At 73.1% G+C, this 42,257-nt stretch carries 49 protein-coding genes; 25 read left to right on the top strand and 24 right to left on the bottom strand.

The window, feature by feature from the left end; genetic code table 11:
- The 4 genes from VGI02_RS12855 to VGI02_RS12840 form a co-directional block, all read right to left on the bottom strand.
- Window positions 1-997: uroporphyrinogen decarboxylase/cobalamine-independent methonine synthase family protein (locus VGI02_RS12855; RefSeq protein WP_331627777.1), on the bottom strand; the 997-nt coding region annotated here is incomplete at its 3' end.
- A 10-nt stretch (window positions 998-1,007) separates the two neighbouring features.
- Complete coding sequence (locus VGI02_RS12850; RefSeq protein WP_331627776.1) at window positions 1,008-1,964, bottom strand: 3-hydroxyacyl-CoA dehydrogenase NAD-binding domain-containing protein; 957 nt, start codon at window positions 1,962-1,964, stop codon at window positions 1,008-1,010.
- The gene (locus VGI02_RS12845; protein WP_331627775.1) at window positions 1,961-2,851 is read right to left on the bottom strand and encodes a beta-keto acid cleavage family enzyme; all 891 of its coding nucleotides are present in this window, start codon (window positions 2,849-2,851) and stop codon (window positions 1,961-1,963) included. The genes VGI02_RS12850 and VGI02_RS12845 overlap by 4 nt, the downstream gene beginning before the upstream one ends.
- On the bottom strand, window positions 2,848-3,681 hold the full coding sequence (locus VGI02_RS12840; RefSeq protein ID WP_331627774.1) for a TetR/AcrR family transcriptional regulator: 834 nt from the start codon (window positions 3,679-3,681) through the stop codon (window positions 2,848-2,850). Before VGI02_RS12840 ends, VGI02_RS12845 begins: the two co-directional genes overlap by 4 nt.
- A gap of 131 nt (window positions 3,682-3,812) precedes the next feature.
- On the opposite strand from VGI02_RS12840, the gene VGI02_RS12835 reads away from it, so the two are divergent.
- Genes VGI02_RS12835 through VGI02_RS12825 form a run of 3 tightly spaced genes read left to right on the top strand, consistent with a single transcriptional unit; the run spans window position 3,813 to window position 4,953 of the window.
- On the top strand, window positions 3,813-4,070 hold the full coding sequence (locus VGI02_RS12835; protein WP_331627773.1) for a hypothetical protein: 258 nt from the start codon (window positions 3,813-3,815) through the stop codon (window positions 4,068-4,070).
- Entirely contained in the window at window positions 4,067-4,342 is a 276-nt protein-coding gene (locus VGI02_RS12830; RefSeq protein WP_331627772.1) for an SH3-like domain-containing protein, read from the top strand. Before VGI02_RS12835 ends, VGI02_RS12830 begins: the two co-directional genes overlap by 4 nt.
- The gene (locus VGI02_RS12825) at window positions 4,339-4,953 is read left to right on the top strand and encodes a nitrile hydratase subunit alpha (protein WP_331627771.1); all 615 of its coding nucleotides are present in this window, start codon (window positions 4,339-4,341) and stop codon (window positions 4,951-4,953) included. Before VGI02_RS12830 ends, VGI02_RS12825 begins: the two co-directional genes overlap by 4 nt.
- On the opposite strand, the gene VGI02_RS12820 is transcribed toward VGI02_RS12825, so the two are convergent.
- From VGI02_RS12820 to VGI02_RS12805, 4 genes are read right to left on the bottom strand one after another with little or no spacing between them, the layout of a single operon-like run.
- Complete coding sequence (locus VGI02_RS12820; RefSeq protein ID WP_331627769.1) at window positions 4,950-5,783, bottom strand: IclR family transcriptional regulator; 834 nt, start codon at window positions 5,781-5,783, stop codon at window positions 4,950-4,952. The genes VGI02_RS12825 and VGI02_RS12820 overlap by 4 nt on opposite strands.
- A 3-nt stretch (window positions 5,784-5,786) precedes the next feature.
- Window positions 5,787-6,863, bottom strand: coding sequence for a histidine phosphatase family protein (locus VGI02_RS12815; protein ID WP_331627768.1), 1,077 nt, complete (start codon window positions 6,861-6,863; stop codon window positions 5,787-5,789).
- A complete protein-coding gene (locus tag VGI02_RS12810) occupies window positions 6,863-7,807 on the bottom strand; it encodes a catechol 2,3-dioxygenase (protein WP_331627767.1) in 945 nt (314 codons plus the stop codon). Before VGI02_RS12810 ends, VGI02_RS12815 begins: the two co-directional genes overlap by 1 nt.
- A gap of 9 nt (window positions 7,808-7,816) precedes the next feature.
- Entirely contained in the window at window positions 7,817-8,731 is a 915-nt protein-coding gene (locus VGI02_RS12805) for a catechol 2,3-dioxygenase (protein WP_331627766.1), read from the bottom strand.
- 151 nt (window positions 8,732-8,882) lie between these two features.
- Here VGI02_RS12805 and VGI02_RS12800 point away from each other — a divergent pair, with 151 nt between their 5' ends.
- The 7 genes from VGI02_RS12800 (at window position 8,883) to VGI02_RS12770 (ending at window position 13,918) form a co-directional block, all read left to right on the top strand.
- A complete protein-coding gene (locus VGI02_RS12800; protein WP_331627765.1) occupies window positions 8,883-9,590 on the top strand; it encodes a hypothetical protein in 708 nt (235 codons plus the stop codon).
- Entirely contained in the window at window positions 9,591-10,436 is an 846-nt protein-coding gene (locus tag VGI02_RS12795) for an IclR family transcriptional regulator (RefSeq protein ID WP_331627764.1), read from the top strand.
- Complete coding sequence (locus VGI02_RS12790) at window positions 10,423-11,262, top strand: 2-keto-4-pentenoate hydratase (protein ID WP_331627763.1); 840 nt, start codon at window positions 10,423-10,425, stop codon at window positions 11,260-11,262. The genes VGI02_RS12795 and VGI02_RS12790 overlap by 14 nt, the downstream gene beginning before the upstream one ends.
- Window positions 11,259-12,023: a 2-keto-4-pentenoate hydratase gene (locus tag VGI02_RS12785; protein WP_331627761.1), complete on the top strand. Its 765-nt coding sequence runs from the start codon at window positions 11,259-11,261 to the stop codon at window positions 12,021-12,023. The genes VGI02_RS12790 and VGI02_RS12785 overlap by 4 nt, the downstream gene beginning before the upstream one ends.
- Window positions 12,024-12,085: 62 nt before the next feature.
- On the top strand, window positions 12,086-12,289 hold the full coding sequence (gene thmT, locus VGI02_RS12780) for a 2-hydroxymuconate tautomerase (protein WP_331627760.1): 204 nt from the start codon (window positions 12,086-12,088) through the stop codon (window positions 12,287-12,289).
- Complete coding sequence (locus VGI02_RS12775) at window positions 12,286-12,654, top strand: Rieske (2Fe-2S) protein (RefSeq protein WP_331627759.1); 369 nt, start codon at window positions 12,286-12,288, stop codon at window positions 12,652-12,654. Before thmT ends, VGI02_RS12775 begins: the two co-directional genes overlap by 4 nt.
- Window positions 12,655-12,727: 73 nt before the next feature.
- A complete protein-coding gene (locus tag VGI02_RS12770) occupies window positions 12,728-13,918 on the top strand; it encodes a cytochrome P450 (protein ID WP_331627758.1) in 1,191 nt (396 codons plus the stop codon).
- A gap of 5 nt (window positions 13,919-13,923) precedes the next feature.
- On the opposite strand, the gene VGI02_RS12765 is transcribed toward VGI02_RS12770, so the two are convergent.
- The 7 genes from VGI02_RS12765 to VGI02_RS12735 form a co-directional block, all read right to left on the bottom strand.
- Window positions 13,924-14,364, bottom strand: a complete 441-nt coding sequence (locus VGI02_RS12765) for a universal stress protein (protein ID WP_331627757.1) — start codon at window positions 14,362-14,364, stop codon at window positions 13,924-13,926.
- 63 nt (window positions 14,365-14,427) lie between these two features.
- The gene (locus VGI02_RS12760; RefSeq protein WP_331627756.1) at window positions 14,428-14,646 is read right to left on the bottom strand and encodes a hypothetical protein; all 219 of its coding nucleotides are present in this window, start codon (window positions 14,644-14,646) and stop codon (window positions 14,428-14,430) included.
- Window positions 14,643-15,989, bottom strand: coding sequence for a Rieske 2Fe-2S domain-containing protein (locus VGI02_RS12755; protein WP_331627755.1), 1,347 nt, complete (start codon window positions 15,987-15,989; stop codon window positions 14,643-14,645). Before VGI02_RS12755 ends, VGI02_RS12760 begins: the two co-directional genes overlap by 4 nt.
- Window positions 15,990-16,097: 108 nt before the next feature.
- Entirely contained in the window at window positions 16,098-17,060 is a 963-nt protein-coding gene (locus VGI02_RS12750; RefSeq protein WP_331627754.1) for a cytochrome c oxidase assembly protein, read from the bottom strand.
- Between the two features lie 48 nt (window positions 17,061-17,108).
- A complete protein-coding gene (locus tag VGI02_RS12745; protein ID WP_331627753.1) occupies window positions 17,109-18,311 on the bottom strand; it encodes a L,D-transpeptidase in 1,203 nt (400 codons plus the stop codon).
- 306 nt (window positions 18,312-18,617) lie between these two features.
- Window positions 18,618-19,757: a PEP/pyruvate-binding domain-containing protein gene (locus tag VGI02_RS12740; RefSeq protein WP_331627752.1), complete on the bottom strand. Its 1,140-nt coding sequence runs from the start codon at window positions 19,755-19,757 to the stop codon at window positions 18,618-18,620.
- The gene (locus VGI02_RS12735; protein WP_331627751.1) at window positions 19,754-21,538 is read right to left on the bottom strand and encodes a PEP-utilizing enzyme; all 1,785 of its coding nucleotides are present in this window, start codon (window positions 21,536-21,538) and stop codon (window positions 19,754-19,756) included. The genes VGI02_RS12740 and VGI02_RS12735 overlap by 4 nt, the downstream gene beginning before the upstream one ends.
- 143 nt (window positions 21,539-21,681) lie before the next feature.
- Between VGI02_RS12735 and VGI02_RS12730 the strand changes: the two genes are divergently transcribed.
- On the top strand, window positions 21,682-22,380 hold the full coding sequence (locus VGI02_RS12730) for an HAD-IA family hydrolase (RefSeq protein WP_331627750.1): 699 nt from the start codon (window positions 21,682-21,684) through the stop codon (window positions 22,378-22,380).
- Window positions 22,377-23,204: an SDR family NAD(P)-dependent oxidoreductase gene (locus VGI02_RS12725; protein WP_331627749.1), complete on the top strand. Its 828-nt coding sequence runs from the start codon at window positions 22,377-22,379 to the stop codon at window positions 23,202-23,204. Before VGI02_RS12730 ends, VGI02_RS12725 begins: the two co-directional genes overlap by 4 nt.
- Window positions 23,205-23,372: 168 nt before the next feature.
- Here the strand turns inward: VGI02_RS12725 and VGI02_RS12720 are convergent, their stop codons facing one another.
- Window positions 23,373-23,897 carry an SRPBCC domain-containing protein gene (locus tag VGI02_RS12720; protein WP_331627748.1) on the bottom strand — a complete coding sequence of 175 codons (525 nt, stop codon included), beginning with the start codon at window positions 23,895-23,897 and terminating at the stop codon, window positions 23,373-23,375.
- Window positions 23,894-24,211, bottom strand: a complete 318-nt coding sequence (locus tag VGI02_RS12715) for an ArsR/SmtB family transcription factor (protein WP_331627747.1) — start codon at window positions 24,209-24,211, stop codon at window positions 23,894-23,896. Before VGI02_RS12715 ends, VGI02_RS12720 begins: the two co-directional genes overlap by 4 nt.
- Window positions 24,212-24,419: 208 nt before the next feature.
- Between VGI02_RS12715 and VGI02_RS12710 the strand changes: the two genes are divergently transcribed.
- Together VGI02_RS12710 and VGI02_RS12705 are read left to right on the top strand one after the other, a co-directional pair.
- Entirely contained in the window at window positions 24,420-25,289 is an 870-nt protein-coding gene (locus VGI02_RS12710; RefSeq protein ID WP_331627746.1) for a DUF1003 domain-containing protein, read from the top strand.
- Between the two features lie 151 nt (window positions 25,290-25,440).
- A complete protein-coding gene (locus VGI02_RS12705; protein ID WP_331627745.1) occupies window positions 25,441-26,214 on the top strand; it encodes an SDR family oxidoreductase in 774 nt (257 codons plus the stop codon).
- A 3-nt stretch (window positions 26,215-26,217) separates the two neighbouring features.
- Here VGI02_RS12705 and VGI02_RS12700 read toward each other — a convergent pair whose 3' ends face one another.
- The 3 genes from VGI02_RS12700 to VGI02_RS12690 form a co-directional block, all read right to left on the bottom strand.
- A complete protein-coding gene (locus VGI02_RS12700; RefSeq protein WP_331627743.1) occupies window positions 26,218-26,634 on the bottom strand; it encodes a tautomerase family protein in 417 nt (138 codons plus the stop codon).
- An 85-nt stretch (window positions 26,635-26,719) separates the two neighbouring features.
- Entirely contained in the window at window positions 26,720-27,754 is a 1,035-nt protein-coding gene (dmpG, locus tag VGI02_RS12695; RefSeq protein ID WP_331627742.1) for a 4-hydroxy-2-oxovalerate aldolase, read from the bottom strand.
- Window positions 27,751-28,683, bottom strand: coding sequence for an acetaldehyde dehydrogenase (acetylating) (locus VGI02_RS12690; protein ID WP_331627741.1), 933 nt, complete (start codon window positions 28,681-28,683; stop codon window positions 27,751-27,753). The genes dmpG and VGI02_RS12690 overlap by 4 nt, the downstream gene beginning before the upstream one ends.
- Before the next feature lie 216 nt (window positions 28,684-28,899).
- On the opposite strand from VGI02_RS12690, the gene VGI02_RS12685 reads away from it, so the two are divergent.
- The 4 genes from VGI02_RS12685 to VGI02_RS12670 all read left to right on the top strand — a co-directional run bounded on the left by VGI02_RS12685 (window position 28,900) and on the right by VGI02_RS12670 (window position 31,875).
- The gene (locus VGI02_RS12685; RefSeq protein ID WP_331627740.1) at window positions 28,900-29,712 is read left to right on the top strand and encodes an enoyl-CoA hydratase; all 813 of its coding nucleotides are present in this window, start codon (window positions 28,900-28,902) and stop codon (window positions 29,710-29,712) included.
- A gap of 35 nt (window positions 29,713-29,747) precedes the next feature.
- The gene (locus VGI02_RS12680) at window positions 29,748-30,149 is read left to right on the top strand and encodes a VOC family protein (RefSeq protein WP_331627739.1); all 402 of its coding nucleotides are present in this window, start codon (window positions 29,748-29,750) and stop codon (window positions 30,147-30,149) included.
- A 158-nt stretch (window positions 30,150-30,307) separates the two neighbouring features.
- Window positions 30,308-30,985 carry an HxlR-like winged helix-turn-helix transcriptional regulator gene (locus VGI02_RS12675; protein ID WP_331627738.1) on the top strand — a complete coding sequence of 226 codons (678 nt, stop codon included), beginning with the start codon at window positions 30,308-30,310 and terminating at the stop codon, window positions 30,983-30,985.
- Between the two features lie 68 nt (window positions 30,986-31,053).
- Window positions 31,054-31,875 carry an enoyl-CoA hydratase/isomerase family protein gene (locus VGI02_RS12670; protein ID WP_331627737.1) on the top strand — a complete coding sequence of 274 codons (822 nt, stop codon included), beginning with the start codon at window positions 31,054-31,056 and terminating at the stop codon, window positions 31,873-31,875.
- A 14-nt stretch (window positions 31,876-31,889) separates the two neighbouring features.
- On the opposite strand, the gene VGI02_RS12665 is transcribed toward VGI02_RS12670, so the two are convergent.
- On the bottom strand, window positions 31,890-32,744 hold the full coding sequence (locus VGI02_RS12665) for a helix-turn-helix transcriptional regulator (protein ID WP_331627736.1): 855 nt from the start codon (window positions 32,742-32,744) through the stop codon (window positions 31,890-31,892).
- Window positions 32,745-32,806: 62 nt separating this feature from the next.
- On the bottom strand, window positions 32,807-34,474 hold the full coding sequence (locus VGI02_RS12660; protein WP_331627735.1) for a class I adenylate-forming enzyme family protein: 1,668 nt from the start codon (window positions 34,472-34,474) through the stop codon (window positions 32,807-32,809).
- Between the two features lie 191 nt (window positions 34,475-34,665).
- Here VGI02_RS12660 and VGI02_RS12655 point away from each other — a divergent pair, with 191 nt between their 5' ends.
- From VGI02_RS12655 to VGI02_RS12635, 5 genes are all read left to right on the top strand, one after another.
- Complete coding sequence (locus tag VGI02_RS12655; RefSeq protein WP_331627734.1) at window positions 34,666-34,914, top strand: hypothetical protein; 249 nt, start codon at window positions 34,666-34,668, stop codon at window positions 34,912-34,914.
- Between the two features lie 388 nt (window positions 34,915-35,302).
- Window positions 35,303-35,764, top strand: a complete 462-nt coding sequence (locus tag VGI02_RS12650) for a L,D-transpeptidase (RefSeq protein WP_331627733.1) — start codon at window positions 35,303-35,305, stop codon at window positions 35,762-35,764.
- Window positions 35,765-35,790: 26 nt separating this feature from the next.
- A complete protein-coding gene (locus VGI02_RS12645; RefSeq protein ID WP_331627732.1) occupies window positions 35,791-36,858 on the top strand; it encodes a PIN domain-containing protein in 1,068 nt (355 codons plus the stop codon).
- 128 nt (window positions 36,859-36,986) lie between these two features.
- Entirely contained in the window at window positions 36,987-37,199 is a 213-nt protein-coding gene (locus tag VGI02_RS12640) for a CbtB domain-containing protein (RefSeq protein WP_331627731.1), read from the top strand.
- Window positions 37,199-38,065 (top strand): CbtA family protein, encoded by an 867-nt coding sequence (locus VGI02_RS12635; protein WP_331627730.1) that lies wholly within the window; start codon window positions 37,199-37,201, stop codon window positions 38,063-38,065. The genes VGI02_RS12640 and VGI02_RS12635 overlap by 1 nt, the downstream gene beginning before the upstream one ends.
- Window positions 38,066-38,080: 15 nt before the next feature.
- Here the strand turns inward: VGI02_RS12635 and VGI02_RS12630 are convergent, their stop codons facing one another.
- Both VGI02_RS12630 and VGI02_RS12625 read right to left on the bottom strand, forming a co-directional pair.
- The gene (locus tag VGI02_RS12630; RefSeq protein ID WP_331627729.1) at window positions 38,081-39,667 is read right to left on the bottom strand and encodes a DICT sensory domain-containing protein; all 1,587 of its coding nucleotides are present in this window, start codon (window positions 39,665-39,667) and stop codon (window positions 38,081-38,083) included.
- A gap of 155 nt (window positions 39,668-39,822) precedes the next feature.
- On the bottom strand, window positions 39,823-40,560 hold the full coding sequence (locus VGI02_RS12625) for a class I SAM-dependent methyltransferase (protein WP_331627728.1): 738 nt from the start codon (window positions 40,558-40,560) through the stop codon (window positions 39,823-39,825).
- Window positions 40,561-40,623: 63 nt separating this feature from the next.
- On the opposite strand from VGI02_RS12625, the gene VGI02_RS12620 reads away from it, so the two are divergent.
- Both VGI02_RS12620 and VGI02_RS12615 read left to right on the top strand, forming a co-directional pair.
- Window positions 40,624-40,962, top strand: a complete 339-nt coding sequence (locus VGI02_RS12620; RefSeq protein ID WP_331627727.1) for a GNAT family N-acetyltransferase — start codon at window positions 40,624-40,626, stop codon at window positions 40,960-40,962.
- A gap of 102 nt (window positions 40,963-41,064) precedes the next feature.
- A partial coding sequence (locus VGI02_RS12615; RefSeq protein ID WP_331627726.1) for an MFS transporter occupies window positions 41,065-42,257 on the top strand: 1,193 nt, incomplete at its 3' end.

Below are 42,257 nucleotides of genomic sequence, written 5' to 3'. Positions count from 1 at the left end.
GCAGCATCTCGGCCACCAGGTCCGGGTGCTCGACGTAGTTCTGGGCGTGCCCGAGCAGACCGGGGATGAGGACCGAGTCGCCGAGGCGCTCCCGGAGCGCGGCGTCGTTCCAGATCCTCCACTCGTGGGAGTGCCGCGGGTTCGCCACCTCGAACGAATAGGCCCCCGCCCGGATCGCCAGCATCGGCCCGGCCACCTCGGCCATGGTGATGTCGTGGACCCGCGGCCCGTGGTTGAGCCCGTAACAGGTGTGCAGCCGGATCTTCTCGGTCGGGATGTCGCGCAGCGCGTGGTTGACGATCTCCGCGTGCTCCGCGGCGGTCCGCTGCTGCTCCTCGGGCGACAGCGCCGGGTCGGACAGGATCTCGATGAGCCACGGGTCGTCGATCTGGAGCAGGAACCCGGCGTCGACGATCGCCAGGTACTCCTCGCGCAGCGCCTCCGCGACCGCGGTGTAGTACTCGCGTTCGGTCGCGTAGTACTCGTTGCGCCCGAAGCCCCGCGGTGAGGTCGAGGGCATGAACGCCTCGGTGTGGTCGACCCCGACGAGGGCGGCGCGCAGGTTGTCGATGTCGGTGCGCAGCTGCTCCTGGCCGGTGTAGGAGACCGGGCCGACGCAGGCCACGGTCACCATCGGTGCCACGGTCTTCGAGTACTTGCCGAGGTACTGCTCGTAGTACTCGGGGAAGGCGTCGATCTCGAGCTTCCAGGACGGCGGCAGCAGCTTCTCCCCGGAGGTCGGCGAGAACCCGTCGAGGCGGTCCTGGACGTAGGTCGCGAAGCTGACCTTGCCCATCTCGCCGTCGGTGACGACGTCGAGCCCGACCTCGACCTGCTTCGCGACCACGTCGGCCACCGCCTGCGTGACCTGCTTGGCGAAGACGGCCTCGTCGTAGGGACGGCCGTGCTCCTTCTCGCGCATCGTGTCGAGCAGCGCCTCCGGACGGGCGAGGCTGCCGACGTGGGTGGTGAGGATCCGCTCGCTGCTGCGCTGCATGGGACCGACGCTAGGAACGCGGCCCGCTCCCGGACACCGCCCTGTTCGCGGGACCGGAACGGGCACCGTCCACGGCGCGCCGGATCGCGATCACCGCCCGGTCCCGCTCGGCGACGAGGTCGTCGAAGGTCCGCTCGGTCGCGGTGCCCGCCACCATGGCGTCGCGGAGGTCCGGGGTCAGCTCCGGCGCGTCGAGCCGGGTCCACGGGGCGAGCAGCGACGGCCCGAAGTGGTCGAGCATGTGGGCCATCCCGCCCTCGCCGCCGGCCAGGTGGAACGTCCGGCACGGCCCGTGCACCGGCCAGCGCAGCCCCGGGCCCTCGGTGATCGAGGCGTCGATCTGCTCCACGGTGGCCTCGCCGTTGGCGACCATGTGCAGCGCCTCGCGCCAGAGCGCCTCCTGCAGCCGGTTCGCGACGAAGCCCGGAACCTCCCGGTCCATCTCGATCACCGACTTGCCGATCCCGCGGTAGAACCGGGCCGCGGACGCCACGACGGCGGGGTCGGTCGCCTCGCCGCCGACGACCTCCAGGAGCGGGATCAGGTACGGCGGGTTGAACGGGTGCCCGACCACGAGCCGGGCCGGGTCCTCGGCGAGCGTGGCCATGTCCGTCATCGGAAAGCCGGAGGTGGAGCTCGCGACGGTCACGCCCTCGCCGGTCGCGGCGATCAGGTCGGCCAGCAGGCGACGCTTGAGGTCGAGGTCCTCGGGGGCGGACTCCTGGACGAACTCGGCGTCCCGCACGGCCTCCTCGAGCGAGCCCGCGACGGTCAGCACGCCCCACCGGTCGTCGGGGAGGCCCAGCTCGTTCAGCGCCGGGCGGGCGGCCTCGACGATCCGGCGCAGCCGGGCCTCGGCGTCAGGGGCGGGGTCCCAGGCGACGACGTCGAACCCGCGCGCCAGGAAGTAGGCGGCCCACCCGCCGCCGATGACGCCCGCGCCGATGCACGCGACGGTGCGGTTCATCGGGGCCCTCCGGCCAGGCCGAAGATCTCGCGGGCCTGGTCCGGGGTGGCGACGGACGCGCCGAGCCCCTCGACGATCGTCACGGCGCGGTCCACGAGCGCGGCGTTGGTCGCCTTCACCCCGCGGGAGAGGTAGAGGTTGTCCTCCAGCCCGACGCGGGCGTGGCCGCCGAGCAGCACCGACTGCGCCACCCACGGCAGCTGGTCGCGGCCCAGCGCGAACGAGGTGAACTGCGCGCCATCGGGCAGCAGGTTGACCATCGCCTGGAGCAGTCCGGGATCGGCGGGCGCACCGTACGGGACCCCCATGCAGAGCTGGATCAGCGCCGGGGAGTCGATGAGGCCCTCGTCGTGCATGACCTTCGCGAACCAGAGCTGGCCGGAGTCGAAGACCTCCAGCTCGGGCTTCACCCCCAGCTCCTGGAACCGCTTCGCGCCGGCCCGGAGCATGTCCGTGGTGGACACGTAGAGGGCGCTGCCGTCGCCGAAGTTGTACGACCCGCAGTCCAGGGTCGCGATGTCGGGCCGCAGCTCCTCGACGTGCGGCAGCCGGTCCATGGCGTTGACCAGGTCGGTGCCGTCGACGGGCTCGAGCGGGTCCTGTTCGTCGACGACCAGGTCGCCGCCCATCCCGGCGGTGAGGTTGAGGACGACGTCGACGTCGCTCGCGCGGATGAGCCGGACGGCCTCGCGGTAGAGGGCGACGTCACGCGAGCGGATCCCGGTCTCCGGGTGGCGGACGTGCACGTGGACGACGGCCGCACCGGCCCGGGCGGCGGCGATAGCGTCGTCGGCGATCTGCGCCGGGGTGACCGGCACGTGCGGGCTCTTCCCCACGCTGTCGGCCGCGCCGGTCAGGGCGCAGGTGATGACGACGGTGTGGTTCATGGCTTCTCCAGGATCGAGTGCTCGAGGAAGTCGTGGAGGGCTGCGCGCATGTCGTCGGCACTCGACGCGCCGCTCATGACGCCGATGCCCAGGCCGTCGACCAGCGCGGTGAGCTGGCGGGCGCGGACGGACTGGTCGCCACCGCGGAAGGCGCCGCTCGCGGCCCCGTCCTCCAGCGTCATGACGACGGTGCGGACCCACCGGTCCTGGGCCTCGCGGTACAGGTCACGACGGGACGGGTCGACGACGGCCTCCGACCACACCTGCATCCAGATCGACCACTCCGGCTCGAGGACGGGGCCCTCGGGCATCTGCAGGTCGAGCAGCCGGACGAGGCGCTCGCGCGGATCGGGGAGGTCGGCGAGGGCGGCGGACTGCCGTTCGAACGCGAGCCCGACGTTGTGGCGCAGCGCCTCGGTCAGCAGCGCATCCTTGCCGGGGAAGTGGTAGTGGACGGCGGCACTGCTGGTCCCGGCCGCGTCGGCGACGTCGGCGACCCGCACCCGGTGGTACCCGCGGGTGGCGATGAGCGTCCAGGCCGCGTCGAGGATGCGCTGCCGGGCGCCATCGGGGTCGTCGGCCCGGGCCGGGGTGACCGACGGTCCCGGGGTGGCGGTGACGGCAGGCCGTTCGCCGTGCACGAGCTCGGCGAGCGGGACGTCGGCCCGTCGGCTGATCGCGGCCAGCTCGTCGGTGGTGAAGCGACGACGCCCGCTGAGGGACTTCGACAGCTTCGTCTCCTCGAGCCCGATCGCGGCCGCGAACTCCCGCCGGGTTGCGCCGGTCCGCCCGATGGCGCGGCGCACCCGCTGGGCGATCTCGTCGGTCACGGCCGGCGACGCTACGGGTGGACTTGCTCTGATCGCAAGGCTGGCTGATCCATCAGTCAGTACCGAGTGGGCCGTCGTGGTTCGGCCCGAAGCCCTGGAGGTCCGCTCGATGGGCTGCGAGACTCGGCGGCGTGGCCTACGCGAACGACGTCGGTGGGATGCACGGGTTCGGTGAGCTCCCGGACGGACACCGGGGCGGGCCGACGTTCGAGTCCGTGTGGGAGGCGCAGACGTTCGTGCTGAACCAGGCGTTCGTGGCGGCCGGCGCGTACACGCTCGACGAGTTCCGGCACACCATGGAGCGCATCCCGCCCGCGGAGTACTACGCGATGCCCTACTACGAGCGCTGGCTGACCGCGCTGGAGCACCTGGTGGGGGAGGGCTCGTGAGCTTCGGGGTCGGCGACCGGGTGCGGGTCCGCACGATGAACCCGCCGGGCCACAACCGGGCGCCCCGCTACGTACGGGGCCACGTGGGGGAGGTCGTCGGGCTGCTCGGGGACGGCCGGTTCCCCGACGACGCCGCCGTCGTCGGCTCCGCCGCGCGCCGGGAGGACATCGTGACGGTCGCGTTCGCGGGCCAGGAGCTGTGGGGCCCGGACGCCCGCGACGGCGACCGGGTCCACGTCGATCTCTTCGTCAGCTACCTGGAGCAGCCATGAGCGGGTCGGGGCACCATCGCAACGGCGAGCTGCAGGCGCGCGTGAACCGCCTGCTCGACGTCGCCGAGGCGCGCGGGGTGATCACCCGCGACGAGGTCGACGGGCGGATCGAGGCGTTCTCCGACCGCGTCACGGCACGCAACGGCGCCGAGATGGTGGTGCGGGCGTGGAACTCGCCGGAGTACCGGGAGCGGTTGCTGGCCGACGCGGGCGCGGCGGGCGCCGAGCTGGGCCACCTCGGCGGCGGCTTCAGCTCGGACATCCGGCTGCACGCGGTGGCGAACAGCGCCGAGGTGCACAACGTCGTCGTCTGCACCCTGTGCTCCTGCTACCCGGTGGCCTGGCTGGGTCCGCCGCCCGCCTGGTACAAGAGCGAGGCCTACCGGTCGCGGGTGGTGCGCGACCCGAGGGGTGTGCTCGCCGAGTTCGGGCTCGTGCTGCCGGACGCCACCGAGGTGCGGGTGTGGGACGCGAGCGCCGAGGCGCGCTACCTCGTCGTGCCGCAGCGCCCGGACGGTGCGGAGGGGCTCTCCGAGGCCGAGCAGCGCGACCTCGTCACGCGCGACTGCCTCATCGGCACGGCCGTCCCGACGGTGCCGTCCCGGGTCTAGGAGCTCGCCCGGTCCAGCGCCGCCGTGATCCGCTCGGCGGCCCGGCGCACGCCCTGCACGACGGCGGGCTTGCGCGGCCCGAGCACCCGCGACGTCGACCCGACGATCGACACCGCGGCCACCGCCCGTCGACGCCCCTCGCCGCCGGTGAGGATCGGCGCCGCGATCGAGGACCAGCCCAGGTCGTACTCGTCGCGGCACGTGGCGTAGCCCTGCTCGCGGGTCTGGACGAGCGTGCGGCGCCAGCGCTGCGGGTCGACGATCGTGAACGGCGTCCGCCGCTCCAGTCCGCGCTCCAGGATCGCGAGCGTCAGGTCCCGGTCCGAGGCGGCGAGGATCCGACCGATCGACGACGAGTGCGCCGGGTTGCGGTGGTAGTCGGTGCGGAACCGCAGGCCCGCGCCCGCGGTTTCGAGCCGCTCCAGGTAGAGCACGTCGGTGCCGACGGCGACGCCGAGCTGGACCGTCTCCCGGACCGTCTCCCGGAGCTCGCCGAGCAGCGGCATGGCGACCTCGCGCAGCAGCAGCCGGTCCACCGCGAGCTGGCCGTACTCGAACAGGCGCAGCCCGAGCCGGTAGCGCCCGGACCCGGAGCGTTCGAGCAGCCCGCCCGCCGCGAGCGCGGCGAGCATCCGGCAGGCCGTCGACTTCGCGATCCCCAGCCGGGCGGCCACCTTCGTCGCGCCCAGCTCGGGCTCGGCGGCGAAGCAGTCGAGGACGGCCACGGCCGTCGACACCGACCGCAACGGGGAGTCGTCCGCGTCCTCGACATTCCCCGTCGCTGCGCTCGCCCCGGCGGAAAGCACGGGTGAGAAGGGAAGCACCGTCATGGCTCACGCCTCCCAGTTCGGGAACTCGTCGGCCGGGGGCACGTTCACCTCGGTGACGCGATTGCGGTACGAGACGAACGCGGACCGGCCACCCTCACGCATCTTGACCCGGATCTCCTCGGTGTTGAGCGGCTCGCCCGGGTCGTAGCCGTGCGCCCAGGTCGCGAACGCCCGCATCGGGCCGGAGTGCGTCGCGGCGAGGATCCGTCGATGGGTCAGCGTGCCGTCGGCGCGACGGGACTCGTCCATCAGGCGGTGGAACCCGCGCCAGAACCGTCGCACGCACATCGCCGGCGGCTCGAAGTACATCATCGGGACCGTCAGCCATTCCTGGATCGGGTCCGCCCCGCCCAGCTGGGTGCGGTAGAAGCGGTCGATCTCGACCAGCCACCGCGGCCGGTCGCCGACCGCGAGCCGCTCGAGGGTCTCGTTGGTGGCCTGATACTGCCGGAACGCCGAGGTGACGTCGCGCAGCCCGTCGGGGGTCCACACCCCGAAGTTGCGCAGCTCCGGGATCGGCTCCGGGTTGGTGACGTCGGCGTCGATGCCCCACATCGACAGCCCGTCCTTGGCCCCGCGGAAGAGCTGGTCGGCGGTCTGCCGAGCACGGTTGGTGTCCGCGCAGACCAGGCGGACCTGGTCGCCTGCGTCGAAGCGCCGCGCCAGCTCGTGGCCGCGGCGGTGGGCCTGCCAGGCACCCATCGGGGTCAGGCCGGCGTCGGTCGAGTACCCCTGGGTGATGCCGTGCCGGATGATCGAGATCTCGCAGACGATCTTCTCCGACGCCTTGCGCTCGATCGGCGCCGCGATCTCCTTGCCCCGGCTCGCCTCCGCGAGCGCCGGGGTGAACCGCTGGCCGTCGTAGCTGACGCTGGTGTCGATCGCCCCGCCCGGGGACGACCCCGACGACGGCGAGGGCGCCTCGGTCGTCGTCGTGGCCCGCTCCCGGAAGCGGCGCAGGTAGAGCGGCGTCCCGTCCTCGGGGGCCTCACCGTTCTCCGTCGCGCTGCGGCGGGACCGGTACTTCGAGAGGTAGTCCGGCGTCTCGTAGCGGTCGACGGACCGCGGATCCCGCGCCATCAGGAGTGCACCGTGAAGAAGCGCTCGTTGACCTGGCGGTGGTAGTAGAAGATGGCGCGGCCCATCTCCTCCTCGGTCCAGGTGATCGGCTCGAAGTCCGGATCCACCCAGTAGCCGCCGGTGAACAGCTCGTTCCGGTTGCCCGCGGGGTCGAAGAAGTAGGTGGTGTAGCCGCGGGTCACGCCGTGCCGAGTCGGGGCCACGTCGATGTTCACCCCGTGATAGGCGAGGGTGTCGGCCGCGTCGCGGATACCGTTCCAGTCGTCGAGCCAGAACGCGAAGTGGTGCAGCGCGCCGTTCGGCCCGGTGATGACGGCGATGTCGTGCGGGGTGTGGGAGTGCTCCAGGAACGTCGCGAGCTGGTGCCCGTCGTTGGCGAGGATCTGCTCGGTGAGCCGGAACTCCAGCAGTTCGCAGAAGAACGCGGTGAACGCCTCGACGTCCTCGGCCATGACGAAGATGTGGTCCAGCCGGGGCGGCGCGATCCCGACGAGGTCCTGCGGGCGGGGCGGCGGGTTGGTCATCGGCAGCATGTTCCCGACCCGCTCCATGCCGTGCACCAGCTCGACCAGGTGCCCGGACGGCGCCTCGAACCGGATCGCCTCGCCCCAGCCCGGGCCGAGCTCGCGGGAGGCGAACCGCTTCACGGGCACCCCGGCCGCCTCGAGCTTCGTCGTGAAGTGGTCGAGGTCCTCGTGGGCGTGCAGCTTGAACGACATGTGGTCCAGGCCGTAGGTGGGGGCGGCGCGGAGGATTACCGAGTGGTGCTCGCGCTCGTCCCAGCACTTGAGGAACACGCGCTCGGCGCCGTCGCGCTCGTCGCGGGCGGTCTCGATGAGGCCGAGCACCTCGGTGTAATAGGCGGTGGCGAGCTCGAGGTCGGGCACGCGGATCTCGACGTGCTGCAGCCTGAGGATGCGGTCGGACGTGGAGTTGGTCGGCACGGTCTCTCCTCAGGTGTGCATGCGCAGGAACCGCTGGCTGATGACGTTCTCGTAGTAGAAGAGGCCCTTGCCGAAGTTGTCCTCGGTCCAGGTGAGGATCTCGGTGTCGGGGTCGACCCAGTAGCCGCCGGTGAAGACCTCGTTGCGGATCCCGAGGGGGTCGAAGAAGTAGATGGTGTTGCCGCGCGTGACGCCGTGGCGTGTGGGGCCCTGGTCGATCTGGACGCCGTTGTAGGCCAGCGTGTCCGCGGCCTTGCGCACGTGGTCCCAGTCGTCGAGCCAGTACGCCCAGTGGTGCAGCGCGCCGTTCGGGCCGTTGACGATCGCGATGTCGTGCGGCGAGTTGGTCCGGCCGGCGAGCCAGACGCCGAGCTGGTGACCGTTCCCGTCGAGGACCTGCTCGGTCATCCGCAGACCCAGCACCTCGGTGAAGAACCGCGCGGACTCGCCGACCTCCTCGGCGTTGACCAGCATGTGGTCCATGCGCGGCGGCGCGATGCCCGGCAGGTCGGGCGGAGGGATCGGCGCCGGGTTGTGCTTGCCGAGCATGTTGCCGGTCTTCTCGATGTCCCAGACCAGCTCCATGACCTGGCCCGAGGGCACCTCGAAGCGGACCGACTCGCCCTGCCCGAGCGCCTCGCCCCGGCTCACGCGCGACGTCGGGCAGCCGTACGCCTCGACCTTGGACTCGAAGTCGGCGAGGTCGTCCTCGGCCTCCACGCGGAAGGTGAAGGAGTCCAACCCGGTGCGCGGGTTGTAGCGCATCCGCAGCGAGTGGTGGTCCTCCTCGTCCCAGCACTTGAGGTAGACCGCGTCGTCGGTGCGAGCGACCTGCTGCAGGCCCATGACCTCGGTGTAGTAGGCCGTCGACAGGTCGAGGTCGGGAGTCCGCACGTCCACGTGCGCGAGTCGCAGGATGCCCACGTCCGGTCCTCTCGGGTGGGGAACCGGCGGGACCCGCCGGTGTGCTTGACGTCACGACGCTAGCCGCCCTAGCGTTCCGGAGAGAAGAGCAGCCGTTCCGGCATCCGGAAAGCGAGCCGGAACGAGATCGACCCGAGCGGGAGGTGGCGACGTGGCCGATCCGATGGCGATGCGCCGCGCCGTCGCGGGCTACGTCGACGGCATCCACCGCGCCTACGCCGGGCAGGCGTCGACGTTCCCGCCCGCGGTGCGCGGCCGGATGCCGCTCCTGGCCGCCGGCCGGTTCACCGTCGTCGCCGCCGGCGCGCGGAACCTGCACGTCCTGGCGACGACGGAGCCCCTCGGGCCCCTGCAGGGTGAGGAGGTCGAGCTGCCGGGGAAGCTCGAGGGCATGGACTGGACGGTCCGCTTCTACGACCCGGTGGTGCTGCCCGCCCTGGGTCTGATCGACGAGGGGGACCAGGCGCGCCCGAGCGAGGTCCGGGGCTGCCTCGGGATCTCGACGGTGCTCTACCACGTGGTCACCCAGCCGGGATCGGGACTCTCGCCGCACCACGCGGGCCACGTCGGGTCCGGCCTGGCCAGCGGGCACTCCGCCGCGGCCCGGGACTTCGACACGCTGCGCTCGCGGGCCCGCGGCCGGGAGGTGCTCGTCGACGAGATGCAGGGCGCCGCGGTGGCCGGGCTCGCCCGGGCCCAGGTGCTCCTCGCCCGGGCGATCGCGCCGCACAATCCCGCCGTCGGCGAGGCGGTCGACGCCGCGCTGCGCCCCGGTGCCGACCTGGACCCCGACGGCGTGCGCCGGGTCCTCGTCGGGGCCCTCGGAGGCACCGCGGCGAGCACGGTCGGGGCGGTCTGAGTGGACGCTCCGCTGCAGTCGGTCACCAACGCCGCGCGCCTGCTCAAGGCGTTCCTCTCGCGGGAGGAGACCCTCGGCGTCTCCGAGCTCGCGCGCCGGCTCGGGCTCGGCAAGAGCGCCGTGCACCGGCTGCTGACGACTCTCGCCGCGGAGGGCCTCGTCGCCCGGGACGCCGACGGCGGGTACCGGCTCGGCCTGGTCGTGTTCGAACTGGGCGAGGCCGTGCGCTCCCACATGGACCTGCACGCCGCGGCAGGCCCGGTGCTGGCCGAGCTGCGGGAGCAGACCGGCGAGTCGTCGCAGGTGGGGGTGCTCGACGGCGACGAGGTCGTCTACGTCGACCGCCTGGAGAGCACCCACTCGCTGCGGCTGTTCCACGAGACCGGCCGACGGGTCCCGCTGCACTGCACCAGCTCGGGGAAGGTGCTGTTCGCGGAGATGCCCCGGGACCGCCGCGAGCGGATCCTCGCCGCGGGGCTGCGGGCGCACACCCCGCACACGATCGTCACGCCGGACGCCATGCGCGCCGAGCTCGCGGGAGTCCGCGATCGGGGGTGGGCGGACGCGGTGAACGAGCGCGAGATCGGGGTCGCCTCGCTCGCGGCCCCCGTCCGCGGGCCCGGCGGGGCGGTGGTCGCCGCCATCAGCGTCGGCGCCCCGATCACCCGCTTCCGCGCCATTCCGCGCCAGCGCCTCGCGCGCTGGGTGGTGGAGGCGGGGGAGGCGGTGTCGCGGCGGTTGGGGTGGTCCGAACCGGGGTGCCCCGCCCCGTCGTCCGGAGCAGGATCCTCGTCGTCCACCGTCCGCACGCCGAACGGCCAGGAGGCCGCGCATGCCCGAGTCTGACCCCGCCGGATCCGAGTGGGCCGGCCTCGACGCGCCGGGCAAGGCCCGTGCGCTGTACGAGGCGCGGCGCACCCGCGTCCCGATCGCGCCCTTCACCGACAGCGACCCGTCACTGGGGATGGCCGAGGGCTACGCCATCGCGCGTGAGCTGCTCCCGCTGCTGCTGGCGGACGGCGACCGCGTCGTCGGGTACAAGGTGGGCCTGACGTCGACGGCGATGCAGCGGATGGTCGGCGTCGACTCGCCCGACCACGGGCCGGTGCTCGCCTCGACGCTCTACCGGGACGGCGACCCGCTGCCCCTCGACCGGTTCATCGCCCCCAAGGTGGAGGCGGAGATCGTGTTCGTGATGGGGGACCGGCTGCTCGGTCCCGGCATCGGCCCCACGGACGCCGCGCGGGCCGTCGCGGGCGTGGCCGCGTCGATGGAGATCGTCGACTCCCGGATCGCGGACTGGCGGATCAAGCTCGCCGACACGGTGGCGGACCTGGCGTCGAACGGGGCGGTGGCGGTCTCGTCGCGGGTGGTCCCGCTGGAGGGGCTGGACACGCGGCTGATCGGGTTGACGCTGACCCGCAACGGCGAGCTGATCGACACCGGGGCGGGCGCGGCGGCACTGGGCGATCCGCTCGCGGTCGTGGCCTGGCTGGCGAACGTGCTCGGCGAGCACGGCGTCGCGCTGGAACCGGGGCACCTGGTGATGACGGGGGCGCTGCACGCGGCCGTGCCGATGGCCGCGGGCGAGGTGTACCGCGCGGAGTTCGACCGGCTGGGGCCGGTGTCGATCCGGGTGACGGCAGGTTCCGAGGGTGAGGTGGCGGCGTGATCGACATCAACGAGCTGGCGGCGCGGCTCTCGAAGGCGGTCGCGGAGCGCACGGCGATCGAGCCGCTGTCCGACGACGTCGCGGACCTCGACCTCGAGACCGGCTACGCGGTCCAGCGGGTGCTCCGGGAGCAGGCCGGCCCGACGGCGGGCTGGAAGCTCGGGGTGACCTCCCGGGCGAAGCAGGCGCAGGTCGGGGTGTCCGCGCCGGTGTGCGGGTTCCTGCCCGCCGCGGGGGCGCTGGACCTGGGCGAGCCGCTGTCGGTGTCCTCGCTCATCCAGCCGCGGGCGGAACCGGAGATCGTGTTCGTCCTGGGTCGGGACCTCTCGGGGGCGCACGCCACGGCGGTCGACGTGCTCTCGGCGACCTCCGGCCTGGCGGTCGGCATCGAGGTGCTCGACTCCCGCTTCCGCGACTACCGGTTCACGATGGCCGACGTCGTCGCGGACAACACCTCGGCGGCGCGGTACGTGGTCGGCACCCCGGTACCGCCGGCCGGGATCGACGCGCGCCTGGTCGGCGTCGTGCTCGAGAAGAACGGCGAGGTGATCGCGACGGCGTCCGGTGCGGCGTCGCTCGGCCACCCGGCCGCGGCGGTGGCGTGGCTGGTCCGTCGCCTCGCCGCGTCCGGGGAGGGACTGCGGGCCGGCGAGGTGGTGCTCTCCGGAGGGCTGACCGCCGCGACGCCGGTGACGCCCGGGGATGTGGTGACCGTGTCGATCGACCGGCTCGGCACGGTGGAGATGGCTGTCGCCATGTGAACGGAATCGGTCGTCATGGCGACCACATCCGTTCACGTGGCCCGACGAAGGAAGGCGCCCTCATGCCTCTGGTCCAGATCACGCTCGCGCGCGGGCGTACCCCCGAGCAGCTCGCCGCGCTGGGGGAGAAGGTGACCGCGGCCGTCTCCGAGGCGGTGGGCGCCCCGGCGGGCAACGTCCGCGTCGTCGTCACCGAGTGCGAGCCCGAGCACTGGTTCGTCGGCGGGGAGTCGCTCGCGGATCTCCGGTCGTCGGGCCGGCGGTGACCGGAGTGCTCGTCGACCTGGGCGAGCCGGCCGGGCGGTCCGCCTGGACGGTGACCGCCGACGACGGGCGGGTGTTCGCGGTCTTCGTGCTCGACGACGGCGGGCTGCGGGTCACCGACGCCGCCTGCCCGCACAACGCGGGCCCGCTCGTCGAGGGGCAGGTCCGGGCCGGCGAGGTCCGCTGCCCGTGGCACTGGTACCGCTTCGATCTCGACACCGGCGCCTGTCGCACGACGGATCTGTTCGCGCTCGCGGTCCACCCGGTGCTCGAGGTCGACGGGCGGCCCCACGCGGACGTCGGGGACGCCCCGCCGACTTTGTCCTGGTCCGAGCGGCTGCGCGCACACGCCCGCGATGGCGGGTGACCGACCTAACCGGGAGCGCACTTCCGTTTCAGGTGCTAGCGTCGAGCGCGACGCCGCCCTGAGGAGTGATCCCGTGTCCGTCACCGAATCCACCGAGCTGCCGCTCCACGTCCAGCGCGACCGGTTCGACCCGCCCGCGGGCATCAACGCCCTGCGCGACAAGCCCGGCCTGGAGCGCGTCACGGACGCCCTCGGGCATCCCGCCTGGCTGGTGACCCGGTACGACGAGGCCCGCGAGGTCCTCGGGGACGCGACCCGGTTCTCGAACGAGCGCGTGCCTGCCGTCCGGATCCCCGGCGCCGACCCGGCCGTCTTCCGGGCAGGCAACCTGCTCATGAACGACCCGCCCGAGCACACCCGGCTGCGGCGCCTACTCACCGGCGAGTTCACCGTCAAGCGGATCCGCCGCCTCCAGCCGCGGATCTCCGAGATCGTCACCGAACGGCTCGACGCGATGGCGCGGACGGGCCCGCCCGCCGACCTCGTCGCCGACTTCGCGCTGCCCGTCCCGAGCCTGGTGATCTGCGAGCTGCTCGGGGTCCCCTACGCCGACCGTGACGACTTCCAGTCGCGGGCCGGCAAGCAGATCGACCTCACCCTGCCGCTGGAGGAACGGGGGAGGGTCGCCGCCGAGTCGCGGGCCTACATGGGCGAGCTGGTCGACCGGGCGTTCGCCGCGCCCGGGGAGGACATGCTCGGGATGCTGGTCCGCGAGCACGGTGAGGACCTGACCCGCGACGAGCTCATCGGCATCGCCTCGCTGCTGCTCATCGCCGGCCACGAGACCACCGCGAACATGCTCGCCCTCGGTACGCTCGCGCTGCTGCGCCATCCCGAGCAGGCCGCACTGGTGCGCGACGACCCGGAGGCCACGGCACCGGCCGTCGAGGAGCTGATGCGGTACCTGTCGATCGTGCACGCGAGCGTGCCGCGGGTCGCGACCGAGAACACCGAGGTCGCCGGACAGGCGATCGCGCACGGCGAGATGGTGCTCGTCGCGCTGGCCGCCGCGGACCGCGACCGCGCGCTCGTCGAGGACCCCGACCAGCTGGACATCGGCCGTGCCGCCGCCCCGCACGTCGCGTTCGGGCACGGCGTGCACCACTGCCTGGGCGCCCCGCTCGCGCGGATGGAGATGGCGACGGCGTTCCCGGCGCTGCTCCAGCGTTTCCCGACTTTGGCCGCCTCGGTCGACGTCGAGCACGCCGACTTCCGCGAGGGCACGTTCATCTACGGGATGCGCAGCCTGCCCGTGACCTGGTAGGTGGCTCAGGGCACCACCGTCACCGGCCACTTCCCGGCCTTGATCAGCCGCCCGGCGAGCGAGCCCACGAAGCGGTGCCCCGCCTTCATCGACGCCCCGACGACGACGGCGTCAGCGCGCAGATCGTCCGCGGCGCGCACGATCTCGAGGTACGGGTCGCCGTGCACCATCATCAGGCGGGCCTCCATCTCGAGGAGGCGGAGGTACTCCTTCGCCTGCTCGTGCAGGTCGGCGGCGAGATCGTGGGCGGACTCGGCCAGCACCGTGACGGCATCGGCGGACAGCGAGGACATCGCGGGGGTCGTCGTCACCGTGATGACGACGAGCTCGGAGTGTTGCCGTCGGGCCAGGCCCACCGCGTAGGCGCCGCCGCGCAGCGACGTCGTCGAACCGTCCACCGCCGCCAGGATCAGCGACGGGCCATCGGTGCCGAGCTCGAACCCCACGACGCCGATTCTGCTCCCCGCCGCGCCGTTCCGTCGATCATGCGGCGCGACCGGATCGCGCGGTCAGTGCGGCGGCTCGTGGCCCACGACCGTCTCGCCCGTCGGGACGATCTCGCCGGTCCAGCCGCAGGCCGCGCACCAGCAGTAGAAGCGCCGGTCGTCGCCCTCCCAGAACTCCGAGGCGAGATCGACCGCGCCCGCGCAGCCGGGACAGAAGCGGGGCGCGTCGCGGCGATGCGCCTCCGCGTCGGCGGCGAACCGCCGGTCCGGCGGCGAGCTCACCCGACCTGCCCGGAGTCCACCTGGGCCTCGGTGCCGGGGGCCAGCGTCGCGTCCCCGATGCCGCCCCTGGGCGTGAACGGGTCACGGCCTGCGGCCTTGTCCTTCGTGACCTGGTCGGCGGCGCTGAGGTGCACCTTGCGGATGGTGTCGAGCATCGGCGAGAAGCGCGTGGAGCCCATGTCGCAGAAGTCGAGGGCGAACTGTGCACCGCCGGCGTGGAACTTGTCCTTCTCGCAGGGCAGGTCGATCCGCTCGTGCGGCTCCCGGATGGTGCCCAGCGGGTCCTCGCCGTTCTCCACGGCGGCCATCTGCTGCTTGAACATCTTGCGCAGCATCGAGACGCCGATGTCGGAGCGGCCCAGGTGCTCGGTGGTGCGGTCCGCGATCAGACCCTGGGTGCACCACGCCATCATGTCCTGACCCTCGACGTAGTTCACGACGTGGGAGCCGCGCTCGTCGAACACCGGGACCTCGTAGTCCGGGATCGCCGGCTGCGCCAGCGGCTCGTACCCCTCGGGGGCGTGGACGGTGTAGAGCATGAACCGCGTCGTGGTGCGGTTGATCGGGATCCGCAGCTGCATCTGGTGGATGCCGCCGCCCCCGACGCGCATGTTGTACGGGAAGACGAGCGGGTGCCCGACCTTCCAGTCGTCGTTGTCCTCGCTCGCGCCGGCCAGGATCCGGCGCTTGATGATTCCCCAGTCGAAGGCGTCGAAGCCGATGCGCTGGTGCTGCTTGCCGAACGACGGGGGAGCGACGAAGCCCTCGTGGCGGCCGATGAACTCGAAGTACCGCCCGTGCAGGAACTCGACGTGGTGCGGGTCGACCGCGTTCTCCATGATCTGCACGTAGTTGCACGGCAGGTCGGCCCAGCCGATGTCGCGGAACCCGTCCATCACGTAGACGTCGAAGCGGGGCAGCTCGGGGGCGGGGGCCGGGCCGACGTAGGCCCACACCAGCCCGCCCATCTCCTCGACCCGGCCCGCCGTCGCGCGGACGCGGTTCGCGAAGTTGGTGTTCTCCTTCTCCGCGGGCTGGTCGATGCACGCGCCGTCGGTGTCGAACTTCCAGCCGTGGTACGGGCAGCGCAGGCCGTCGTCCTCGACGACGCCGTAGGCCATCGACGCCTTCCGGTGCGGGCACGGCTCGGGGATGATCCCGTAGCGGCCCGACGGCGAGCGCCAGAGCGCGAAGAACTCCCCGAGCAGTTCCACCCGCTTGACGGGGAACTCGGCGAGCTCGCGGGTGAACGCGACGGGGTACCAGTAGCGCCGCAGGACCTCGCCCATGCGGGTCCCGGGCTCGACGGCGGTGAGCTCGTCGTTCTGCTCGGCGGTCAGCACGGCAGCCTCCCCAACGGTGGTGGTGGTCCACCTCACGCTAAGGAGGCCCCGGCCGGGAGGGAAGCGGGCTGTGCCGCATCGCGGGACGCCGCAGGTGCGCCGGCGCGCTCACGAGCCGGAGGCACCTCGGTTCAGCCGGGCCAGCATCCGGTTGTAGGCGGCGAGCGCATCCTCGTCGTCGTCGAGGTCGTCGCCGGACCCGGCCTCACCGGTCTGCTCGGAGATCGCCGAGCGGCGCGCCGACTCCAGCCACGGCCCGAAGTCCACCCGCCCGCTCGGGTCGGAGACCCACAGCCGCCCGATCAGGACCATGATCACCATCATCAGGGCGTCGCCGCCGACCCACATGATCGCGCCACCGAGGTGCACGCCCTCGACGTCGTAGGCGGGGAACATCGTCGCGGGCGCGAGCATGAGCACCACGCCGACGAGGGTGTCGACACCCATCGCGATCAGCATGAGTACGAACCGCGAGAAGTACGCGGGCCGGTTCGGGATCACGTCGACGCCGATGGCGGTGTGGAAGAACAGCAGCCCGGTGAGCAGGTAGAGCGCCTGTTCCGAGTAGTGGAGGCCCATCGAGCCGGCCATGACCTGCATGAACCCGGTGAGGTGGGTGAGGACGACGACGACGGCGTAGACGACGAGCACGGTGCCGGGGAAGGTGACCGCCCGCGCGACGGGGCTCGCGACGGCGGCGTCGAACCCGTGCGCCGCACCGCCGCGGAGGTGGTGGCGCGCCAGCTCCAGCGGGCGCCCGGCCACCCAGAAGGCCGGCACGACCATGATCAGCATGAGGTGCATGACCATGTGCACCGCGAACGCGCCGTGCCCGAACACCGCGATCCCGGAGTTCCAGGTGACGACGGCGGCCGTCAGCGCGGCGAGGAACGAGGCGGTGCGCCGCAGCGGCCAGGAGCCGTGGCGCACCGCGCCCACCAGGTAGAGCGCGCCCAGCACGACGAGCACGGCGTCCACACCCCAGGCGGGCTCCCAGGTGGTGAGCACGTCCGCCCACGCCGGCCCCGGGGTCGGCCCCATCGGCCCCATCAGGTGAACAGCTCCAGTCACGGGTCCCATCGTGCTCCGCCCCCGCCCACGCGGCAGCGCGCCGGGGTCCTACACCGGCAGCGCCGAGAGCTTCTGCCACTCCGGCCAGGTGTACGACCAGTCGTAGATGTCGGTCTGAGGCATCGCGACCGGGCTGCCGGTGACCTCGACCGGGTCACCGAAGATCGCGGTGTTGAAGTAGTTCTCGGCGTCCTGGGTCGAGAGGTTCACGCAACCGTGGGTCACGTTCTCGTTGCCCTGGGCGCCCTCGGAGAGCGGGTTGGCGTGGATGAACTCGCCGTTGTTCGAGATCCGGACCGCCCAGTGCTCGGGAACGTTGTTGTAGCCGTACGCCGGGTTGGACATCAGCTTGGTCTGCTGCTTGCCCATGACGACGTGGACGCCGTTGGTGGTGTTGCGGTTCGGGTCGGCGCCCAGGCCGTAGCTCGCGGGCACGGTCATCACGGGCTTGCCGTCGCGGACCACGACCATCTGGAAGGACTTCACGTCGGCCTTGACGATCTGGGAGCGGCCGATCGTGAAGTGCGAGGTGACGTTCGCGGTGCCCCAGGTGCCGCCGCCGGCGTCGACGCCCTGCAGGTTCGCGGCGACGTCGACCTGGGTGCCCGGCTTCCAGTAGCCCTCCGGGCGCCAGTGGGCGCGCGAGCCCTGCTCGGTGTCGGGCAGCCACGCCCAGGAGCCCGGCGTCGGGACGGAGGTCTGCACCGAGAGCGCGCGCTGCGCGGCGGCCTTGTCGGTGACGGGCCCGTTGAACTGGACGATGATCGGCGCCGCGACCCCGACCGTGGCGTTGTCCGCGATGTTCAGGTTCGCGGCGATCTTGTTCTGGGGGGTGACGGTGGTGAACGTGCCGGTCAGCGGCTGCGCCGCCCCGGTGGCGTCGGCGGCGGCGCCCTTCCACGTGTAGGTGGCGGAGAAGGCGAGCGGTGCCGTGCTGGTCCACCCGTCCGGCGTCGGGTGCCCGGCGACGGCCGCGCCGTCGGGACCCACGAGGGCGATGTCGGTGAGCTTGCCGTTCGCGACGTGGACGGTGGCGGGCTGCGCCGGGCCGACCCCGGTGGCGCCGGCGGCCGGGGTGGTCGTGACCTGGACCGCCGGCGCGGCGGGAGCGTCCGCCTGGCTCTCCGAGGTGCTCCCACCGGAGGCTCCGGGCCCGGCGTTCGCCCGCTCGATCGTGCCCCACACGGTGACCGCGGCGAGAGCCACCGCGAACGTCACCATCACCCCGAGCAGAAGTCGCCCGAGCGCCATCGACCCACACCCCACACACGCGTCGTCGTCACCTGCGTCCCCGGGACTCCCGAGGGCCTGCACGTCGGACGTATCGGGTCCGACGCGGTTCCACCATGGTGCCCCGTGCGTGACACGGACGTGGTGCGGCACACCGGTCGCGGTCGGATTCGTGACCCGGCCGTCGCACGACGGCGCGAGCCGTGGCCCCGACCTGGGTCGGGACGAGCCCGGACCGCATGACCGCGGTCGCCGTCCCCACGGTAACCGGCCGGGGACACCCCGCCCCGCGCCCCGGGGGGGCGGGGTGGCTCTCCGGCTCGCGGCCTAGCGGCCGGGGATCGGCCGGCCCGAGAAGAGGTACTTCTGCGCGAGGGCCACCGGGTCGTAGGCGGGCGCGGCGGACACGGCGGGCTCCGGTTCCGCGGTCGTCACCGGCCGGGTCTGCACGATGCAGACCGGGTCGCCCGCGCGACGGTGCCTGCTGATCACCCACTCGACGTCGACCGCGTGCCCGTAGTGCTCCTCGATGGCGATGACGGCGGAAGCGATCGCGCCCACCTGCTCGTCGTCGAGCACCCGGCGGTCGGCGAGCTTGGCGGGCATCTCGATCTCGGTCACGGCCCCGACCGCGAAGTCGAACGCGCTCACGATCTTCTTGTGCGCCACGTCGTAGCGCAGCACCCGGCCGTCGGCCTTCCCGACCTCGACGTGGTCCGGATCGACGAGCCCCTGGACGATCGCCTCGCCCCAGCCCCAGCTGGTCTCGATGACGATGCGGTCGCGCTTGCCCGTGACCGGGTGCACCGAGAACGCCACGCCGGACGCGCGGGCGTGGATGAGCTCGATGACCCCGACCGCGATCGGCATGTCGTGGTGGCTGATACCGCGGCGCAGCCGGTAGGCCAGGGCGCGGCCGGTGAACAGCGACCCCCAGCAGCGCCGGACCGAGTCCAGCACCCGCTCGATGCCCGAGACGCCGAGGTAGGTGTCGAAGATCCCGGCGAACGAGGCGTCGGCGGCGTCCTCACCGGTGGCCGACGAGCGCACCGCGACCGGCACGTTGACGTCCACGCACCGCAGGCACAGCTCCTCGTAGGCCTCGGTCAGCCGCTCGGTGAGGTGCTCGCTCATCGCGGTGGCGGCGAACAGCTCGCGGATCGCGGCCGACGCCTGCTCGATCTCGGCGTCGGTGACCTCCCCGTCCGACCCGGTACCCAGCCCGTCGAGCACCGCGTCGATGCGTCCGTCGAGGCCCGAGTCCCGGCAGTGGCGCCGGTAGGCGTCGACGGTCACCGCGAAGCCCTGGGGGACCAGCACCCCGGAGGCGAGCAGCTCGGCGAGGCGACCCATCTTCGCCCCACCGCAGGCCACCGCCTCCTCGGGCGCCATCTCGTCGAGCCAGGCGAGGGCGTCGCAGCTGTGGCGCTCGGGCACGGGCCCCGCGTCGGCCCCCGCCGAGGTCATGCGGGGACCTCCGAGGACGCCTCGGTCGGTGGTGCGGCGGCGTCCGCGGCCCGGGTGAGGATCGTGACGGTGCCGTTGGTCCCGTCGATCTCGACCTCGTCGCCGTCGTTGACCGACATCGTCGCGACGCCGGTCGCGGTCACCGTCGGGACGCCGTACTCGCGGCCGACGATCGCGGCGTGGGAGAGCATCCCGCCGCCGTCGCAGGCGCAGCCGGCGATCTTGCCGAACGCCGGGGTCCAGTTCGGCGAGGTGGACTCGCAGATCAGGATCGAGCCGGGCTCGAGACGGTGCAGTTCGTCGGACGACTGCAGCACGCGGGCGATGCCGCGGGCGGTGCCCTTGGCGGCCGGCACCCCGGAGATCGTCGTCTGCGCCGCGGCGTCGGGGTCCTGCACCGCCCTGATGGACTGCGGGTTCAGCCCGAAGATCTCGATGAGGATCGGGTCCTCGACGGCCTCGGGGATGGTCCCGAGCACCTTCGGCATCTCGCCGCGGCGACCGTGCCAGTGGTCGAAGTACTGCCGGCGGGAGTCGACGAGGCTGCGCATGCCCGCGTCGTAGGGCCGCTCGCCGGTGGCGATGTCGCGCAGTTCGGGCCAGAACAGGTACAGCATGTCGTCGTGGTGGTCGGCCTTGACCCGGTTCGCGAGCTCCTGGCACCCCCAGCGCAGCGGGAGCATGACCTTGAGGTCGATGTAGTAGTTGTGGTCGTCCTGCCACCAGGGGAAGTTGGCCGCCTGGTTGGAGACGAGCCCGGCGTCGAAGACCCCCTGCTCCTCCCGGGTGAGCCCGGCGCGGGCGTTCTCGATCGCCTCCTCCCGCTCGGCCATCGCGTTGGCGGCGGCGCGGTCGAAGTCGTGGGGCTCCTTGCGCTGCAGGAACGTCTTCACGAGGTCCAGCGGGATCGTGTTGTCCTCGATCCAGCTCGGGACGCCGACGTCGCAGGTCGCCTCCGCGCGGTACCCGTAGATCACCAGGAACTCGTCGAACTCGGTGAGCCAGACCGACGCGGCGCCGCCGTGACGGGCGAGCGCGTCGCGCAGCTGCCCGCCGCTGTTGGCCTCGAAGACCGGCTCGAGTCCCGCGGCCCGCGCCTTGAGCGCGAGGTCGGAGAGCTTGCGGTCGGTCTCCATGATCTTCGTGTCCTCGCCCTGGAGGAACTTGCCGATCTCGTTCGGGTTGATGCCCATGTCCGCGCAGGCGCCGTAGAAGCCGAGGAAGTTCGCGAGCATCGGGTACATGACGCCGAAGTGGATCTCCATGGCGCGCTTGTGGTACCGGCGGGCCTGGCCGAGCAGGTCGGGCAGCTGGTCGCCGCGGGCCTGCGTGAAGTCGATGCCCCGGAAGTACGACCAGGTGCTCTCCAGCTCGTCCCGGCCGGATTCCCAGATGCTGCGGTAGTTCGTCAGGAAGTGGGGGAGGTTCGTGGCGATGCGCCCGGCGCGCGCCTCGATCTCGCGCGGGTCGGTCTCGGGCAGCGCGGATCCGTAGAGGTGGGTGCCGGCGAAGCGCGCGCTGACGCCGCGCCCCGGTGGCAGCGGCAGCGACTCCGCGGCGTGCTGGGTGCCCCAGCAGTAACCGTCGCCGCTCCACAACGTGGCGCCCAGCGGCGTGAGGCCCCGCGACCAGTGGAAGTCGAGGAACCAGAACTGGTTCTCGTCCCCGGGCTTGAACGGACCGGCCGGGTCGACGATCCACGGCATGTCGAAGAACTCCGGCTTGTACCCCGGGTACCACTCGCCCGTGCTGTACGCGTCGACCGGAACGACGTTGGCCATCTGACCCTCCTCGGCGGTGAGTTCGAGCAGACCGTGATCCAAGCTCAAGAGTGACGCAAGCAACACGTTCCCGGGGAGGGAACGTTGCTCCCGGAGGAACGGGCCGCTCCCGGGCCGTCCGGAGAGGGCCTAGCCTCCGGCCGATGAGCACCCCTCGAGCGCTGCTGCTCGACATCGGCGGAGTCCTGCTCACGTCCGGGCACGAACGGATGGCCTCGCTCGGTGCCCGACGGCCCGAGCTGGTGTCGTTCACCGACGTCCGCGGACTGCTCGGGCCGCGGCCCGACGCGGCGTGGGACCACGTGCTCGACGGGCGGGCGGGCGAGCGCGGCTACTGGGCGGCGCGCGCGGCGGAGTACGCGACGCTGGTGGGCGACCGGTCCGCGCGGGGCGTGCCCGCGCTCATGGACGTCCTCTATCCCGCCGGGGACGATCCCGCCGTTAATGCGGACGACGGCACCGGGCTCTTCCGCCCCGAGGTCGTCGCGCTCATGGACGACGCGCACACCGCGGGCCTCGTCGTCGCCGCCCTGACCAACGACCTCGCCGCCTTCCACGGTGACAGCGACGGCGACCTCACCGACCATCCGATCCTCGGACGCTTCGACACGATCGTCGACGGCTCCGTGACGGGGGTGCTCAAGCCGGATCCGCGCGCGTACCGGATCGCGCTCGACGCGGTGGGCTGCGCACCGGAGGAGGTCGTGTTCCTCGACGACATCCCCGGCAACTGTGCCGGCGCCCGGGCCGCCGGGATCATGACCCTCGAGGTGGACGTGCGGGACCCGTCCGCGGCCTTCGCCCTGGCGCGGGACGTCCTGGCGCTGCGGGCCGTCGCGTGAGCGGCAACGTCAGAAAAGTCCCGTTCCAGACGTCCGGTGTCCGGAAACCGTCGTCGATCACCGGGCCCGACGACGGGGGCGGCCCGGCGACGGCGGTCGTGGTCGGCGCGTCCGGGGCGCTCGGCTCGGCGATCGCCGCCCGGCTGGCGAGCGCGGGCCTCGTCGTCGTGGGCGTGGCCCGGAAGCCGCCCGACCCGGCCTCGGCCCCGGGCGTTCGCGGGTGCGCCGCCGACATCGGCGACGACTCCGCGGTCGACGCGATCCGGGCGGCGGTCGACGACGTCGGGGCGCCGGTGCGGATGGTGGTCCAGGCGGCCGGGCTGCCGGCGGCGGGACCGCTGCCGACGATCGACCCGGACGCACTGGGCAGCGCCGTCGCGCTCAAGGTCGGCGGGATGCTGCGCCTGGTCCGGGCGGTGGCGCACCGCCTCGGCCCGGGCTCGCGGCTGGTCGCGCTCGGCGGGCACTACGGCAGTGAGCCGTCCCCGCACACCTGCGCGGCCGGGGTGACGAACGCGGCGCTGGCGAACCTGATGCGCCAGCTCGCCGACCACCACGGCCCCGAGGGGGTCACCGCCCACCTGGTCGCCCCGGGCCCGGCCGACACCGACCGGCTGCGGCGGCTCTCGCAGGCCCGCGCCGACGAGCGTGGCGTGGACGTCGAGGAGATCCTCGCCGAGCGCCGGGCGGAGTCACCGCTGTCGGCGCTGGTGACGCCGGGGCAGGTCGCGTGGGCGGTCGCCACGCTGCTCGACCCGGAGGCCGACGCGCTGACCGGCTCCACCCTCGCCCTCGACGTCGGCGCCCGGCGAGGTCTCTTCTAACCGTCCAGCCCGGCCTCGGTGACGAGCCGGTGGAACAGCGCCTCGGCGTCGGCGTCGAGGCCGCGGGCGGTGAACCACTCGGCCATCCGGCGGACGTCGCGGACGAGCACCGCGGGCCCGTGGAGTTCCTGCCGGGGCCCGGCGGGCCCCGCGACCGGTTTTCCCGCCTCACGCGCCCGGGACCGGCGCACCGGACGGGACACCGGTGCTGACGTAGTCCTCGTAGTGGCGCCGCCACGCGGGCGTCGGGCTGCCACCGGGTCCGCCGACGGGGCTGCCCGCCAGTGCCGAGTCCAGGGCCTCGAGGCAGATCTCCCAGCCGGCGGCGGTGCGCGCCGCGGTGTCGCGGTCGGCGAGCAGGGCGGTGAACGTGAGCCGGCACCCGCCGTCGGAGAGCGGCTCGAGCAGGAGGCGCAGCTCCTCGCCCGCCCACGTGAGCGTGAACCGGTGGGGCGGGTCGTGCTCGACGACGGTGCCCGTGCCGCCGTCGCCGTCCTCGTCGAAGGAGTACCGCACCGGGGCGCCGGGGGCCGGCTCGCCGAGATCGGGGAAGGCGACCCGGGCCGGGAACCAGGCGACCAGTTCGGTCGGGTCGGTGACGGCGTCCCACACGCGCTCGGGGGAGTGCGGGTAGTCGCGCACGAAGCGCAGCGCGGGCCTGCCGTCGATCTCGGTGTAGGTGCCGGTCGTCATCGGGGTTCCTCCGGGGTGCGGTCGAGGTGCTCGCCGAGTGCGTCGAGGGCGTCGCCCCAGAGCAGGCGGTAGGGCGCCAGCCAGGCCTCGAGCTCGCCCATCGGGCGCGGGTCGATCGCGTAGACGCGGCGCTGGGCGTCGACCGTCGCGCGGACGAGGCCCGCCTGCCGCAGCACGGCGAGGTGCTTGGACGCCGTCGGTTGGGCGAGATCGAGACGCGCGACGACCTCGCCGACGGCGTGCGGACGCTCCCGCAGCAGGTCGAGGATCGCGCGCCGGGTCGGGTCGGCGAGAGCGGTCCAAGTGGTGGACACGGCCGCGAGTATGCCGTGAACGGCATATGCCTGTCGAGGCATGTGACGGATGGGGTCTCATTCGGAGCAAGGGGGGAACCTGCGACCCTGGGTCCGCGTCCGTTCTCGAGGACGGTCTCTTGATCGAGACAGCTCCGCGTGGTCGGGCCGGGCCCGCGCGGTGGACGGCGATCCGGCGAAGGTGCGGGGGAACGCTCGAGTGGCGACGGTGGCGACCGATCCGGCGACGACGGGGACGGCCGGGGACCGGGTGGCCGCATGGATGACGCGGCGCCTCGGCTCGATGGTGACCGTCTACCTCACGGTCGGCCTCTCGGCGATCTGGATGGTGCTCGGGGCGCGCGCGGTGTTCGGGTTCGACCCGTACCCGTACCCCGTCCTGCTCTTCGTCGGGAACGTCGTCCAGCTGCTGTTGATCTTCGTGATCCTCGTCGGCCAGCGGACCCTCTCGGAGTCGGGCGAACGGCGCGCGCTGCAGACCTACGACGACGCCCAGGCGATCCTCGGCGAGTGCCACCGCCTGCAGGCGCTCATCGACGACCGGGCGCGCCTGCTCAACCGCGGCGCCGCGGCGGGGCGGGAGCTCGACCCCTGCGACACCGCACCGATCATGATCAGCCCGCCGCTGGCCGTGGAACCCGCGACGTCGACCGTGAACCGTCGGATCGCCGCCTGGCTGGTGCAGCGCCTGGGCGGGCGGTCGGCGGTCGTGGTCACCGCCGGGATCGTCCTGGTGTGGATGGCTCTGGCCCTGCTCGGCGTGATCCCGGACTCCTACCCGTTCCCGTTCCTGCTGTTCTGCTCGAGCCTCGCGCAGCTCGTCTTCATGTTCGTGATCATGGTGGGCCAGGACGTCCTCGGTGAGGTGTCCGAGCGCCGCGTCGCGGAGACGGCCAACCACACCGCTGTCGTCCTCCAGCAGTGCCGCCACCTGCGTCAGCACCTGCTCGCCCAGGACTCCCTGCTCGACGCCGTGGTGGATCAGGCCGTGAGCGCCGGGCAGCCGGACCGGGCCGGCGCGCCCGCCCCGCGCGCGCACGTCGACCGCCCCGAGGACGTGGGTTCCGGGAGCCGCTGAGCCGCCGTCGTCGGCTGGTCGTCAGCTCCGTGGCGGCCCCGCCCGACGAGGGGCACCTGGGGCAGCTTCGTGGTCGCTCGCGCATGCCGCCTGTGCTCCTGATCATGGGCGGCGGGGTCGTCTGGGCCCGCCATCCGGCACGATGCTCGGCATGGACCTCGGCCTCACCGGACGCACCGCGATCGTCTGCGCCTCCACCTCCGGCCTCGGCGAGGCGACGGCCCGGGCGCTCGCCGCGGAGGGCGCCCGGGTCGTCGTGTGCGGCAGGCGGGCCGAGCGCGCGGCCGAGATCGCCGCCGAGCTCCCCGAGGCGGTCGGCGTCGGGGTGGACCTCACGGCTCCCGACGGGCCCGACACCCTCGTCGCGGCGGCCACCGAGGCGTTCGGGTCGATCGACGTGATCGTGCTCAACAGCGGCGGCCCGCCCCCGAGCCGGGCCGCGAGCATCGACGCCGAGGCGATCACCGAGGCCCTGGTCCCGCTGCTGCTCGCCCAGCAGCGACTGGTCGCGGCCGTCCTGCCCGGGATGCGGGAGCGGGGCTGGGGCCGGATCCTCGGGATCGGCAGCGCCGGCACCGTCGAGCCCATCCCGGGGCTGGCGCTGTCCAACGTCGGGCGCGCCGCGCTGGCGGGCTACCTCAAGACCCTCGCCGGGGAGGTGGCCTCCGACGGGGTGACGGTGAACCTGCTGCTCCCCGGCCGGATCGCGACCGCCCGCACCACCGGGATCGACGCGTACATCGCCGAGCGGGAGGGCACCACGGCCGCCGACGTCGAGGCGCGCGCCCAGGCGGAGATCCCGGCGGGCCGGTACGGGACCGCCGCCGAGTTCGGCGGCGTGGCGACGTTCCTCTGCAGCCAGGCCGCGTCCTACGTCACCGGCACGGCCACCCGCTGCGACGGCGGGCTGGTCGGCGGCCTCTGAGACTCACACCCGCGTCGAGCGGGCGACGATCTCCTCGCGGCGCTTCCTCGAGGCGGGCACGCCGCCGATCGCCCAGTCCTCCGGCGCGACCTGCGCGACCCGTCCGCGCACCCGGGAGCGGGTGGCACCGAGCACGTCGCAGATGGCGTCGGTGATCTCGGCGAGCAGCTGCTGCCGTTGGGACGCCGGGCGTCCCTCCAGCACGGCGGCCACGAAGTACGGGGCCGGGTCGCCGTCGACGGCCGCCGTGATGCCGCCGGTGGCCCACAGCTCGGGCGGGTGCATCGTGACGAACGCGCGGACGCGGTTGATCGGCGACTCGAGCACGGCCGCGTACCGCTCGCTGACCCTGCGCAGGAGCTCCTCGATGCGGGCGGGCAGGTGCTCACCCTCCACGAGGTGGATCTCCACGACCGGCATCTAGCCCCCGTTCCGGATCGCCATCACGACCGCCTTGGGCTCGGTGAAGAGCTCGCGGCCGAACGTACCTCCTCCACGATCCCCATCACCCCTCCTCGCGCGTGCGGGCCAGTTCCATGGCCACGTCGATGATCATGTCCTCCTGGCCGCCGACGAGGCCCAGCTCGCCGCAGCGGCGGAGGATCTCGTGGGTGGGGACCTCGTAGCGCTCGGCGGCGTGCTCGGCGTGCAGCAGGAAGCTCGAGTAGACCCCCGCCCAGCCCTGGACGATCGCGTTGCGGTCCATCTTCGGCCAGCGGTGCAGGTACGGGCGCACGACGTCCTCGGCGGCGTCGAGCAGCGCCATCACGTCGAGGCCGGTGCGCACGCCGAGGCGGTCGAACACCGCGGCGAGCACCTCGGTGGGGGAGTTGCCCGACCCGGCACCGAGCGCGCAGAGCGACCCGTCGATCTCCTTGACGCCGACCTCCGCGGCGATGACCGAGTTGGCGACGCCGAACGAGAGGTTCTGGTGGCCGTGGTACCCGACCCAGGCCTCGTCGCCGACCTCGGCGACGAGCGCCTCGAACCGCGCGCGGGCCTCGTGCATGAGCAGGGCCCCGGCGGAGTCGGTGACGTAGGGGCACTGGCACCCGGCGTCGACCATGATCCGGGCCTGCTTCGCGAGGTCCTCCGGCGACGTCCGGTGGGCCATCATGAGGAACCCGACGGTCTCCATGCCCAGCTCGCGGCCCAGCCCGAAGTGCTGCGGGCTGACGTCGGCCTCGGTGCAGTGGGTGGCGACCCGGACGACCTCGGCGCCCGCGTCGTGCGCGCGGCGCAGGTCGTCCGCGGTACCGATGCCGGGCACGAGCAGCACCGCGATCCGGGCGGTGCGGGCCTCCTCGCGGGCCGCCGCGATCAGGCGGAGCTCGTCGGTGCGGGAGAACCCGTAGTTGAAGGTGGAGCCGCCCAGCCCGTCGCCGTGGGTGACCTCGATGACCTCGACGCCGGCCCGGTCCAGCGCCCGCACGGTGTCCCGCACCTGGTCCTCGGTGAACTGGTGGGCCTGCGCGTGGCTGCCGTCGCGCAGGGTGGTGTCGGTGATGCGGACGTCGTTCCTGATCTCGGGCCTCGTCATGCCGGCACCCCCGAGTCGATGAGCTCCCGAGCGATCAGCTCGCCCACCCGGGTCGCCGCCGCGGTCATGATGTCGAGGTTGCCTGCGTACTCCGGCAGGTAGTCGCCCGCGCCGCGGACCTCGAGGAACACCGCGACGCGGCCGCGGCCGCCCCACTCGGGACGCGGCGGGTCGAACTGCGGGTCGGCGCGCAGCGTGTAGCCCGGCACGTAGGACTGCACGCGGGCGACCACGGCGTGCACCGAGGCCGAGACCGCCGTGGTCGTCGCGTCGTCCCAGCGCTCGCCCGGGATCGCGCAGAACACCGTGTCCCGCATGATCATCGGGGGCTCGACGGGGTTGAGGATGATGATCGCCTTGCCCCGCGCGGCGCCGCCGACCTCCTCCACCGCCCGCGCGGTGGTCTGGGTGAACTCGTCGATGTTGGCCCGCGTGCCGGGCCCCGCCGAGCGGGACGCCGCGGAGGCCACGATCTCGGCGTAGGGCACCTCGAGGACCTGGGAGACCGCGGCGACGATCGGGATCGTGGCCTGCCCGCCGCAGGTGATCATGTTGACGTTCGGGGCCTCGAGGTGGTCGGGCATGTTCACCGCCGGGCAGACCATCGGCCCGAGGTGCGCGGGCGTCAGGTCGACCGCCCGGATGCCCGCGGCCTCGTAGCGCGCCGCGTTCGCGGCGTGCGCCCGGGCCGAGGTCGCCTCGAAGACGATCCGCGGCAGCGGGTCCTGGGCCAGCAGCCAGTCCACGCCCTCGGCCGAGGCGGCGATCCCGGCCGCGCGCGCCCGGTCGAGACCGGGGGACTCGACGACCCCGACCATCGCCGTCACCTCGACGGTCGAGCTCCGGGCGAGCTTGGCCAGCAGATCGGTGCCGATGTTGCCGGGGCCGACGACGGCCGCCGGAATCCTCGTGCCGGGCGGAGCGCTCATGGCGCGACGGTGACACGGGTCACCGACACTGCGGAACCGCCGCGTTCGCGAGCGGGCAAAGGGCCCCGGCCTTGCGCCCGATCGGCGTCAGCGGCGCGGCCGGCGGGGCCGGCCCCTGCGTCCGGAGGGGTGATGCCCCGTCGGACTCGACGTGAGGGGCGGGTGGTCCCGCGCGCGCCCTGTCGTCGGGGACGCATGGCTGCTAGACCATGGGTCATGGCGACCCCGGTCACGACCCAGCCCGCCACGCCGCCGTCGGAGGGCACGGTGCGCGCGGAGGTCGACGGGGTCGTCGCCCGGGTCGTGCTGACCGCCGCCCGCCGGCGCAACCCGCTCTCGGTCGCCACGATGCGCGCCGTCACCGCGGGCCTGCGGGAGGTGTCGGGCCGCGAGGGCGTCCGCGTGATCGTGATCGCCGCGGAAGGGCCCGCGTTCTCGGCGGGTCACGACCTCTCGGAGATGGTCGACCGCACCCTCGACGAGGAGCGCGAGGTCTTCACCGTCTGCACCGAGATGATGCGCGCGGTCCACGACGTGCCGCAGCCGGTCATTGCCGCCGTGCAGGGCATGGCCGTCGCGGCCGGGTGCCAGCTGGTGGCGACGTGCGACATCGCGATCGCGGCGGACCACGCCGTCTTCGGCACCCCCGGCGTGAAGATCGGCCTGTTCTGCTCGACCCCGATGGTCGCGGTGAGCCGCGCGATCGGGCGCAAGCGCGCGATGCGCATGCTGCTCACCGGCGAGACGATCGACGCCGCGACCGCCGTCGAGTGGGGCCTGATCACCGACGCCGTCCCGGCCGACGAGCTCGACGGGGCCGTCCGCGACATGGCCGAGAAGGTCGCCGACGCGAGCGGTGTGACGCTGCGCATCGGCAAGGAGGCCTTCTACCGGCAGATCGACCTCTCCGAGGACGACGCCTACGCCGAGATGAGCGAGGTCATGGCCACGAACGCCATGACCTGCGACGCGCAGGAGGGCATGTCGGCCTTCCTGGCGAAGCGGTCGCCGGTCTGGCAGCACCGCTGAACGACGCCCACGACAGTGGCAAAGGAGCCCACCCGATGACCTTCCCCGGTCTGCAGCACGTCGCGATCACCGTCTCCGACCTGCAGCGCTCGACCGATTGGTACACCCGCCTGTTCGGTGCCGAGCCGGTGCTCGACGAGGACGAGGAGGGCGGCGAGTTCCACCACACCGTCTACGTCCTCGACGGCGGCATGCTGTTCGGCCTGCACACCCACATGGGCCGTGAGGCCAAGGACGCCTTCGACACGCGCCGCACCGGGCTCGACCACATCTCGTTCGGGCTGCCGGACTCGGCGTCGCTGGAGTCCTGGGGCAAGCGGCTCGACGAGCTGGGTATCTCCCACGGCGGCATCAAGAAGGCGCACTACGGCTCGGGGATCTCGTTCGCCGACCCGGACGGCATCGCGCTGGAGTTCTTCATCGCGCCCGGCACCTGATCTGCGTCGGGCGTAGTGAGCGAGGGGCACCTCCGGTCGGCTGGATCGACCGAAGGTGCCCCTCGCTCGAATCCGGAACGACCGACCACCCGTCCTGATGACGTGCCTCACGGTCCTACAAAGTGACTTGCCGGTCGATCCGGGGTACCGTCCGGCGCATGGCTCCACGGCGCGACTACTTCGACGGATGCGCGGCGGCCCACGCCCTCGACCTCGTGGGCGAGCGCTGGGCACTGCTCGTGGTCCGCGAGCTGCTGCTCGGCCCCAAGCGGTTCACCGACCTGCGGACCGGGCTGCCCCACGCGAGCCCGAACGTCCTCTCGCAGCGCCTGCGTGAGCTGGAGGACGCGGGCGTGCTCCGGCGCCGCCGGCTGCCCCCGCCCGCGGCCTCCGCGGTGTACGAGCTCACCGAGTGGGGCTCCCAGCTCGAGCCGGTGCTGCAGACCCTGGGCCGGTGGGCGTCGCGCTCGCTCCCGGAGGCCGAGCACATCGGCGTCGACTCCCTGGTGCTCTCCATGCGCACCATGTTCTCGTCGCAGAAGGCGGAGGGCGTCGACGAGGTCGTGCAGTTCGTGCTCGCCGACCAGCCCTTCGTCGCGCGCATCCACGACGGCACGTTCTCGATGGAGCGAGGGGAGATCACGACGGCCGACGCGACGGTGACCGCCCAGGCGCCCGAGGCGTGGGCGGCGGTGCTCTACACCGGCCATCCCGTGGACTCCGCGATCTCGGACGGCATGCTCACCCTGACGGGGGACCGCGCGTCCGTCGAGCGGCTGCTCGACCTGTTCCCGATGCCCGAGCCGCTGTCGACCCCGGACGCCGTCGGGGTCTGAGCACGACGCCGGGCGGACGGACCGAGGAGTCCGGCCGCCCCCGGGCGGGGCATGCCACGATCACCGGTATGGACAGCGCTGCCCCCACCGACCCGCCCGTCCTCGTCGAGCGCGACGACACCGAGGCCGTGACCACCGTCCGCCTCAACCGGCCGGACTCCCGCAACGCCCTCACCCTCGAGCTCAAGGTCGCCCTGCGTGACGCGCTGCAGGAGGTGGCCGAGGACCGGTCGGTGCGCGCGGTCGTCCTCGCCTCCAGCGGCCCGGCGTTCTGCGTGGGTCAGGACCTCCGCGAGCACGCCGAGTCCCTCCGGTCCGAGAGCGCGCCCGGCGGGTCGCTGTCCACCGTCACCGAGCACTACAACCCGATCGCGGCGGCGCTCGCCGGCATGCCGAAGCCGGTGGTCGCCGCGATCACCGGGACCGCGGTCGGGGCCGGCCTCGGCTTCGTCCTGGCCTGCGACCTGCGCGTGGCCACCGCCGGGACGAAGTTCGCGACGGCGTTCTCGGGCATCGGCTTCGGCGGCGACTCCGGGCTCTCGGCCAGCCTCGCGCACTGCGTGGGCTCCTCCCGGGCCACCGAGCTGCTCATGCTGGGCGACACCTTCACCGCCGAGCAGGCCCGCGACTGGGGCATCGTGCGGGAGATCGCCGCCGACGCCGAGGCCACGGAGACCGCCGCGCTGGCGCTGGGTCGCCGCCTGGCCGCCGGTCCCACCGTCGCGTACGCCGCGATCAAGCGGGCCGTCGCGCTCGGCACGGTGTCGCCGTTGGGTGAGGTCCTCGCCCACGAGGCCGAGGCACAGGTCCGGCTGGGCGCCACGCAGGACCATCGCGACGCCGTCGAGGCCTTCCTCGCCAAGCAGAAGCCGACCTTCCACGGCCGCTGAGCGCGGCCGGGCGATCAGACGGACTGCAGCCCCACCACGCGCAGCAGGTCGAGCTTCTCCGCGTCCGGGCTGCCCGGCGCCGCGGAGTAGACGATCAGCACCTGGCCGTCGTCGGGGACCTCCAGGGCGTCGCAGTCGAGCGTGATCCGCCCGATGCCGGGCAGGTCGTAGGACTTGCGGTCCACCCGGTGGTCCTCGACGGGCCGCTCGGCCCACAGCCCGGCGAACCGCTCGCTGCTCCGGGACAGCTCGTCGACCAGATCGCGGAGCACGGCGTCGTGGGGGTAGCGCGCGAGCGCGGCCCGGGCGTCGGCCACCGCGGACCGGTCGAGGCGCTCCCGGCCGCCGTCCTCGTCGAGCACGGGGCCGCGGCCCTGGTGACCGTCCGGGCCGAAGCGCATCCACAGCAGGTTGCGTCGTTCGCGGGGGATCGCCGAGATGTCGCCGACCAGGGCGTCGGCCAGCGGGTTCCAGGCGAGGAGGGTCTTGCGGGCGTCGATGAGCATGGCCGGCAGGTCCTGCATCCGGTCCAGCAGGCGCAGCACGCTCGGGCGCACCACGTCGATCACGCGGCCCGGCCCGGGGAGGGTCACCCCGGCGAGGTCGAACAGGTGCCCGGTCTCCGCCGAGGAGAGCCGCAGCGCGCGTGCCAGCGCCCCGAGCACCGACGTCGACGGATGCGGCCCCCGGTCCTGCTCGAGGCGGACCACGTAGTCGACCGACACCCCGGCGAGGCGGGCCACCTCCTCGCGGCGCAGGCCCGGCGTCCGGCGCCGCGGCCCGGCCGGTAGTCCGACGTCGGCCGGGGTGAGTCGCTCGCGCCACTGCCGCAGCGCGGCCGCCAGCTCGGTCGTGTCGCCCCGGGTCATGGCCCCAGACTGCCCCCTCACGCGTCCGAGAGCCTGGTATCACGAGTCCCCGGCTCGGGCGCTCAGGGCGCGAGCGCGTCCCGCAGGTCGCGCTTGAGCACCTTCCCGACGGCGTTGCGGGGGAGCGGCTCGGTGGTGGTGGAGATCCAGGTCGGGACGGCGAACGCCGCGATCCGGGTCGCGACCCGGTCCCGCAGCCGCTGCTCGTCGGGCACGGCGCCGGGCGCGTGCACGACGACGGCCGCCACCTCCTCACCGAGGGTGGGATGCGGGATCCCGATGACGGCCGCGTCGAGCACCCCGTCGACCTCGAGCAGTTCGGCCTCGACCGCGGCGCAGTAGACGTTCTCGCCACCGCGGATGACGACGTCCTTGAGCCGGTCCACCACGCGGATCACCCCGTCGTCGACGCGCCCGAGATCACCGGTGCGGAACCAGCCGTCGACGAAGGCGGCCGCGGTCGCCTCCGGGGCGTTCCAGTACCCGCGCACGACGTTGGGACCGCGGAACCACAGCTCGCCGACGACCCCCTCGCCGAGGTCGGCGCCGGTCTCGGGGTCGACGGCACGCACGTCTGCGCTGGGCACCGGCCGCCCGACGGCGTCGGGAGCCGCGAGGTAGTCCTCGCCGGCGTTGAAGGCGATGCCCGCGGTGGTCTCGGTGAGTCCGTACCCGTTCGACGGCGCCCCGAAGGGACTGACCCGCCGGACCAGCTCGGGCGGGATCGGGGCACCGCCCATCCCGATCCCGACCAGCGAGGACAGGTCGGCGTCGCGGTCCTCGCCTGCCGCGCGGACGAGGTCCCGGGCCACCGTCGGGACCCCGGCGAGGGAGGTCAGGCGCTCCGCGGCGATCACGCGCAGGGCCTCGGTGGGGTCCCAGCGGTAGAGGGTCGCGAGGGTCGAGCCCGCCGCCGTCCCGCTGACCATCGCGCAGAGCCCGGCGACGTGGAAGATCGGGAAGGCCAGCAGCACACCGGGAGCGGCCGGGGGCGTCACGCCGGTGAGGCGTGCGCCGACGGCGACCGTCAGTCGCCGGTTGTGCACGTCGGTACACAGGTTCCGGTGGGTCCCGACGGCGCCCTTGGGGCGGCCGGTGGTCCCCGACGTGTAGAGGATGAAGGCGTCGTCCTCGGGGTCGAGGGCGACGTCCGGGAACCGGTCGTCGGTGAGCCCGCCGAGGAACGCCGGGAAGGCGACCGTGCCGTCGGGTCCGTCGTCCGTGCCGCGCACCACGACGACGGGAACGTCGTCCGGGGTCACCGACCGCAGGACCGCGGCACGCTCGCTGTCGGCGACGACGAGGCGCGGGGCCGCGTCGGCCACCGCGTGCTCGAGCTCCGCGCCCTGCCACCAGGCGTTGAGGGGCACCACCACGAGTCCCGAGACCCACGCGGCCCAGCACAGCGGGGCCCATTCGGGGTAGTTGCGCAGACAGATCGCCACCCGGTCACCCCGGCGCAGACCCGCCTCGGTGTAGCGACGGGCGAGCGCCGCGACCCGCAACCGGTGCTCGGCGTAGGTCACGTGCTCGCCGTCGTACACCGTGGCGTGGCGGTCCCCGTACGCGGCGGTCGCGTCGTGCACGTCGCGCAGGACCCGGGGGTCGGTCACGTGGACCCGCAGCCGCACGCCCCGTACCACCGCCTCGCCCAGCTCGGAGGGGCCGCCGGGGGCGGTCAGCTCCGCGATCACCTCGGTGCGGGTCGGACCCGCCTCGACGCCGGCCATGCCCGCAGTCTGGTCCCGATCGGGCGAGGCCGCCCGACGTCGCGTGACCGGTGCGCACCCCGGGGGTGTGGGGCGCTCCACGAACGGGTAGGCACAAGTGTTCAGCACGCGGACGATCTGCCCGTCGAACCCCGACCGCGTGACCGATCCTTCCCGCGCCGCCGATCGCGGCGGCCGGCGAGGAGGAAGCCATGACCCTCGACGCGAGCCCCGCGGGCCGGGTCGGCCTGCCGGTCGACGCCCGCGGTGAGCTCCCCGACGCGGCCGCTCTCGCGGACCGCCTGCGCGCGGCGATCGACCGCGCGGTGAGCGCCGGCCTGGACGTCGAGCTGCACGTCGACCCCGGTACCGACGCGCTCCCGGCGCCGTTGGCGGAGGTCGTCACCCGTGCGCGGGAGGACGGCGCGCGCCGCGGCGTGGACGTGCGCGTCGTGTCCTGACCCGACGTCACCACCCGATCGAGTGACAAGCAGTCGTCATCAGATCGTGACCATGCCGAGATTCATCGAAACTCCTCAGGAATCCTCGGCGTGTCGGGCGAGTCGTCGCTGGTCGTCGGCTTGATCTGCTTCGCCCGGTATGTCGGCTTGATGCCGGTTCAGGCGCAGAAGCCCAGCTCAGAAGGGTGACCCGGCTCCGTGACGGGCGCATCCGGTGTGCACACTCCTCGCCGTCGTACCGAAACGAAACCGGCCCGTGAGCGTTGAGAGACCGGACCGTTGCGCATCACTGACCGCGAAGGGGCACACCATGGGTCGTCACCACGCGAGCTCTCGTTCCCGGAACGGGGGACATGGCCTGCGACGCGGCGTGGGATCCGCCGGCGCCGTGGGCGCCGTGGGTGTCGGCCTGATCCAGCTCGCCGGGGCCGCCCTGGCCGCTCCCGCTCCCGCCGCACCGGCTCCGGCCGCTGCCCCCGCGCCCGCCACCAAGAGCGCGACCCCCTGCGCGATCACCGCCAAGGCGTGTGTCGACATCTCGCAGAAGAAGGCGTGGCTGACCGACGGCAAGGGCCACGTGATCGACGGGCCCGTCGCGGTGACGACCGGTGCCAAGGGCTACGAGACCCCGACCGGCACCTTCAGCGTCATGTGGAAGGACAAGAACCACAAGAGCGACGAGTACGACCACGCTCCGATGAACAACTCCGTGTTCTTCGCGCCCGGCGACGCGTTCCACGAGGGCAGCCTGCAGCGTGACTCCGCGGGATGCGTGCACCTCTCGCACGCCGACTCGGAGAAGTTCTTCGACAACCTGCAGCCCTACGACCAGGTCCAGATCCTTCCCTGACCGCGCCGCCTGACAGGCTGCTCGGCATGGCCGGGAACCCCGACGAACGCGACGAGCGCATCGCGCTGCTCCTCGACTACGAGAACCTCGCGATCGGGGCCCGCGAGGGCCTCGGGGTGAGCCCGTTCGACCTGACGCCGGTGGCCGATGCCCTCGCGGTGCGGGGCCGGGTGGTCGCGCGGCGCGCCTACGCCGACTGGTCCTCGTTCGACGAGGACCGTCGCCTGCTCGCCCGGGCACAGGTCGAGCTCATCGACATCCCGCAGCGCATCGGCGGCTCCCGCAAGAACGCCGCCGACATCAAGATGGCCGTGGACGCCATCGAGATCGCCTACGAGCGGTCCTGGGTCACGACGTTCGCGATCGGTACCGGCGACTCGGACTTCACCCCGCTGGTCCACAAGCTGCGGGAGCTGGACAAGCGCGTGATCGGGATCGGCGTGGCGTCGTCGACCTCACGGCTGCTCCCGCCGGCCTGCGACGAGTTCCTCTACTACGACCGTCTCCTCGAGGCCGCTGCGCCGCCGCCCGAGCCAGCCCCGGACCCGGGCGCGCCCACCCCGGTCACGGGGTCCGAGGCGGAGACGGCGGCGGCAACCCCCGACGACGACGGCGAGGCGGTGGAGCGGCTGGTGACCCGCACGCTCTCCGGGCTCGCGCGCCAGGGCGACGGGCCGGTGCTCGCCTCCCGGCTCAAGCGGGCGATCCTGCGCCAGGACCCGACGTTCGACGAGGCCGAGCACGGCTTCCGGGGGTTCGGCGAACTGCTGCGCCACCTGCGTGACCAACGCATCGTCGAGCTCTCCACGGGATCGGCGGCCGGGGACCCGGAGGTGTCGTTCCCGGAGAACGAGCCCGCCGAGGACGACGCGTTCCGACTCCTGGCCGAGACGGTGGGCGATCTCGGGCGGGCGGGCGGTGCCGTGCCGCTCTCGGGGCTGAAGGACCAGGTCCGCAAGCGGCGTCCCGGGTTCTCCGAGAAGACCTACGGCTTCGCGTCGTTCCTCAGTTTCGCCAAGGCCGCCCGGGCCCGCGGGGTGGTCCGCATGGCGTGGGACGAGGCCGCGGGGGACTGGCGCCTGCAGCCGGCCTGAGCCGGTGTGGTCCGCCCTCCCCGTCATCGTCATCAGCGCCACACTTCATCAAGTGCTCAGATATTGACTGTGTGAGTCGCGCGGCCTTAGCGTCGTGCCGTCGGCCCCCTTTCCTCTGGAGGACCCCTGTGACCACTGCCGGTGCTGCCGCGCGCGCTCGCGTGACGGCGACGTCCGCCGCGACGAACATGCCCTACCTGATCGGCTCGCTGGTCGTCGGGCTGCTGCTGTTCTACTTCATCGGGTTCGACGAGGGCGCGACCTCGCTGTTCGGGAACACGATGGTCGTCCACGAGTTCGTGCACGACGCGCGGCACTTCCTCGGTTTCCCGTGCCACTGATGCACGCGAAGTCGGTCATCCCGCGGGCGGCGCTCGCGGGCGGGGCCGGCGGCCTGGTGGCGTTCGGGTTCGCGCGGATCTTCGCGGAGCCGCTGATCCAGCAGGCGATCGACTACGAGGACCGCCGCGGCGAGGCCCAGGACGCCCTCGCCGCCGCGGCGGGGCAGCCGGCCGCGGAGGCGGGCCCGGACATCTTCAGCCGCACCGTCCAGGGGACCGTCGGCATCGGGGCAGGGATGGTCCTGGCCGGTGTGGCCCTCGGGCTGCTGTTCGCGGTGGTCTACACCGTGCTCCAGGGCCGGGTGACGGCGCGACCGCGGGTGCTGGCGCTGCTGGTCGCGGGCGCCGGGTTGCTGACGTTCTACGCGACGCCGTTCGTGAAGTACCCGGCGAACCCGCCCGCGGTGGGGCACGAGGAGACCATCGGGGACCGCTCGGGGCTGTTCCTGGTGATGATCGTCGGCTCGGTGGTCTTCCTGGTCGTGGCCGTGATCGTGGGGCGGAAGCTCTCGGCGCGCCTGGGCGGGTGGAACGCGGCGCTGGTCGGCGGGCTCGTCTACGTCGTGCTGGCCGGGGTGCTGATGGCGGTCCTGCCCTCGCTGGGGGAGCTGGCGGCGAACGTGGCCACCTACGGCCCGGCGGCGACCGAGACTCCGCAGCCGTTGCGTGACGCGGCGGGTCGGATCGTGTTCCCGGGCTTCGACGCGGACCTGCTGTACTCGTTCCGGGTGTACTCGTTCACCGCCCAGCTGCTGATGTGGGGCGTGCTGGGTCTGGTGTTCGGGGCGCTGGCCGAGCGGGCGAGCGGCCGCGCGGACGGGGAGTCCGTCGAGGCGGGCGAGGCTCCGGAGACCATCGGGGCCTGAACCACGGCGAGGCGATCACGGCGGGTCCGGGGGCGACCCCGGGCCCGCCGTCGTCGTCCCGCGAGCTCCCGACGGGCCTCTGTACCCGTCGAACAGGTTGACGTCGGAGGGCATGGTCAGCCGTCCGAGGGTCTCCTGGGCGATCCGGTGGGGGAGCGGCTGGGTGTCCGGACCGTTGTCCCGCATCTCCGCGCCCCCGAACCTGCCGGCACCGTCGACACCGTCGGGGGGCACCGAGCGCATGTGCCGCCCGGCGGGGTCGGGGTCAGGGCCGTCGCGGCGATCGTGGCCGTCGGTCCCGAACCACTGGTTCCCGTCCTGCGCGGGGTGATCATCGACGGGCGCCGTGGACGCCACGACGATGCTTCCCCCGGTCGGCGTCGGGCCCGCGTCGACCGGCCCTGCCGAACCGTCGGCGCGGGCCAGCGCCTCCCGCAGATCCCCCACCGGCAGCGGGCGGGTCCGTGTCGTCGTGGTCGCGATGCGGGCGTCGAGCCGGACGCCCGGGTGCCCTTCGGAGGCGAGCGCCAGGCCCTCGGCGATCCGGTCCGCCAGCTCGGCGAGGTGACGGGACGAGGCTCCCGGCACCACGACGGCGAAGGTGCGTCGGTCCAGCCGGACCGCGACGTCGACCGACCCGAGGGGCTCGCTCAGCGCGGCGGCGACCCGGTGCCCGACGTGGTAGGCGGCGCGGGCGTCGTCGAGCGCCGGGTCGTCGAACCCGGCCACGTCGAACAGCGCCAGCCCGACCTGCAGGGCGCCCGGTCCGCCGCGCGGGGCCCAGCGGTCGAGGAACTCGGCGGTGGGCAGGCCGGTGGCGGAGTCGGTGGCGACGGTGGCACGGGTCCCGGCCGCGTCGTGGGCGTCCGCGAGCTGGTCGCGGAGCTCGCGGGTGCCCGCGTGCGCGTCCCGCATGCGATCGATCATGTGATAGAGCGAGGTGGTCGCCCACATCTCGCCCGGCGCCCCGGCGGACCCGGCCTGCTCGCCTCCGGTGGGCATGGTCCGCGCGAGCAGGTCGTCGACGATGCGGGCCAGTGCGGGATCGAGTCGGGCGCCGAGCGCGAAGCGCAGCCGCGCGAGCTCGGAGGCCGCCTGCGTGCGGGAGAACCCCCACCGGCCGTCGAAGACGCGGCCCATCTCGGCCGCACGCTCGACCGGGTCGTGCGCGTGCTGGTCGGTCGCGACGAGGAACGCGCCGGCGTTCGGGCCGAGCGCGACGACCGTCCACTCGTCGGCCATGGTCTCGTCCGGTGCGAGCTCGACGACGTCCACGCCGCGGGGCGGTGCGGGCTCCTCCCCGGACACGAAGCCGACGACCACCGTGACCCCGGCCTCGGCCATCCGCTCGTAGACGGCGCGCTCCCGGTCGAAGTGCGCGAGGCGCTGGAAGAGCGCGACGACCACGGTGGGCTGCTCGACCCGCCCCGACATCACGGCCTTCTCCACGGCGTGCGAGATGTCCACGAGGAGCCGCTTCGACAGGCGCTCGGGGCGGGAGCCCGTCGCCCGGTCCCGGGCGACCCGCGTGGCGGCGCCCAGGTTGTCCACGAAGGCGCGCTCGGCACGCGTCCGGGCGGCGTGGGCCAACGGACCTTCCACGACAGACCTCCTCGGGGCGCGGACGCGCGGCCACAGCAGACCGAGATCGGCCGACGCCGGGATACCGCCGGGAGGTGCACGCCACGCAGGCGGACGGTCACACCCTGCGAGTGGTCGCCGCTCGTCGGTGGGCGGACGATGAGCGTCGCCCCAGGTCACCGTCGGTAGAGCAGCGTCAGGCAGCGGTAGGGGTAACCGATCGGCATGCTTCCCGCGGTCTCCGGGGTCCGAGCGAGGTGGCCGCGGAGGTGGCCGAGCACCGCGCGCCGGTCGTCGGGCGCCCGCGTGCTGACGCGGCTGAACGTGGAGAACAGCAGGAGCAGTTCCCCGGGCGTGAGGTCCTGAGTCCAGCGGGTCTCGACGAGCTCCGGGGTCCCGAAACCGGGGAGGGTCGGCGGGGTCGTCCGTGCGGTGACCTCCGGCTGCCCGGAGATCCGGTTCAGCTCGGCGACCCAGCCCGCGGTGACGTCCGGGAGGTTCCAGAGCAGCGCGAGCACCCCGCCCGGATCCAGCACCCGGGCGGCCTCGGCGGACGCCGCGACGGGGTCGACCCAGTGCCATGCCTGCCCGTACACGACCGAGGCGGCCACCCCGTCGGCCACCGGGAGCCGCTCGCCGGTGCCGTCGCGGACGTCGACGCCGGGCAGGTCGTGCCCGGCGAGCACCGTCCGCATGGCCGGGTCCGGCTCGACCGCGACGACGGCGTGCCCCGCCGCCACGAGCGCCGTCGTCAGCTTGCCGGTGCCCGCGCCCACGTCGACGACCGGTCCCGGGCGCAGGGGCGCGATCGCGGCGGCGGGGTATCCGGGGCGGATCCGGTCGTAGTCGGCGGCGACCCGGCCGAACGACCGGGCCCGCTCCGCCCGGGTCTCGTCGTCCCTCGCGGCGTTCATCACGGGGAGTGTCCCGCGTGCGGATCGAGCATGATGGACCGGACGCAGCGAGGAGGGCGGACCATGGCGGACGACACCGCGGGCGAGCGCGCGACGGGCGATCCGGACGTCGTCGACGTCGAGGCCCGGCACCGGTTCGAGATGCGGGTGGACGGCGCGACGGCGGGCTTCGCCGAGTACCACCGCCGCGGCTCGGACATCTCGTTCGTGCACACCGTCGTCGACGACGCCTACGCGGGGAAGGGGCTCGCGGGTCGGCTGGCCCGGGCGGCCCTGGACGACGCCCGCGCCCGCGGCCTGGCCGTGCTGCCGTTCTGCCCGTTCGTCCGGGGCTGGATCGCGAAGCACCCGGAGTACGTCGACCTCGTGCCCGAGGGCCGCCGCGCCGAGTTCGAACTCTGACCCGTCGCCGGGCGGGCCTCGCGCCGACCTGACGCGGACCACACGAACGAGGTAGTTTCTCGTGCTCACGACATGGGTGTCGGACGAGGCGGGAGACCGGGCATGGCGACCGAGGCCGGAGCATCCACGACCGGGGGCGCGAGCGCCGTCCTCGAGACCCTCCCACTGTCCCGATGGCACAAGCTGATCGTCGTGCTCGTGGGCATCGGGTCGTTCTTCGACCTCTACGAGGTGTTCCTCGGCGGCGTCCTGGCCCCCATCCTCGCGAAGGAGTTCGCGCTCGGATCCGCGGGCAAGGCCGCCGTCGTCGCGAGCGGCTTCCTGGGGATGTTCGTGGGCGCCAACGTGCTGTCGGTGGTGGCCGACCGCGTCGGGCGGCGCCGGGTGTTCCTGCTCAACCTGTTGATCTACTCGCTGTTCAGCCTGCTCGCGGCGTTCTCGCCGAACATCGAGGTGTTCCTCCTCCTGCGGTTCCTGGCCGGGATCGGGCTGGGCTGCGAACTGGTCCTGGTCGACACCTACCTCGCGGAGTTCCTGCCGGCGAAGGTCCGCGGTCGCTACATCGCGTGGGCCTACACGGTCGGTTTCCTCGGTGTCCCCGTCGCCGCGCTGCTGGGCGGCAAGCTCGTGGCCGCCCAGGAGATCGCGGGCATCGACGGCTGGCGCTGGCTGCTCGTCGCGGGGGCGCTGGGAGCGTTCTTCGTCATCTGGATGCGACGGGTGCTGCCCGAGTCGCCCCGGTGGCTCGAATCGCGCGGCCGTCGGGACGAAGCCGAGGCGGTCGTGCGCGACATCGCGGCGCGGGCAGGCGCCCCGGAGGCCGCCGACCGGATCCCGGTGCGGACGGCCGAGCCCCCGCCCGGCGCCGGACCCCCGGCCCGGTCCACCCGCGAGGTCCTCAAGATCGCGTTCACCGGGAACTACCGGACCCGCACGATCATGCTGTTCATCTTCCAGATCCTGCAGACGGTGGCCTACTACGGCTTCGGCACGTTGGCCCCGTTGGTGCTGGTCTCGAAGGGCTTCGAGATCACCGAATCGCTGGGCTACGCGGCGCTGAGCTTCGCGGGCTACCCCATCGGCTCCCTGCTCTCGGTGCCGCTGGTGGAGCGCTTCGAGCGCAAGTACCTGATCATCGCGTCGGCACTGGCCATCGCAGTGTTCGGGATCGTGTTCGCCGCGGCGGCCTCGCCCTGGCTGATCGTCGCCGCGGGATTCCTCCTGACGACGGCGAGCAACATCTTCTCGAACTCGTTCCACATCTACCAGGCGGAGATCTTCCCGACGTCGATCCG

Source organism: Actinomycetospora sp. (assembly GCF_036497245.1).
Taxonomy (GTDB): domain Bacteria; phylum Actinomycetota; class Actinomycetes; order Mycobacteriales; family Pseudonocardiaceae; genus Actinomycetospora.
Note: the sequence above shows the minus strand (reverse complement) of the source record. Positions and strands in the feature narration are given on the sequence as shown.

What these genes read in the sequence shown, in the direction of transcription:
- VGI02_RS12850 (WP_331627776.1), bottom strand. Translation starts at nt 1,964, where the DNA reads ATGAACCGCACCGTCGCGTGCATCGGCGCGGGCGTCATCGGCGGCGGG.
- VGI02_RS12845 (WP_331627775.1), bottom strand. Translation starts at nt 2,851, where the DNA reads ATGAACCACACCGTCGTCATCACCTGCGCCCTGACCGGCGCGGCCGAC.
- VGI02_RS12825 (WP_331627771.1), top strand. Translation starts at nt 4,339, where the DNA reads ATGAGCGGGTCGGGGCACCATCGCAACGGCGAGCTGCAGGCGCGCGTG.
- VGI02_RS12820 (WP_331627769.1), bottom strand. Translation starts at nt 5,783, where the DNA reads ATGACGGTGCTTCCCTTCTCACCCGTGCTTTCCGCCGGGGCGAGCGCA.
- VGI02_RS12815 (WP_331627768.1), bottom strand. Translation starts at nt 6,863, where the DNA reads ATGGCGCGGGATCCGCGGTCCGTCGACCGCTACGAGACGCCGGACTAC.
- VGI02_RS12790 (WP_331627763.1), top strand. Translation starts at nt 10,423, where the DNA reads ATGCCCGAGTCTGACCCCGCCGGATCCGAGTGGGCCGGCCTCGACGCG.
- thmT (WP_331627760.1), top strand. Translation starts at nt 12,086, where the DNA reads ATGCCTCTGGTCCAGATCACGCTCGCGCGCGGGCGTACCCCCGAGCAG.
- VGI02_RS12745 (WP_331627753.1), bottom strand. Translation starts at nt 18,311, where the DNA reads ATGGCGCTCGGGCGACTTCTGCTCGGGGTGATGGTGACGTTCGCGGTG.
- VGI02_RS12740 (WP_331627752.1), bottom strand. Translation starts at nt 19,757, where the DNA reads ATGACCTCGGCGGGGGCCGACGCGGGGCCCGTGCCCGAGCGCCACAGC.
- VGI02_RS12735 (WP_331627751.1), bottom strand. Translation starts at nt 21,538, where the DNA reads ATGGCCAACGTCGTTCCGGTCGACGCGTACAGCACGGGCGAGTGGTAC.
- VGI02_RS12730 (WP_331627750.1), top strand. Translation starts at nt 21,682, where the DNA reads ATGAGCACCCCTCGAGCGCTGCTGCTCGACATCGGCGGAGTCCTGCTC.
- VGI02_RS12720 (WP_331627748.1), bottom strand. Translation starts at nt 23,897, where the DNA reads ATGACGACCGGCACCTACACCGAGATCGACGGCAGGCCCGCGCTGCGC.
- VGI02_RS12705 (WP_331627745.1), top strand. Translation starts at nt 25,441, where the DNA reads ATGGACCTCGGCCTCACCGGACGCACCGCGATCGTCTGCGCCTCCACC.
- VGI02_RS12700 (WP_331627743.1), bottom strand. Translation starts at nt 26,634, where the DNA reads ATGCCGGTCGTGGAGATCCACCTCGTGGAGGGTGAGCACCTGCCCGCC.
- dmpG (WP_331627742.1), bottom strand. Translation starts at nt 27,754, where the DNA reads ATGACGAGGCCCGAGATCAGGAACGACGTCCGCATCACCGACACCACC.
- VGI02_RS12690 (WP_331627741.1), bottom strand. Translation starts at nt 28,683, where the DNA reads ATGAGCGCTCCGCCCGGCACGAGGATTCCGGCGGCCGTCGTCGGCCCC.
- VGI02_RS12685 (WP_331627740.1), top strand. Translation starts at nt 28,900, where the DNA reads ATGGCGACCCCGGTCACGACCCAGCCCGCCACGCCGCCGTCGGAGGGC.
- VGI02_RS12680 (WP_331627739.1), top strand. Translation starts at nt 29,748, where the DNA reads ATGACCTTCCCCGGTCTGCAGCACGTCGCGATCACCGTCTCCGACCTG.
- VGI02_RS12675 (WP_331627738.1), top strand. Translation starts at nt 30,308, where the DNA reads ATGGCTCCACGGCGCGACTACTTCGACGGATGCGCGGCGGCCCACGCC.
- VGI02_RS12670 (WP_331627737.1), top strand. Translation starts at nt 31,054, where the DNA reads ATGGACAGCGCTGCCCCCACCGACCCGCCCGTCCTCGTCGAGCGCGAC.
- VGI02_RS12665 (WP_331627736.1), bottom strand. Translation starts at nt 32,744, where the DNA reads ATGACCCGGGGCGACACGACCGAGCTGGCGGCCGCGCTGCGGCAGTGG.
- VGI02_RS12660 (WP_331627735.1), bottom strand. Translation starts at nt 34,474, where the DNA reads ATGGCCGGCGTCGAGGCGGGTCCGACCCGCACCGAGGTGATCGCGGAG.
- VGI02_RS12655 (WP_331627734.1), top strand. Translation starts at nt 34,666, where the DNA reads ATGACCCTCGACGCGAGCCCCGCGGGCCGGGTCGGCCTGCCGGTCGAC.
- VGI02_RS12645 (WP_331627732.1), top strand. Translation starts at nt 35,791, where the DNA reads ATGGCCGGGAACCCCGACGAACGCGACGAGCGCATCGCGCTGCTCCTC.
- VGI02_RS12635 (WP_331627730.1), top strand. Translation starts at nt 37,199, where the DNA reads ATGCACGCGAAGTCGGTCATCCCGCGGGCGGCGCTCGCGGGCGGGGCC.
- VGI02_RS12625 (WP_331627728.1), bottom strand. Translation starts at nt 40,560, where the DNA reads ATGAACGCCGCGAGGGACGACGAGACCCGGGCGGAGCGGGCCCGGTCG.
- VGI02_RS12620 (WP_331627727.1), top strand. Translation starts at nt 40,624, where the DNA reads ATGGCGGACGACACCGCGGGCGAGCGCGCGACGGGCGATCCGGACGTC.